We start from the raw sequence: 57181 nt of genomic DNA, 5'->3' as shown, positions 1-57181 counted from the left end.
GGGTTCGCGCGACAGCACAGCGATGCGGAGCGCGCGCGGGGCGACGGCATCGCGGATCGCGGCGGTGGAATAGATCGCGTCGTCCAGCTTGGGCTGGCAGAAGCTCTCCGTGGGTTGGACGATCATGTCATCGAGAATGGCCTGACGCCCGAGCAGCATCCGGTAGGCCATATTGGTGCGGTTGGTGAGTGTGATCTCGATGGGCCAGCGGCGGTCGCCCATAGCGATCTCCGTGGAGATGACATAGCGCAGCTCTGTCTCGCCGTTCGAAGACGTCACCTCGCGCCGATCCACCACATCGGCGGAGCAGGCGATGGCAATGTCCTCGCGCCCCGGAACCGGATGAATGTTGAAACGCACCTTTGGCTCATCGGCGCGGCCAAAAGGTTCGATGTCAAACGCGTGGAGCGCAGAGGTTTTCGCGCCCGTGTCCACTTTGATTTTCAACGCAGGCAGGCCAAGAGCGGGCAAAGAGGCCCATTCTTCCCAGCCCAAAGCAAAAGCGGCTTTGTCCGTCATGGTTCAGTCTCACAATTCGGGGGGAGGCGGCGGGTCTCTCCCATAGGAAGCCCGGACCGTCCAGATGCGCCAAATGTCACTGAATGCGGGTTATGGCAAGAGAATTTATGCCTTTTGTGACGATTTCGCGGAGTGAGGAAAAATCAGGCGCTTTTGCCCACCTGCGCCCGTTTTTGCTCATTTGAGCGCGTTTTGCATTTTGCGAGCGCCAACATAGGCAGGGAGTGGACGAAAAGCTTTCGCCCGCCGGGGCGCGGACGCAGGATTTTGAGCAGGGGAACCATAATAAGACTCAATATCAGGAATAGGGGACAATTCATGAGTGAAGAACATTTGATGCCGCTGGTTTACAAGCTGGATGATGTGCCGCCGCCGCCCAAGGCCGCGTTGGCTGCGATCCAGCACGTTCTGGCTTCGATCGTTGGGGTGGCAACGCCTTCGTTGATCATCGGGGGTGCGCTGGGGCTGGGGGAATACACGCCCTACCTGATTGCCATGGCGTTTTTCGTCTCGGGCGTGGCGACCTTTATCCAGTGTAAGAAGATCGGTCCCGTCGGCTCCGGGCTTTTGTCGCTGCAAGGGACGTCCTTTGCCTTTCTTGGTGCCATTCTGGCGGCTGGCTTTGCGGTGAAGGGGAAAGGCGGAACACCGGAGGACATTCTGGCGATGATCTTCGGTCTGTGCCTGTTCGGCTCATTCGTGGAGATCGTGTTGTCGCAATTTCTCGACAAGCTCAAACGCATCATCACACCGACGGTGACGGGGGTCGTGATTACGGTGATCGGTCTGTCGCTGATCAAATCCGGCTTTACCGATTTCGCGGGGGGCGCACGGGCCGGGGAAGACCTTGGTAAACCGATCTACCTGCTGCTGGGAACGCTGGTTGTGGCGGTCATTCTGGTGATGACCTTCATCGGCAAACCGATGCTGCGGATTTCCGCGATCATGGTCGGTCTCATTGTGGGCACCATCGTGGCGAGCTTCTTCGGGCTGGTGAGCTTTGGCGCTCTGAGCTCCGCGAGCCTCTTTGCTCTGCCGGTGCCGTTCAAATACGGGATCAACTTTGACATCGGCCTCTTCCTTCCGATCGCCTTTCTGTTTCTGGTGACAGCGATTGAGACCTCTGGCGACTTGACCGCCAATTCGGTGATCTCCGGGGAGCCGGTGGAAGGCGAGGTCTATATGAAGCGGATCAAGGGCGGTGTGCTTGGCGACGGGGTGAACTCCTTCATCGCGGCGGTGTTCAACACCTTCCCGAACACCACCTTTTCGCAGAACAACGGTGTGATCCAGATGACCGGGGTTGCCTCGCGCCATGTGGGGATGTGGGTCGGGGGCTTCCTCGTGATCCTCGGGCTGTTCCCCGTGGTGGGCTCCTTCTTCCTGATCATCCCGAAACCGGTGCTCGGCGGGGCGACGCTCGTGCTGTTCTCGACCATTGCCGTGGCCGGGATCCGTATTCTCGCCTCTGAGCATATGACCATGCGCCGGGTGTACATTATGGCCGTGTCCTTCGGTCTCGCGCTGGGCGTTACTCTGGTGCCCGATGCGACCCAGCATCTGCCGACCTTCCTGAAACAGGTCTTCGCCGCACCGATCACTCTGGCGGGCCTGTCGGCGATCATCCTGTCTCTGGCGATCCCGGAAGACGCGCATGCGACCATCGAGGCGGCTGAGTAAATCTCGCGTCTGACAGGGTTAAAACACCACACGGGGCATGGCGCGGACATGCCCCGTTTTTCGCACCCACCCCACAGGTCCGCGCAGGTAATGGAGCGGCGCTTGCGGTAGAAACGCCGGCTGATCGGCGGCACTCCAGACCGTGAGGGTCAGCTCATTTTCTTCGGTCAGTTCGATCTGGTTGAACGTGTTGGGCGTGCCTCGGGTGCGGGTTGAGAGCGCAGTGCCGGCCTGCACGAACAAAACGCCCGGCACCCGCGTGAAGGGGGCGGCGCTTGCGGTGTGCAGATGGCCCGAGAGCACAAGATCGGCCCCAGCTGCGGAGAGCGCGGTCAACGCGGCCTTCGCGCCATGGGTGTGCGGCTTGTCGAGGGTTGGCGGCTGTTCCAGCGGATGGTGCAGCACGGCCACGCGCAGACGACCGTCGTCGGGGCCGAACTTTTCCATCATCCGGGTGAGGGTCTTGTCCGACAGCTTGCCTCTCTGCCAGGCGAAGGGATTGACCGTATTGACGCCGACCACCTGCACTTCGGGGGTTTCGAAGGTGGGTTCGAGATTTGCGGAGATGGCACGTTTGTAGCGCGCGAAGGGGGCCAGCCAGCGCATGACCAGATTGTCGAGGGGCGTGTCGTGATTGCCGGGGACGGATAGCACGGGGGCCTCTATGGCCGCGATGAACCGCTGCGCCTTGTCAAACTGTCCGCGCCGGGCGCGCTGGGTCAGGTCACCGGAGATTACCACAAGCGTCGGCTCCAACCGCTCAATCGTGCGTAGGAGCGACGCGGCCAGCTTGGGGGCGGTGCGGCCGAAATGCAGATCGGAGAGATGGAGAAGGCGGGTCATAGGGGAAGCCTCTCTGATTTGCGGGGGGTGAGTATGCGAAGTGACGCCTCGCTCATGGTGAGGCGCAGTGGGGCAGCAAGTCGGGCCTTTTCGCCATCGAAGGCCGTGAGAAAGGGGCTATGCGACCCACCGTAATGTGCAATCGACAGGTCTTTTGCCCGGATGAGGGTGAAATCCTGGGCTGGCGGCATTTTGCGCGCGGCGAGGGTCATCGCCAGACGCAAGAGGTCCATGCGGGAACGGGCGTGGATCACGAAGGTGGCAAAGCCGTCCTCGGAAATCGTTTCCGCGCCCTCAAGACCGAAGACCTCAAGCTGATAAGCCGAACGGGCAATGAAGACGAGGGGCGTTTTGACCTCGTGCTCAGTGCCATCGGCTGTGATCGTGAGGCGCATGCGATGTTGTGATTGCAGGATGGTTTTGATCACCGACCAATAGGCAACCACGCGATGCCGCCCCCAACGATCATATATCGCCTCACGCTCCTTGAGGATTGTCGGGTAGACGCCAAGGGAGGCGTTATTGAGAAAGGCCCGCCCGTTGACCTGCCCGATGCGGATATCCTGCACGGTGCCGTCACGCAGTTGAGCGGCAGCTTCTTCAGGCCCCTCGGAAAGCCCCAGGCCACGGGTGAAATAGTTAAACGTGCCCATGGGGAGGACACCCATCGGTATGTCGCGCCCAAGCATGGCGTTGGCGATGGCCATAGCGGTTCCGTCGCCCCCTGCGGAGATCACCGCTTCGGTGCCTTCGGCGATCTTGTGGTCTATGAGATCGGAGAGATCGGTGTCGGGATCGAGAGTGACCACCTCACAGCCCTCGCCAAATGCGGCACAGGCCCGGTGTATCGCATCCTGATCCTGACGGTTGGTGCCAGACTGGCGATTGGCAAAAATCACGGCGTGCATGGGGGCTCCTGAAACAAGGTTTTTCCTACAACGCATGAGGAGCGAAATTGTTGCATCTGGCCTGAGCGCCCGTTTGGCGCTATGGCCTGCGGCATGACCCAGAATACGACGCCCCAACGATTCTCATTCTCCGTGAACGCCACCGACGGCAAGGCCCGCACCGGCGTGATCTCCACCCCGCGCGGCGAGATCCGCACCCCGGCCTTTATGCCGGTGGGGACAGCGGCGACCGTGAAGGCGATGATGCCGGAAAGCGTGCGCGCCACCGGGGCGGATATTCTGTTGGGGAACACCTACCACCTGATGCTGCGCCCGACGGCGGAACGCATCGCTGCGCTGGGCGGGCTGCACAAGTTCATGAACTGGGAGCGCCCGATCCTCACGGACAGCGGCGGGTTTCAGGTGATGAGCCTGTCCGAGCTGCGCAAGCTGACGGAGGAGGGCGTGACCTTCCGCTCGCATGTGGACGGGTCCAAACATTTCCTCTCGCCTGAGCGCTCGATGGAAATCCAGAAGCTCCTCGGCTCCGACATTGTGATGTGTTTTGACGAATGTCCGGCTCTTCCGGCGGATCGCGATCGGATCGCGCAATCTATGCGCCTGTCGATGCGCTGGGCCGCGCGCTCGAAAGAGGCTTTCGGGGATCGTCCGGGACACGCGCTGTTCGGTATTCAACAGGGCGGTCTGGAGCGCGATTTCCGCGAAGAGAGCGCCGAGGCGCTCAAAGAGATCGGTTTCGACGGCTATGCCCTTGGCGGTCTGGCTGTGGGCGAGGGGCAGGAGTTGATGTTCCAGACCCTCGATTTCGCGCCTGACTTCCTGCCGCAAGACAAGCCGCGCTACCTGATGGGCGTCGGCAAACCCGATGACATCGTGGGTGCCGTGAAACGCGGTGTCGATATGATGGATTGCGTGCTGCCCTCGCGCTCCGGTCGTACCGGGCAAGCTTGGACCCGCCGTGGTCAGGTCAACATCAAGAACGCGCGCCACGCCGACGATCCGCGCCCGCTGGACGAACATTGCACTTGCCCCGCCTGTCGCAACTATTCCCGCGCTTATCTGCACCATGTCTTCCGCAGCCACGAGATCATTTCGTCGATGCTGGTGACCTGGCACAACCTGCATTACTTCCAAGAGATCATGCAGGGCATGCGCGATGCCATCGCAGCGGGCAGTTTTGAGGCATGGGAAAAAGACTTCCACGACACGCGCGCCTTGGGCGATATCGAGCCGCTTTGAGCGGGGCGCCAGCCTGACAGTTGAAATGTTTCATTTTTTTGACAGTGCGGCCCAATCCAAGGCCGCGCTGACGCTATATCACGACCAAATGCCCGCTAAATCCGGCCAATTCCGCCCTTGCTCGTCCGAACGATGACGGGCAGACTGGTTGGTAAGACGCAACTTGACTTGGTTGAAATCAAGGGGCTTTGCCCCCAGATATAGAGCCAAGACAGGAAAGATCTTATGGTTGCCGCATTCTGCGGGGCTCGGGTCTTTTGCCAGAACAAGGAATGACTATGCACGAGCAACTCCAATCCTACCCCGTCCTGCCGCTGCGCGATATTGTGGTGTTTCCCCACATGGTCGTGCCGCTGTTCGTCGGTCGGGAAAAATCGGTCAAAGCGCTCGAAGAGGTGATGGCGCAGGATAAGCAAATCCTGCTCTCCGCCCAGATGGACCCGTCGGTGGACGATCCGGAAGCGGATGGCATCTTCCGCGTCGGCGTGCTGGCCAATGTATTGCAGCTTCTGAAACTCCCGGACGGCACCGTCAAAGTGCTGGTCGAGGGCGAGCGCCGCGTGCGTCTCGACCGTTTCCTCGAAAACGACACCTATTTCGAAGCCGAAATCACACCGCTTGAAGAAGCCGAAGGCGACGAGAACGCCGTGACGGCCCTTCTGCGCTCGGTGCGCGAAGAGTTCGAGCATTACGCCAAGGTGAAAAAGAACATCCCCGAAGAGGCGCTTGTCGCCGTGTCTGAGACCCGCGAGCCCGCAAAACTCGCCGATCTCGTGGCCGGGCATCTGGGCGTTGAGGTGGATGAGAAGCAGAAGCTTCTGGAAACGCTGTCCGTGGACGAGCGCCTCGAAGCCGTGTTCGGCATGATGCAGGGCGAAATGTCCGTCCTTCAGGTCGAGAAAAAGATCAAGACCCGCGTCAAGTCGCAGATGGAGAAAACTCAGCGCGAATACTATCTGAATGAGCAGATGAAGGCCATTCAAAAGGAGCTTGGCGACGGCGAGGATGGGGCAGGCGAGATCGCCGAGCTCGAAGAAAAGATCGCGGCCACCAAGCTCTCGAAAGAGGCGAAGGAAAAGGCAGAGGGCGAGCTGAAAAAGCTCAAAAACATGAGCCCGATGTCCGCCGAAGCCACGGTCGTGCGCAATTATCTCGACTGGATGCTGTCGATCCCGTGGGGCACGAAATCCCGCGTGAAAAAGGATCTGAACCGCGCGCAGGACATTCTCGATCACGATCACTACGGGCTTGAGAAAGTCAAAGAGCGGATCGTGGAATACCTTGCCGTGCAGCAGCGTTCGGCCAAGCTCAAAGGCCCGATCCTCTGCCTCGTTGGCCCTCCGGGTGTCGGTAAGACCTCGCTCGGCAAATCGGTCGCCAAAGCCACGGGACGCGAATTCATTCGCATCTCGCTCGGTGGCGTGCGCGACGAGTCCGAGATCCGCGGTCACCGCCGGACCTACATCGGCTCCATGCCGGGCAAGATCATTCAGGCGCTGAAAAAGGCGAAAACCACGAACCCGCTCATTCTGCTCGATGAAATCGACAAAATGGGGCAGGACTTCCGTGGCGATCCGGCGTCTGCAATGCTCGAAGTGCTTGATCCGGAACAGAACTCCACCTTTGTGGATCACTATATGGAAGTCGAATACGACCTCTCCAACGTGATGTTCCTGACCACCTCGAACAGCTATAACATGCCGGGGCCGCTTCTCGACCGGATGGAGATCATCCCGCTCTCGGGCTACACCGAGGACGAAAAATCGGAGATCGCGAAACAGTATCTGATCCCGAAACAGATCAAAAACCACGGTCTGAAGGAGAAGGAATTCTCTGTGACGGATGAGGCTGTGACGGATGTGATCCGCTACTACACCCGCGAGGCGGGGGTACGGAACCTTGAGCGCGAATTCGCCAAAACCGCCCGCAAAGCGGTGACGAAAATTGTGCGCAAGGAGGTCGACACGGTGGAGGTCAGCTCCGACAATCTCGAAGACTTCCTCGGCGTGAAGAAATTCCGTTACGGTCTTGCGGAGAAAGAGGATCAGATCGGTGTCGTCACCGGGCTGGCCTATACCTCCGTGGGCGGCGATCTGTTGCAGATCGAGGCGCTGAAACTGCCCGGCAAGGGGCGGATGAAAACCACCGGGAAACTGGGCGATGTGATGAAGGAATCCATCGACGCGGCCAGCTCCTACGTGCGTTCCATCGCGCCGCAGATCGGGGTGAAACCGCCGGTGTTCGACACGATCGACATCCACGTTCACGTCCCCGACGGGGCAACGCCGAAGGACGGTCCGTCGGCCGGTCTTGCCATGGTCACGACCATCGTGTCCGTGCTGACGCAAATCCCGGTGCGCAAGGACATCGCCATGACCGGCGAGGTCTCCCTGCGCGGCAATGCGACGGCCATCGGCGGGCTCAAGGAGAAACTCCTCGCGGCGCTGCGGGGCGGTATCAAAACCGTGCTGATCCCGGAAGAGAACGTCAAGGATCTCGCGGAGATCCCGGACAACGTGAAAGAGGGGCTGGAACTGATCCCGGTCACCCATGTGTCCGAAGTTCTCAAACACGCGCTGGTGCGTCAGCCGGAACCGATCGAGTGGGATGAAGCCGCGGAAGAAGCGGCGCGTCTGGCGAAGATTTCCTCCGGTGGAGAAGGTCAGGCCGCCACGGCGCATTGATCCCGCACCAGAAACAATATTGAAAAAAGCCGGCCTTTGGGTCGGCTTTTTTATGTGCGAATGGGGCCTGCCTGCCACGAAAAGCTGCATATAAAACAATATGATGATCTTGGCGGCGGCGCGACATTTCCCATTTGCAGGTCCGTATCGGACATGTTTATGGTTTCTGAGACAGAGACAAATGTTCAAAGAGGATTCCATGGCACCGCGGACGCCCGCAACCGGTAAGACGAAATCGACGAAATCCAAAACCGGCACCAAAAGCGCTGCCAAACTCGGAGCGAAGACGACGGCCAAAAAGACCATGCCCGTAAGCACACCTCCGGCTCCGACCGAGGTTCCTGAAACCACTGTGGTGACGACTGTGAAGAAAAAAGAATTCATCGACCGTGTGGCCGAAGCCTCCGGCATCAAACGCGGTGAGGCGAAGAAAGCCATTGAAGCGACACTCAAGGAATTGGGCGATGCGCTCCAGCGTGGCGATGATCTGAACCTGCCGCCGCTCGGTAAAATGTCGGTCAATCGTCAGCGTGACGGGGGCGGGGCGCATGTCATCGTGGCCAAGCTGCGCCGGTCCAAAGCCATGCTCGGCGAAGAGGCTGAGACAGGGGATGCCGCTGGCGAAAGTGCCGACGCGGAAAACTGAGATTTTCTCTGAAAAAGCCTCTTGCATCCGATTTTGCCAGAGGCTAAACACCGCGCCACGGCGGGTGATTAGCTCAGTGGTAGAGCGCTTCGTTCACATCGAAGATGTCAGGAGTTCAAATCTCTTATCACCCACCATTTCCACTTCAGCGCAAATCATGCTGGCTTTCAGGTGTCCTTTGGGGCGCCTTTTTTCCTGTTCGAAACCTGCCTTTTGGCCGGAAATAGATGTGATTTTCTGAAAATTAATTCGATTTGCCGGACGAAAGCGCGCCGACTTAAATGAATCTTCACTCCTAGGCGGCATGGTTCGTTGCGTGCTGGGCCCTCAGCCCGAATGCGGACCAACAGATCGCTCGCAAACGACGCGCTCCATGGCGGAGGGCCGTCCCGCGATGCCTGGAGACACGAGATGAATTTTTTTAGCAAGATCAAGCTGGCGAACAAACTGCCGGCGATCATGATCGGATTGACCATCGTTACGATCGCCATTGCGAACCTTGTGTCCTATCGCAATGCCTCGCAATCCTTATTGCAAGAAGCCGAAGAGGCGCTGATGACCGTTGCGGAGGCGCGGTCTCTTGAGCTTGAGGGCTGGCTTGACGGGGTCGATATCGATTTGCGAAGCCAATCTGAAAACCCGACGGTGCTCTCCGCGATCCGCGGGTTTGGCGAGGCGTGGGACATTCTTGACGGGGATCGGACAGCCTATCTGAAAGACTGGTATATTGAGCGAAACCCGAATGAACTGGGTTTCAAGCACAAGCTTGATTATGCCGAGGATGGCTCGGCCTACAGTCAGGTTCACAAGCTTTACCACGATTATTTTCGGAGCCTCGTTGAGGAAAAGGGCTATTACGATGTCTTCGTTTTTTCCCTGTCGGGCGATCTGATCTATTCGGTCTTCAAAGAACAGGATTTCGCCACCAATTTTGTCGAGGGCAGCTATGCTGATACCGGCCTTGGTCGTGTGGTGCAGCAGTCAATCGCGGCAGATGGTGCGAATATCTTTTTCGCAGATTTCGAAAAATATGCGCCTTCGCATGGCGCCCCAGCAGCGTTTCTGGCCGCGCCGGTTTTGGATCGCCGCGGCGTGACGCAAGGGGTGATCGCCTTTCAAATGCCGGTTGATCGGATCGATGTCATCACCACCCGCACGACCGGATTGGGCAGAACGGGGGATTCCTATCTGGTCGGAGATGATCTGCGGCTCCGCTCTGATCGCATTCATGGCAACGGCGATGATATCCTCAATGTCACATTGTCGAGTGAATCCGCGAAACGTGCGATTGCAGGAGAAATCGGCATTCTTCGCGAGCAGGAAGCAGGCACCTCAGAGGGGCAGGCGCATCTCGCGGCCTATTTTCCGGTTCATTATCACGGGGTGACTTGGGGCCTCGTTGCCGAGCAGAGTATTGAAGAGATCTTGGAGCCCGCCACGGCTTTGGCGCGCACCATGGCCTGGCAGGGCGCTCTGATGACGGCCATCGTCGCCTTGATCGCATATCTCATCGCACGGACAATCGCACGCCCTCTGACGCGTGTGGAAACGGCCATGAGAACGGTGTCTGAAGGCAACTATGCCGTGGATGTTCCGGGGGTTGAGCGCGGTGACGAGATCGGGCAGATCGCCAATGCGCTGGATGATTTTCGCCACGCCTTAGGGCGCGCCGAGCAGGCCACGCGGGACGGTCTGTTCAAAGGCGCTGCGTTTGAGGGCTCCTCGGCCGCCTTGATGATGATCGATACGAATTTCACGATCACCTACATGAACTCGGCCGTGCATGCGTTGCTCAAGGAACATGAACCGGTTTTCCAAAGCATGTTCGGAAGCTTCAATGCCGACGACATCGTCGGGAAGAATATCGATATTTTCCATAAGGATCCGGGTCGCATTCGCGCAATCCTATCGGATACGAGCAAGATGCCGTTTTCAACGGATATGAAAGTTGGGCTGGTTCACTTCGCGCTCGATGTGAATGCCGTGATCGATCTCGACGGCACTCAAATCGGCTGTGTGATGGAGTGGAAGGATGTCACGGACATCCGGACCAATGAGGCTGTGATTGTCGCGCTCGACAGCCATCAGGCCAAGGCGGAATTCGGTGTCGACGGTCGCCTTATGAAAGCCAATGACAACTTCTCTCGTATGTTGGGTGTCTCGCCCGAGGAACTCATCGGATTGAACCATGGCGACATCTTTGCGTTTGACGCGAAAAAAGCTGCTGAACGCGGGGAGGTTTGGGATCGCCTTAACAAGGGCGAAAGCATCAGCGGCAGATTCAAGCTCCACGATAAGAGCGGCAACAGTTCCATTCTCGATGGCACGTTTAGCCCGGTCAAAGATGCCTCCGGGCGCCCCTTCCGCATCATTCTTCTCGGCTCGGATATCACCGACAGCCAAGCGGCGCTTGTCGCGGCAGAGACGGAGCGCGAGCGCATGAAAGCGTCGCAGGACCGTGTGGTGGAAGGGCTGCGAGTGGGGTTGAAAAAACTGGCTCAGGGCGATTTGACCTCCCGTCTTGAAGAAGTTTTTTCCGAGGAATATGAAACACTTCGAGGCGATTTCAATCAGGCGATCGAAAACCTTTTGTCCGCGATGCGCAATGTCGTCGAGAATGCCGATATGATCCGGGGTGAAGCATCTGAAATCTCGAACGCGGCGGATGATCTGTCTCGCCGCACAGAGAAACAGGCGGCCACGCTGGAAGAAACGGCGACTGCGCTTGATGAGTTGACCTCGTCAGTACGTTCTGCGGCTGACGGCGCCAAGCAGGCCTCTGAAATGGTGGATACGGCCAAGGCCAATGCCGAAGCCTCGGGTAAGGTCGTTCAGGAGGCTGTCGAGGCAATGAGCCAAATCGAAACGTCTTCGGACCAAATCTCTAAAATCACCTCCGTGATCGACGATATCGCATTTCAGACCAACCTTCTGGCCCTGAATGCCGGGGTTGAGGCGGCACGGGCCGGCGAGGCCGGGCGTGGTTTTGCGGTTGTCGCTTCTGAAGTCCGCGCCTTGGCGCAGCGATCTTCTGAAGCTGCACGCGAAATAAATGATCTGATTTCCAAGTCCGGGACATTGGTGAAACGCGGTGTGGGGCTTGTTGGAGAAACCGGTGAGGCCTTGCGTGGCATTGTTTTGTCGGTGTCCGATATTTCTCACAACGTGTCTGAGATTGCCGTCTCCGCCCGCGAACAATCCTCAGGCCTTGCGGAGATCAACGCGGCGGTGAACCAGCTTGATCAGGTGACGCAACAGAATGCTGCCATGTTCGAGCAAACGACGGCGGCAAGCCATGCTTTGACCCGTGAGGCGGAAAATCTGAATGTGACGACATCCCGATTTGCAATTGGAACTGTGCAAAACGGGGCTGCCCCGGCGAAGGGCTTGCAAGCCGCCGAACTTCAGCGATCTACCCCGCCGACAGCCACGCGAGCAGAGCAGCCGCGCGCTCCGCAACGTCCGGCAAAACAGGCTGTGAATGCGGTCCCATCCGTCGCGCCTCCAATCGAGGACGATTGGGAAGATTTCTAAGTCGACTGTAAGATCGTCAAGGCCTGTTCTTAGGAGGGTTCCGTGAAAGCATTGCGTGTTTTGATTGTGGATGATTCCGCCACAATGCGGCGTCTCATTCGCTCCATTCTTGAGGCCGATCCAAGGCTTGAGGTGGTGGCCGAAGCGAGTACAGCACGGGAAGCGCGCGATGCGGTGAACAGATGGCGACCGGATGTGATGACGCTGGATGTTGAAATGCCAAATATGAGCGGCCTTGAGTTTCTCAAACGCCTCATGCGGCATCGACCGATGCCTGTCGTGATGGTGTCGACCCTGACGGGGCGCGGCAGCGATGTCGCGGTCGAGGCGATGGCCTTAGGGGCGGTCGATTGCGTCGAGAAACCAAGGTTTGGCGATGAGTTTGAGAATTTCGCACAGCTTTCTGACACAGTGGTCATGGCCGCACGTGCACGATTGCCCACACCGCGGCGCCCCGGTTTGATGCGTACTGAGCCAGCCAAAGACAGGGTGTTTCGAAGGCTATGTCTGATCGGCGGATCGACGGGGGCGGTGGATGCGATCGAACGTATTCTGCAAAGCTTTCCGGTCGATTGTCCCCCGACCTTGATCACGCAACATATGCCGGAGCCTTTCCTCGTCAGTTTCGCGGCCCGGCTTGATCCGCTGGTGTCGCCCCGGGTGACGCTCGCCACGGATGGTGCGCTATTGCGTCCCGGACAGATTATGATTGCGCCGGGTGGAGCCACTCATTTGAACTTGGACAGCAGGGGCGAGCTATGCGCCAGATTGCAAGAAGGTCCGCCGGTTTCCGGCCACCGGCCCTCGGTTGATGCGATGTTCGTGTCGGCGCTGCCCGTCGCGCACCGTGTCGTGGCGGGGATTTTGACGGGGATGGGGCGTGATGGGGCTGAGGGAATGGCCGCTTTGCGCAAGGCCGGGGCGCGCACGCTTGGGCAAAGTAAGGAAAGCTGTGTTGTCTTTGGCATGCCGCGCGTCGCGGGCGAGCTCGGCGGGGTCGAACGCTGGGCCGATCTGGATGTGTTCGGGGAGGAGATGCTGCGGCTCTGCGAGAGCCCTGCACAGGTGAGGGCATCATGACGACAATTTCGGAAAAACAGGCCTCTGGGAGCCGCACCTATATCGCGCAGGGCGAGTATGCGATTGCCGCGAGTGAGACGGCGGTGATCTCCACCATTCTGGGCTCTTGTGTGGCGACCTGCCTTTGGGATCCGGTCGCCAAGCTTGGCGGCATGAACCATTTCCTTCTGCCGGAAGGGCCGCCCTCGCGCAGTGATGTCAGTTCCTTCGGGGCGAATGCGATGGAATTGCTGATCAATGGGTTGATCCGCCATGGCGCGGTCCGGGAACGGCTGCGCGCGAAAGTCTTTGGCGGGGCGGAGATGTACAAAGGGCTCACCAATGCCGGCAACCAGAACGGGGTGTTCGTTTTGTCCTATCTGGAGCGGGAGAACATTCCCTGTGATGGTCAGAGCCTTGGCGGGGGGCAGGCGCGCCGGGTCGAGTTTTATCCAGCGCTTGGCAAGGCGCGGCAAAAACTGGTTTCTGACGCATCTCAGATTGTCGAAACCGTGCCGAAGCCTGAGAGCGCGAATGAGCTGGAACTGTTTTGAACGCAGACCGGTCGATGACGTGCATGAAGCTGGCGAGGTGACGCCGGGAAAACGCTTGGAGGACTGAGCAAAGGCGGGCAGGAAAGAGGGATGAAACTGATCGATTCCATTCCGCTTTCGACCTTTATTCTGGTTGCTCTGACGCTTGGCCTCGCGCCATTCGTGCCGGAGCCGCATATCTGGGAGAAGCTGAAGATGCTTGCTTCTGGAAGCCTGAGCCGCCCGATCGACATTTTCGATCTGTTTTTCCACGGGCTGCCCTGGGGGCTGTTGATCGTAAAACTCATCCGCGGGGATCGGCGCGGGGGGCGGGCGGATGAAAGTTGAAACCGTCTTAGTTTTGGCGCAACCGGGCTGCATGTCCGCTGATTTCCCGGAATGCGTCTCGTGGCGTGCGGCGGATGATCTTGGTGATCGCGACCGAAATAGAAACGGGCCCGCGCTGATGTGCGGGCCCGGTCGTGCGAAAGATGTGCGCGTCAGGCTTTGGACACGGCGTCGAGGATACGCGCCCAGCTGCGGATGCCTTTGTGGAAATTCTTCAGGCCGTATTTCTCATTCGGAGAGTGGATGCGGTCGTCGTCATCGGCGTAGCCGACCAACATGGAATCCAAACCGAGAATGGTGGTGAAGAAGCCCGCAATCGGGATCGAGCCGCCCATGCCCGCGAACACGGCTTCGCGGTTCCATTCGTCCGAGAGCGCCTGACGGGCGGCTTCGAATTCGGGGCGGGCAATGTTCATCACAGCGGCGGGGGAGCCGTCGAGATCTTGGTCCCAGACGACTTTCGCATCGATGGGCAGACGGGATTCGATATGCGCGCGCAGGTTCTTGCGGATCGCGTCGGGGTTTTGTGTCCCGACCAGACGGCAGGTGATCTTGCAATGCGCCTCCGCCGGGATCACGGTTTTCGACCCCGGCCCCTGATAGCCCCCCCAAAGCCCATTGATCTCAAGGGTCGGGCGCGCCCATTGCTGTTCCAGCGTGGAATAGCCGCTCTCGCCATGGGCCACCGTCATGCCGGCGTTTTCGAGATAGTCTTTCTCATCAAAGCCACAGTTTTCCCATTGGGCGCGTTGCTCGGCGGGAACCTCTTCAACGCCCTCGTAGAAATCCTTGACCGTCACACGGCCATTCTCGTCGTGGAATGTGGCGATGAGTTTGGAGATTTCGCGCAAGGGGTTGAGCGCCGGGCCGCCGTAATGGCCGGAGTGCAGGTCCATCGACGGGCCGACAAGGGTGAACTCGTCTTTGAGCATGCCGCGCAGTTGAGACGCGATGGAGGGCACGCCGGGGGAGACCATGGACGTGTCGCAGATCAGGGCGAGATCGGCGGCGAGCTTGTCCTTGTTGGCTTCCATGAAGGGGATGAGCGAGGGGGAGCCGCTTTCTTCTTCACCTTCAAAGAAGAAGGTGATGGTGCAGGGCATCTCGCCATGTTCAGCAATCCAGGCGCGGCAGGCCTCGACGAAGGTCATGAGTTGACCTTTGTCGTCGGAAGCACCGCGGGCGCGGATCACTTTTCCGGTATCGCGATCTTCGATGAAGGGCTCAAACGGGTCGTGATCCCAAAGCGAAAGCGGATCCACCGGCTGAACGTCATAGTGACCGTAGAACAGAAGGTGCGGGCCGCCGGTGCCGATTTTGCCCCAGACCATCGGATGGCCGGGCGTCTCACACAGTTCCACCTCCGCGCCGAGAGATTTTAGGTCATTTACAAGCCATTGCGCGGCTTTCAGGCAGTCGGCCTTGTGCGCGGGGTCGGTGGAAATCGACGGGATGCGCAGGAACTCCATCAGTCGGTCGAGAGTCGGTTCAATGTCGGCGTCGATGCGCGACAGCACCGGATCGAGACGTGTGTTCATTATAGGAAACCTTTGATCTTGCTCGGGATGTTTTGCCGCAGCTTACGCCTCTGAAAACTGGTGTCCAGACGCGTTCCACGGGTTGACATAGATCATACAGAAAGGGTTTTTAGTCATTCTAAAAGGGGCGGGCAAAACAATATGCTCATGCTCCTTATAAGGGTTTCCTTGCGGTGTTATCTTGCGAATTGTGAATATGTGTCGCAATTTTCGTTTTAAGCCGCTAAAACAGGCAGACCTGAGACGCGCGAAAGGATAAAAAGTGGACTACACGGCGAAGCTTGAGGAAGCCCTCCAACGTTTGCACGACGAGGGACGCTACCGGACCTTCATCGATATTGAGCGCAAACGTGGTCAATTCCCGCACGCGACCTGGACACGGCCCGATGGCACGCAGCAACCGGTGACGGTGTGGTGCGGCAACGATTATCTCGGCATGGGCCAAAATCCGGTTGTGCTTGACGCGATGAAAGAAGCCGTGGACGCAACGGGCGCAGGCTCCGGTGGCACGCGCAACATTTCCGGCACCACCGTGTACCACAAACGTCTCGAAGCTGAGCTGGCCGATCTTCACGGCAAAGAAGCGGCTTTGGTCTTCTCCTCGGCGTACATCGCCAATGACGCGACGCTTTCGACCCTGCCGACGCTGTTCCCGGGTCTCATCATCTATTCCGACGAGCTGAACCACGCGTCTATGATCGAAGGCATTCGTCGCAACGGCGGCTCCAAACGGATTTTCCGCCACAACGATCTCGATCACCTGCGTGAGCTTCTGGCCGCCGACGATCCGGCCGCGCCGAAACTGATCGCTTTCGAGTCGGTCTACTCGATGGATGGCGACTTCGGTCCGATCAAAGAGATTTGCGATATTGCAGATGAATTCAACGCCTTGACCTATCTCGACGAAGTGCATGCCGTGGGTATGTACGGTCCGCGCGGTGGCGGTGTTGCCGAGCGTGACGGTCTGATGGGGCGTCTCGATATCATCAACGGCACGCTGGGCAAGGCCTTCGGCGTGTTCGGCGGCTATATCGCAGCGTCCGAGAAAATGTGTGACGCCGTGCGCTCTTATGCGCCGGGCTTCATCTTCACCACCTCCATCCCGCCGGCAGTCGCGGCTGGCGCTGCGGCGTCTATTGCCTGGCTGAAAGGCGAGGGCGGTGTGAACCTGCGCGAGAAACACCAGACGCAGGCGAAAATCCTCAAGACCCGCCTCAAAGGTCTCGGCCTGCCGATCACGGACAATGGCTCGCATATCGTGCCGCTGATCGTGGGCGATCCGAAACACACCAAGCTGATGTCCGACATGATGCTGGATAAATACGGCATCTACGTACAGCCGGTGAACTACCCGACGGTGCCGCGCGGGACGGAGCGTCTGCGCTTCACGCCGTCGCCGGTTCACGGCCCGGATGAAATGGATCACCTGATCAAGGCGCTCGACGCGCTGTGGAGCCATTGTGCGCTGAATCGTGCCGAATTGGCGGGGTAAACATTATATCTGCTGTGCGCAGTGATTGTGCATGTGGTAACACTTGTTCAAGAGGCTTCGGCGAATCGTAATCGTCAGGAGCCTCACGGGGACAGGACCAGATTAGGGCAGTATAATGATCGGGCGGTGGAGCAAACCACCTGTCGAGGAGCAGGAACATCCTCGCGGGTTCGACGACTTCGAGCTAAAGCTTGGCGACGTCATGCGTGGCGAACGCGCCACCATTGGTAAATCCCTTCTCGATGTGCAGCGTGAGCTGAAGATTAAGGCGACCTATATCGCCGCGATCGAGAATGCTGATCCCTCCGTGTTCGAAACCCAAGGCTTTATCGCAGGTTACGTGCGGTCTTACGCCCGGTATCTGAACCTCGATCCTGATTGGGCCTTTGGCCGTTTCTGTCAGGAGAGCGGGTTCTCCGTTGCGCATGGCATGTCGCCGCAGGCTTCGGTCAAGCGCGCGGCCCCGGCCAAAACGGCCCAGAAATCGACCAATCGCGATCCGTTCGCCGATCCGAACGCCACGTTTGTGCCGCGCGGTCAGAGCTTTATGTCCCGGATCGAACCGGGCGCGCTTGGCTCCTCGGCGGTGCTGCTCGCGCTTTTGGGCGTGATCGGCTACGGCGGCTGGACCGTGTTGCAGGAAATTCAAAAGGTCAAACTGGCTCCGGTGGATCAGGCTCCCGGCGTGATTTCCGAGGTGGCTCCGCTTGGCGGGGATCAGATGACCGTGGCTGGCATGGATGAAAGCGTTGGGCTCGCAACGCCGTCGGCCGAAGCGCTGGATCGTCTTTATCGTCCGCAAGCGCTCGACGTGCCGGTTCTGGTGCCGCGGGACGGGCCGATTGCGTCGCTCGATCCGCGCAGCGTTGGCGCTCTGGCCGGTGAAAGCCAAGCTGCCGAGCGCGAAGACCGTCTCAATGACATGTCCAACATGATTGCCGATGCCGTGATGTCCGAAGGTGACGACACGCCGGTGCAGGTGACCGCAGAGGATGCGCCGCAACTGGCTCTGGTGGCGGTTCTGCCGTCTTGGGTGCGGGTGCAGGCCGCTGACGGGTCCGTGATTTTCGAGAAAATCTTGAACGCGGGCGAGCGCTATGTCGTGCCGGCCATGGAACAACCGCCCTTACTGCGCACAGGCAACGGTGGCGGCGTCTATTTCGCTGTGAGCGGTCAGGCCTATGGCCCGGTCGGCTCCTCGGGTGAAGTGGTCAAGAATATCGCCCTGTCCGTGGCGGATGTGTCCGACATGTACAAACCGGTGGACATGGCGTCCAACGACAGCGTGGCGCAGATGTTCCGCGTCGCACAGAACGCGGAATAAGTCGCAGCTTAACTCAGCATTAAGACGGGCCGCATGGCTTGCCCCTCGGGGCGCAGCGGCCTATCTAGATGCCAAACGCTGCGTTTCGCAAAAGAGGCCCCCATGTCCCATAATCCCGTTCGTCCCTGGCGCAACATCGACCGTCGTGTGAGCCGCAAGATTTGGGTCGGGAACGTGCCCGTGGGCGGCGATGCGCCGATCTCTGTTCAGACCATGACCAATACGCTGACCCATGACGTCAAAGCGACGCTGGATCAGGTGATCCGCGCGGCGGAGGCCGGGGCGGATATCGTGCGGGTGTCTGTGCCGGACAAGGAAAGCTCGGCGGCGCTCAAAGAGATTTGCCGCGAAAGCCCGGTGCCGATCGTGGCCGATATCCATTTCCACTACATGCGCGGCATCGAGGCGGCGGAGGCAGGCGCGGCCTGTCTTCGGATCAATCCGGGCAATATCGGCGACGAGAAACGCGTCAAGGACGTGATCCAAGCGGCGCGCGACAACAATTGCTCCATGCGGATCGGTGTGAATGCTGGCTCGCTCGAAAAGCATCTTTTGGAGAAATACGGTGAACCGTGCCCCGACGCGATGGTCGAGAGCGGCATGGATCACATTAAGATCCTCGAAGACAACGATTTCCATAATTTCAAAATTTCGGTGAAAGCCTCTGACGTCTTCATGGCGGCTGCGGCCTATCAACAGCTTGCCGAAGCCACCGACGCGCCGATCCACCTTGGGATCACCGAAGCGGGCGGGCTGATGTCCGGCACGATCAAATCCGCCATCGGTCTCGGTCAGCTTCTGTGGATGGGCATTGGCGATACGCTGCGCGTGTCGCTCTCCGCCGATCCGGTGGAAGAGGTCAAGGTCGGCTATGAAATCCTCAAATCCCTCGGTCTGCGCCATCGCGGCGTGAATATCATTTCCTGCCCGTCCTGCGCGCGTCAGGGCTTCGATGTGATCAAGACCGTCGAAGAACTCGAAAAGCGGCTGGAACACATCAAGACCCCGATGAGCCTGTCGATCATCGGCTGTGTGGTGAACGGGCCGGGCGAAGCTTTGATGACCGATGTCGGTTGGACCGGCGGCGGGGCAGGTCATGGCATGGTCTATCTTGGCGGCAAGCAGGACCATAAAATGTCAAACGACAGCATGATCGAGCACATCGTCGCGCAGGTCGAAAAGAAAGCAGAAGAGCTTGACGCGGCAAACGCTCAGGACGCTGCGGAATAAGCGAAGGACGCTCCGCATTTCCTTTGCTGCCTCAAGTTTTTGAGAAACGCTTTAAATACTCAAATAAAAACCCCGCCAAATTGGCGGGGTTTGTCATTTCGGAGTGTCTGAACCGGATCAACGGTTGGCACGCACCTCTTTGACGATCTCGACGAGACCATCATAGGGGACATAGCCGCGCAGCATCTGGTCGCCGAGAATGAAACCGGGCGTCCCGGTGATTTGCAGTGCCGTGGCGAGCTGGTGGTTCTGGGCGAGAACGGCGGTGACCGCGTCACTGTCCATCTCGGCAATCACTTTGTCAGCGTCGATGTCGAGATCTTTCGCCATGCGGCGCAGGGCGCCTTCGGAAATGTCGCCGCGCGACTGCATCAGCTCGTCGTGCAGTTTCAGATAGGCTTCGTTGCCCTCGACCAGTTTGGTGGCCACGGCAAAACGGGCGGCCATGACGGAGGCATCGCCGAGGATCGGGAATTCTTTGACGATCAGTTTGATGTTGCCGTCTTTTTCGAGAAGGGCCTGAACATCCGGGTAGGCTTTCTTGCAATAGCCGCAGCGGTAGTCGGAGAATTCAACCAGAACGATGTCGCCCTCGGGGTTGCCATAGACCGCATCGTTGCTGTCATCGTAGATCGGCCCGGCGTAGCTGGCGATCAGGTCCGCGTCATTGGCGACCTGAGCGTCGGCCTGACGTTGTTGATAGACATCGACGGCTTCCATCAGAACTTCGGGATTTTCGAGGAGATAGGCGCGGACCTCGGCGCGGAACGCTTCGCGCTCGGCATCGCTCATATCGGCCATGTCAAAAGCATTGGCGGCCAGCGCGGTGGAGGCGGTGAAAAGCGTTGCGACCCCGAGACGGGCGATGGCTTTGGCGAAAGGCATATGGTCTATCTCCGTTTCAGGACCTGTTCAGCAGCATCTATCACATCTTGTGCCCGGTTCCACCCTACAGTTCCGTGACCCAAGGCCGCAGAGGCGCGTTTTGCGAGCGGCAGCGCGGCCTTGAAATCTCCCCTGAGAGCATGGGCTTCGGCGGCGTTGAGAGCGGCCATGGCCTCTTGGCCGGTGCGGGCGTAGGCGGTGGCGAGATGGCGCAGGAGGACTGTGTCGTAAGGATCGCGGCTGCGTGCGGCTTCAAGCGCCTTGATCGCGGCCTTGAGATCGGCCCCCCGTCCGCGCGCCAGCAGCGCCCGCCCGAGACCGGACTGGATTTGTGGCTCCGACGGTGCGATGGACGCGGCTCGACCATAGGCGGCGACGGCGGCGTCGAATTGGCGGCTTTCGAGCAGGATTTGACCCTGAAGCTCGGCGTAATACGGGTCTTTCGGGCGTAGGGCGACGAGCTGCGCAATGGTGGCGATGGCCTCGCTCTGTTTCGGTACGCGGTGCAGCGCTACGGCGCGGCGCATGAGGGCGATTTCCGAGGTGTCCGAGGCTTTGACCCGCCGCAACGTGTAGGACGGTGGCCGGATGAAGGCTTCAAGCTTGCCGCGCGCACGGGCGTACCAATAGTCCGCCTTGGGATCGGGCGGGGCGACGGTCTGGGTCGCGGCGACATAACCCTTGAGCGCTCGAAGCCGTTCCCGGCTCAACGGGTGGGTACGGGTGTAGGGATCCTGACGCTGGCGAGAGAGCACTTCCTGCCCGCGAAACATGTCGAGCACATCGAGCATCGCTTGCGGCGGAACGCCCGCGCGCACCATGTAGCGGACACCAGCCTGATCGGCTGAGGCCTCCTGCGCCTGAGAATGGCCGTTGAGCACACGTTGCGCGGAGCCGGAAATCCCCATCGCCAAGCCCGCAGCCGCTTCGCCATTGCCGCCGCTTGCGATCACCGCGCCGGACAGGAGCAGGCCAAGCCCCGCAATCGTCGAGGCGGCTTTCGCCTGTCCGTAGCGCTGGGTGATATGGCCGCCGGTGATATGGGCCACCTCATGCGCGATCACCGCTTGCAGCTCTGCGGCGCTCTCAAGGCGCAGGAGCAGCCCGGAATGGATGAAGATATGCTGATTGTCGGCCACGAAAGCATTCGGCGTGTTGTCCTGAATGATGATGATCTTCATGCGCTGCGAGGACAGGCCCGCCGCGTCAAAGATCGGTCCAGCCAGACGGTTCAGCGCATATTCGATGTCTGGATCCCGCAGGATGGTCGCGGCGTGACCCGCGAGGGGCAGGGCGGCGAAGCTCAGGACGAGCATGAGCGCTGCCGCAAAGGTCTTGGTCGTGATCCGCCGCATTGCATTTCCTCGCGCTGGCTGGCATGGGTTTGCCGAAGTCAAACACAGGAGCCGTGTCATGAAAACCTCCCAACGATCCGTGGTCGATCCTTTTATCGTGATGGACGTGATGGAGGCGGCGCGGGCCGCCGAAGAGGCGGGGCGGCACATCATCCATATGGAGGTCGGCCAACCCTCGACCGGGGCACCGTCCAAGGCCCGCGCAGCAGTGGCCGAGGCGATGGAAAACGAGCCTTTGGGCTACACTGTGGCGCTTGGTCTGCCGGAGCTGCGCAAAGGGATCGCGGCGCTTTACAAGGATTGGTACGGCGTCGATCTCGACTGGAACCGTGTGGTGATCACGCCGGGATCGTCGGGGGCGTTTATCCTTGCTTTCACCGCCCTGTTCGATGCGGGCGCGAAAGTTGGCATGGGCGAGCCGGGCTATCCGTCCTATCGGCAAATCCTCACCGGCCTTGATGTCGAACCGGTTGGTATTCCGACGAAAATGGAAAACCGGTTGCAGCCGGTGCCATCTGAAATCCCGGACGGGATCGACGGTCTGATCGTGGCCTCGCCGGGCAATCCCTCCGGCACCATGCTGGGCCATGAGGAAATGGGCGCGCTGATTAAAACCTGCCATGACAAGGGCATCACGTTTATTTCCGACGAGATTTATCACGGGATCCAATATGAGGGTCGGGCGGTCACCGCGCTTGAGCTTTCAGACGATGTCTATGTCATCAACTCATTCTCGAAATTCTTCTCGATGACCGGCTGGCGCATCGGTTGGATGGTCGTGCCGGAGGATCATGTGCGGGTGATCGAACGCATCGCGCAGAACTTTTTCCTCTGCCCGCCGCATGCCTCGCAGGTCGCGGCCCTTGGTGCGCTGCAATCGCGGCAGGACTGTCAGGAGATGGTCGATGTCTATGCCGAGAACCGGCGTTTGATGCTCGAAGAGCTGCCGAAGATCGGCTTTGACAAGATCGCACCGCCGGATGGGGCGTTCTACATCTATGCGGATGTGTCGGAGTACACCGAGGACAGCAAGGCATTCTGTGACGAGATTCTCGCCGAGGCCGGCGTCGCGGTGACGCCGGGGCTTGATTTCGATCCGGTGCGCGGCGCTCAGACCCTGCGGTTTTCCTATGCGCGTTCGACGGAGGACATTCGCGAAGGTCTGGCGCGGCTCAAGGCGTTTATGGCCGCGCGAAAGTGACACGCCTAAGCATTCTAAGGAGAGCGTCAGTCCGCCCATAGAAAATCCAAGCTTCCGGGTTCCGGCGGCTCGTAATTCAGAATGCTCCCTTCGGCGACCACTGACTCATAATAATGCTCGATGAGCGCTTGGTAGCCAACTTGGGCGAAGAGAATGCGTTGTTTCTCTGGGGAGAGGTCCAAGGCTGGCGTTGCAAGCGTCTCTCCATTCATGGCTTTGTTCCACGCGGTGTCGAGCCTGTCGGTCTTGCTGCGATCAACCCCCTCCAGTATCGCGATGTTCAGAAGAATTTTGGCGATTTCGAGGTTTGGCTCAAGGATACTGCCTTCGGTCAGTTGCATGCCGAGGTTGTAGGCGGCCAAACCGTAACCGCCGCTGATCGCGAGTGCTGCAAAGTAGAGGCCGGTTTCGACATCGTGCGGAATGCCGTCGCATTGGTCCCAGATCATACAACCGGCAAGGTTCGATGCAGCGATGGGATAGCCCATTTCGGCCGCTGTGACCGTATAGCTGGCCGCAGCCAATGTGCGCCATTGTTTGGTCTCTTCGCTTTCGCAGTCTTCCTCTTGATAGAGCCATCGGACTTCGTTCATGGCGACAGGATCGCCGTCTTTAAGCGCGTCCATGAGTTTGTCGAGAGACTCCGTATCTCCGGTGCAGGCCGCGTCGCCGAGTTTGTTCATCGCCTCGCGGCGCGATTGCCATTTTTCCGGAAGCGGGTCTGCAACGGCAGGTGTGATAAGGAGGGCGGTGAGCAAGCTCGAAATCAAAAAACGCATTGGGGCGTGTCGGTCCTGTTGTGTTTACCTTTGGGAAACCTGCGGTTCGGGCGGTGCGTGGTCAACCGTTTGAAGCCGTTCAGAGATATATCCTTAGCCTATGGCTGGTTTTTGGGCGCAGACGTGGTATTTCTAGCGCAAAATAAGACTTGAGGGCGCGATGCGGGCTGTTGTTTTGAAACTGGTACTGGCTGTTTTGTTGGTCTGCGGCCTCTTGGCGGCACGGGCAGACGCGCAGGGAATGCAGGGGACGCAAGGGGCACAGGGGCTCACGGCGCTGGCGCGTGCGGAGAGTTCGGCCTCGGCGCTGGTCGATCTGGGCGACAGTATCGAGATGCAGCTGCACCTGAGCCAGCCGGTGCCGTTCCGCATCTTCACCCTCGATGATCCGCGCCGCATGGTGGTCGATTTTTCCGAGGTGGATTGGACCGGGTTCGACACATCGGAGTTCGACACGGCAGAAGGCATTTCGGCTGTGCGCGTCGGTGGGTTCACCCCTGGCTGGTCGCGCATGGTGCTTGATCTCGCGAACCCTTACGCGCTGGTTCATGCGGAGATGAGCCGCGACGACAAGGGGGCGGTTCTGACGCTCAACCTCGACCCGACGGCCTCCGATGAATTTGCTTTGGGCGCGGGCACGCCTCCGGATGCGCAATTGGTGCGCCCGTCCGCGGGTGAGACGCCGAAAGCGGCGCCGGTGCATGCGTTTGGCGACGGGCCGCTGCGCGTGGTGCTCGATCCCGGACATGGCGGCATTGATCCGGGGGCGGAACGGGGTGGCGTCCGAGAAAAAGACCTGACCCTGATGTTCGCGCGCGAATTGCAGGATGTGCTGAACCGGGCTGGGGGCTTTGAGGTCACGCTGACGCGCAATGATGACGTGTTTGTGCCGTTGGAAACCCGTCTGACATTGGCGCGCGAGGCGGGGGCGGATGTGTTTCTTTCGATCCATGCCGATGCGATTGCCGAGGGCCGTGCCGAAGGGGCGACGATTTACACGCTCGCGGACCGTGCGACGGATGCGGCTTCGCAAAAGCTGGCGGAGCGCCATGATCGTGCCGATTTGCTTGCAGGCGTAGACCTGACGGGGCAGGACGATGTGATTGCGACGGTGCTGATGGACATGGCTCGCACGGAGAATACGCCGCGCACGGACCGTCTCGCCGATCATCTGGTGACACAGCTCGAAGAGAGCGTCGGCATGCACAAACGCCCGCATCTTGAGGCCGGGTTCTCGGTGCTCAAGGCGCCTGATATTCCCTCTGTCCTGATCGAGCTTGGCTTCCTGTCATCGGCCAAGGACCGCGCGAAACTGGTCGATCAGGCATGGCGGACGAAAGCCGCTTGGGCCATTCGCGATGCCTTGTTTGCGTGGAAAGAGGATGAGATTTCTCTGCGGGATAAACTCAGGAAGTGATCGCGCTTAATCGAAGTATTTGCCTGTCTAGGGGGCTGCCCCCCCCCCATGACACGGCGAGAAAATGGGGCGGTGTGATCCGCCCCATACATGTCTTTTAGTGTGCCAGCATGTCGGCGACGATCTCGTCATCCGTCCGTTCGGCCGGGTAATAGGTCGGCCAGTTGCTCAGCTCTTCGAGAACCTTCGCGCGGTCATTGCCCCAGAAGAGGTGATAGTGATTTGCCTTCGACGGGAAGATGCCGTGGTCGCTAAACTGGATGAACTCGGGGGCGTCTTCATCTCCCGAAACCTTTTCGAAAATGAAGCGCACGCCGCGATTGCCCTTGGAGTAGGTCAGAACCTCATAGCCGTCATAGCCGTACTCCGCGACGGTCTCAGACGCGCCTTGGTGGAAGGTGACCGTGTCGCCTGAAATGTCGATCTTGTCCACGTCGGTGGCGTACCCCGTGGCATAATATGCGGTGTAATCGTCGGCACTTTTGTCGCTGTGTTCGGCCTTGTGCTCCATCACCGGGGCCAGTTTGCCCTCGATCAGAAGCGGGTAGACGGAGCGCCATGCGCCCTCCCAATCGGTAAGCGGGCGATCCGCGATCTGGCTGTCTTCGAAATAGCCTTTGTAGATTTGATCGTCATGCGCATGTTCATGGGTGTGCTCATGTTCGTGATCATGATCATGGTTGTGCGTTTCGGCATGCGCCTGAGCTGTAAAGCTCAGCGTTGCGGTGAGGGCTGCGACGAGTGCGAAAGATGTTTTTTGCATCTGGGTCTTTCCTTTTTGGTTTTGTCTTGCTCGATGCTGAAATCTGGCCCGACATACGTAATGTAATAACGTAACATTATGACCTAAGGAAATCCGAAGCTGAGGGCAAGTCGAAAAACATTCGGGAAAGGGGCGGCGTCAGCCAGACTTCTGAGCGAGCCAGACCGTATGACCGGTGCACTTCGGGTCTTCCGGGGTGAAGGCGATGACTTCAAGCCCCTGATCGGCCATCAGTTTCTGATATTCATCAGGGGACAGAGAGGCGTGATACACGGTTTCATGCTCGACATGCCCGATCTCTTCTCCTGCGTCCGGGCCCGAAGTGAACAACAGAGTGCCGCGCGGGTTGAGATGTATGGCAAAGGTCGCGAACATCGCGCGCTGATCCTCGGCGGAGAGGTGGAAGAAACTGTCCCAAGCGATCACGGCGTCAAAGGTTTCGCCCAGATCGAGCCCGCGCATGTCGGCATGGATGGCGCGTGCGCGCGGCAGGTTCTGTTGAAACAATGCCACCATAGCCGCGGCCCCATCGACGCCCGTCACCTCACACCGCCGGTCCGAGAGGTATTGCGCAATCGGACGTCCCGAGCCACAGCCCAGATCGAGCACATGACGCTTGCCGTCAGTCTGGGGCGTATACCCCATCATCCGGTCGAGCCAGGGGCGCTCAAACAGGGTTTTCGCACGCGCGATATCAAAAGCACGGGCCTGACGTTCATAGGTGGGAAGAATGTCTTCGGGTTTCATATTCAGGGACATAGGCCTGTCCGCGCAGCGCGACAAGCGGGGCTGTTCACGGGCGGCGTCTTTCTGCTCACATTTGCGCGGGGGATGTTTTGACCATGGGCGCGAGCCTGTATAAGGAGGGCTGTATATGAGCCCCGGACTGCGAGTCAGCGGGGCGCATCGGTGTGGGAACGATCACAGGACAGCTCAGTGCTCAGATTCATCCTTTCTTTCTTTGGGACGATTTTTTCGTGGATTACCACGGGGTTGTTCCTGTTGGCTGTCGTCATAGGTGGCATCTTCTGGATGTACGGGCGCGATCTGCCGAACCATGAGGCGCTGGCGCAGTATCAGCCGCCGACGATCTCCCGCATCTATTCGGGCGAAGGCAAGATCATCGATGAATTCGCGAAAGAGCGCCGTCTCTACACGCCGCCGGAGGAAATCCCGGATCTGGTGAAGGACGCGTTCATCTCCGCCGAGGACAAGAACTTCTACCACCACCACGGCTATGACTTGCGCGGTATGGCCTCTGCGGCGATCACGGCGGCCCGCGGCGGTCCGCTGCGCGGGGCCTCGACGATCACCCAACAGGTGATGAAGAACTTCCTGCTGTCGTCTGAACGCTCCGCTGAACGCAAGATCAAGGAGCTGATCCTCGCGACCCGTCTCGAACAAACGCTGACCAAAGACCAAATCCTCGGGCTTTATCTCAACGAGATCGACCTCGGTGTGCGCTCTTTCGGTGTGACGGCGGCGGCGCAGAGCTATTTCAACAAATCCCTGTCGGAACTGGCCCCCGAGGAAGCTGCCTTCCTCGCGATCCACCCGAAAGCGCCGTATTCCTACAACCCGGCGAAGAACTATGACGGCGCGCTGCAGCGTCGGAACTACGTGCTGCGCGAGATGTATGAGAACGGCTATCTGACGCAGGAGCAATACGAGACCGCGCGCGAGAATCCGATCAAGACGGTTCAGACCGGAGATTACCCGTCCTACCGCGAGAGCCTTCCGCCGCGCGATTATTTCACCGACGAAATCCGCCGCCAGCTGTCGAAGGACTTCGGCGAAGAGGAATTCTTCGAAGGCGGCCTGTCGATCCGTGCGACGATGGACCCGGAGATGCAGACCGTTGCCGCGCATTCGCTGCAACGTCGTCTCGAAGAGCTTGATCGCGGCAAAGGTGTCTGGCGCGGGACGGGCGAGACTATTGATCCGGCGACGTTGGATGATGGCAGCTGGGAGAAGGCTCTGGGTGAAATTCGTGTGGCGCGGGACATCACGCTCGACGGCAAATGGTACGTCGGTGCGGTGAATTCTGTTGGCGACAGCGAGATCACCGTGATGGTCGAGGATGGCGTGGGCGAAGTTTCTGTGCCGCGCGAAGACATCAAATGGATGAAAGGCTCGTTCAAAGACAATTTCACGCGCGGCGATGTGGTGCATATCCGCCGGATGACATCTGGTGACAACGGCGAGGGCGATCTGATCCGCTGGTCGCTCCGTCAGGTGCCGGAGGTCGAGGGCGCTTTCGTTGCGATGGATGTCAACACGGGCCGCGTGATCGCGATGCAGGGCGGGTTCTCCTACGAGCATTCTGTGTTCAACCGCGCCACGCAAGCGACGCGCCAGCCGGGCTCCAGCTTCAAACCCTTCGTCTATGCGGCAGCGCTCGACAGCGGCTTTACTCCCGCGACCATCGTCGTGGACGCGCCGATCGAGATCAACACGCCGCAAGGTGTTTGGCGTCCGAAGAACGCCTCGAACAAATTCTATGGCCCGACGCCACTCAGAACCGGGATCGAGCAATCGCGGAACCTGATGACCATCCGCCTCGCGCAAGAGGTCGGCATGGACACCGTGGCGCGTTATGCCGAGAAATTCGGGGTCTATGACCACATGGGGCAATATCTCGCCTCCGCGCTCGGGGCCGAGGAAACCACCGTGTTCAAGATGGTCTCCGCCTACGCCATGTTCGCCAATGGCGGCGAGCGGGTGGAGCCGACGCTTGTCGACCGGGTGCAGGACCGCTTTGGCCGGACGATTTACCGGCATGATCAGCGCATCTGTGAACAATGTGATACTGAAGACCTGCCGGACGGCGTTGCGCCGACCATCGTGTCGAACCGCGAGCGGATGATGAATGCGATCACGGCCTATCAACTGACCTCGATGATGCAGGGCGTGGTGCAGCGCGGGACCGCAGCGGGCAAAGTGAACCTGCCGGTGCCGGTCGCGGGCAAAACCGGGACCACGAATGACGGTAAGGACGCCTGGTTCATGGGCTTCACCTCCAACATCGTGGCGGGCTGCTACATTGGTTATGACACGCCGCGCGCGATGCGTGGGGCGTCGGGCGGCGGCTATTGCGGCCCGGTGTTCAACAGCTTCATGCAGGAAGCGGTGAAGAAATACGGTGGCGGCAAATTCAAAGTTCCGCCGGGCGGCCACTTCATCAAGATCGACCGCTACACCGGCGCACGTCTTGGCGATGATGCGTCCGGCCCAAACGTGGTAGCGGAATACTTCCGCGATGGCGAAGAGCCGATCTTCGGTCTGACCTATGACGGCGGTTTCGCCATGGGCTCCAACCTGCCGCTGGTGGATGAGGCCATCGGCAACGGCGACGGCACGCGCGAGGTGCAGACCTCGACCGGACGGACGGTGACCGTGCCCGACAAGGCGGATATCAATTCGCTGTCTTCGGGCGGGCTTTATTGATCAAAGGTTGACGGCGGGCGCTTTTATGCGCCCGTTCTCATACATGCAGAGGGGCTTTCGGATGTCTTGCCCCCTTGTGTCTTTGGGCACGGGCGCGTATTCCTCTGCGAACTTTATAAGACCGGAAACAGGTGACTTCCCGTGCGCGCTGAAATTCAGAATACCGTGGCCAAGATCGAAAAATCCGTGGCGTTGTTGAAACAGCGTATGGACTGGGAAACTGCGCCGCATCGGATGGAAGAGTTCAATGCGATGATCGAGGATCCGACCCTGTGGGACGATCCCGAGCGCGCGCAAAAACTCATGCGTGACCGTCAGATGCTGATGGACGCGATGAAATCCGCGACCTCGCTTGAGACCGAGATGAAAGACAATGTCGAGCTGATCGAGCTTGGCGAGATGGAAGAGGACGACGAGGTCGTTGCGGAAGCCGAAGCGGCGCTCAAGGCGCTTGAAGTGACCGCCGCCGCAAAAGAGCTGGAAGCGCTTCTCGATGGTGAGGCCGACGCCAATGATACCTTCCTCGAAATCAACGCCGGTGCGGGCGGGACGGAGGCCTGTGACTGGGCCTCCATGCTGCAGCGGATGTATGTGCGTTGGGCCGAGAAGAAAGGCTACACGGTCGAGCTTCAATCTGAGGAAGCGGGCTCCGAAGCCGGGATCAAATCCGTCGCGTACAAAATTTCCGGCCACAATGCTTATGGCTGGCTGAAGTCCGAGAGCGGTGTGCACCGTCTGGTGCGGATTTCGCCCTTTGGCAAAGGCACGCGTGAGACGTCTTTCGCCTCCGTTTGGGTCTATCCGGTGGTGGACGACAATATCGAGATCGAGGTGAACCCGGCTGATATCCGCATCGACACCTATCGCTCTTCGGGCGCGGGCGGTCAGCACGTGAACACGACGGACTCGGCGGTGCGGATCACGCACAATCCGACAGGTATCGTTGTGACCTCCTCCGAGAAGTCGCAGCACCAGAACCGTGATATCGCGATGAAAGCCCTGAAATCGCGCCTCTATCAGATGGAGCTGGAACGCCGCTCCGCCGCGATCAACGAGGCGCATGAGAATAAGGGTTCTGCGGGTTGGGGCAACCAGATCCGCTCCTATGTGCTCCAGCCGTATCAGATGGTGAAAGACCTGCGCACGAACTACGAGACGTCCGACACGCAAGGCGTGCTCGACGGCGATCTCGACAAGTTCATGGCGGCGACGCTTGCGATGGACGTGGCGGGTAAATCCCGTGCGGACGCTCAGGGCGAATAACGCGCAGGGCGCATAACGCATTGGGCGAATAGCTCAAAGCATCAGACTTAATCTGTCAGAACATCGATCGCTGCCTCGCGTCCCGCAGATGCCGGGGCGCGGTCTTCCTGTAGTTTCAGCATGTGATAGGTGATCCGCCACAGGTGGTAGCTCACGCGGTGCAACCAACGCATGGCGTCGAGGCGTAGTCCCATGTCCTCAGCGGAAAGGCCAAACTCGGGCGTTTGCTCCATCGTGTGCAGGCGGAACAGCTCCCGTTGGTCCTGCATCAGATGCCGAAGTTTTTTAAGACGGCTTTCCGAGGCGCTGAGACTGTCTATCGTGTCGCTGTCTGCTGCGATCTGTGCCAAGACGCGACTCAACCGTCGCAGTTTGTGATCTTTCGACAAGGCGGACAGGCGCGGGGTTTGAGTGCAGCGGAACAGCAAACGGCTCAGATGATCCAGAATATGCAGGATCGACGCCCGTTGTGCGGCTTTTCGGGCGTCGCCCGGTGTTTTCGGAATGGCGTCGACATAGGTGCGAAGTTCTGTGAGCGCCTCGCGCAGACGGCGCAACTGCGCCTCATCTTCGCGCGTCATATCAGGGCGGGTGATCCGGTGGGCGAGATAGCTGAACTGCGCTTTGACCAGCGCGGTAAGCGTCGATTGGGCCGCCTCAAAGGCGAGATCGGGATCGCGGAGAAGCTCTTTGCCAAGTCCACGGGTGAGCGTTGGCCCCTTGGCCCGAACGAGAAAGGTGACGAGATTGGCGAAGGGACGGGTGAAGGGCAGGATAAGAATAACGCCCAGAATGTTGAACCCGGTGTGAAACGCCACCAGCGCGATTTGCGCGTCCATCTGGAATGCGGGCAGGGCGATCAGGGCGCTGTAGGGGGTGAGCAGAAAGAATGCCATCGTGGCGGTCAGAATGTTGTAGATCACATGCGACAGACCGGTGCGCCGCGCGGCGGTGGAGCCGCCCAACGTGGCGAGGGCGGCGGTCACAGTTGTCCCGACATCCATGCCAATCACCATGGCCATCGCCTGCGGTAAATTGATCGCGCCTGCGCCGAGGACTGCCAAAGCGGTGGCAACGCCCGCGCTGGAGGATTGCGTGACGATGGTGATCGCCGCACCGATGAGGATGAGGGTTAAACGCCCGAAAACAGTGTCTTGCGGGAAGTCAGAGGGAGTGACCAAGCCTTCGAAACTGGCGAGGCTAGACTTCATCACCTCGATGCCAAGGAACAATAACGCGAACCCTGCGAGCGCCGTGCCAGCGGATTTAAGACGCGGGCCGCCGAACAGATGGGCCATCGCGCCGAGGAAGACGAGGGGCAGGGTGATCTGCCCCAAATCCAGTTTGAAGCCGAGGATCGCTGTGATCCATCCGGTGACGGTCGTGCCGATATTGGCTCCGAAGATGATGCCGAGCGCTTGCGGGAAGGTCAGAAGCCCCGCGCTGACGAAACCGACGGCGGTGACGGTGGTGGCGCTTGAGGATTGCACCAGCGCCGTGGTCACAGCCCCGGTCATCGCGCCGCTCAGGGGCGTGCGCGTGAATTTGGCCAGAGCGCGCCGCAAAGCTTGCCCTGCCAAGTCTCTGAGCCCCCTTGTCAGCCAGATCATCCCGAAGAGGAAAAGGCCAACACCTCCCAATGCGTTTACGACATCCGTGACCATGCAAAGAGTATTTGATGCTTCTTGTGATTTATCAAGCGGATGACTTAGTTGGGGGAAGATATGCCCGGACTTCTTGGCGCGCCTTTTGAGCGAGAGGCGCCATTTCTCATGGGCTTTGTGACAAACTCACCGACAGCGCTGCGTGCGCTCGCGTACTAATAGATCAAAGCGGGAGAACCGCAGATAAAAGGAAACGCACAATGACACGATGGGCTTTCACAAGCCTCCCAAAGGGAGGGCGCAGCGTATGAATTCGGAGTTTATAGCCACCGAATTCACCCCATTGGTCTCGGCGCTTGGTGGAATTCTGATCGGCTCGGCGGCCGTACTTTTGATGGCTTTTCAAGGGCGTATCTTTGGGGCGACCGGTATCCTTGCAGGATTTCTGAGCCCGGCGAACTCGTCGGATTGGGCTTGGCGGGCTGTGCTTTTGGCGGGAATGGCGACGGGGCCTTTGGTGTTTGCGCTGTTTGCCGGGCATTTCCCGCATGTCGATGTGCCGGTGTCGAAACTGGCGCTGATCGTCGGCGGGTTCATCGTCGGGATCGGCGTGACCTACGGGTCTGGTTGCACCTCGGGGCACGGCGTCTGCGGCATGGCGCGCCTGTCGCCGCGCTCCATCGTTGCGACGCTGAGCTTCATGTTCTCGACGGCGGTGACGGTCTACGTCATTCGCCATGTGATCGGAGGTGTGTGAGATGAAACTGATCGTGACCTATGTGATCGGGCTGATCTTTGGTCTGGGCATCTCCATGTCCGGCATGGCCAACCCGGCGAAAGTTCTGAATTTCTTCGACTTCTTCGGGGCTTGGGATCCGTCTTTGATGTTCGTGATGGGCGGGGCGCTTGTGGTGAGTTTCTTCGGCTATCGATTGGTGTTCAAACGCTATGACACCCCGGCCTTCGAGCCGCAGTTCATAGTCCCCAGCTCTCGTATCATCGACGCGAAACTTGTGGGCGGCGCTTTGGTCTTTGGCGTGGGCTGGGGCATCGCGGGGTTCTGTCCGGGCGGGGCTTTGCCCGCGCTTGGGACGTTGGACCCGGATGTATGGGTGTTTTTTGTCGCATTGGTGGCCGGTATTTTCGCCGCCAAATTCATGATGAAGCTGAGCGCGAAACGGAGCCTCAACAGGGCTTAAATCGCGGTCGGCAAACTGTCGGACTTGTGTCGGACTTCCGTCGGGCACGCCGCCCGACATGAAAAGGAAACATGCGTGCGGCAGGCTTGCCGCGACGCGATAGAAATGTAGAGGAGAACTAAAATGGGTTCCAATTATCCCGTCGATCTGTCGGCAAAGCCCGAGGTCAAAGCCTTTTTCGATCCGGCGACTTGGACAATTTCCTATGTTGTGAAAGATCCGGCCTCCAATGCCTGTGCTGTCGTCGACAGCGTCATGGACATTGATTACGCCGCAGGCCGTATCACCTATGAAAGCGCCGACGAGATCATCAAATACGTTCAGGACAATGACCTGAAGGTCGAATGGCTGATCGAAACCCATGTCCACGCCGACCACCTTTCCGCCGCGCCCTATATTCAGGACAAGCTCGGGGGCAAAATCGGCATCGGCGAGCATATCGTCACGGTGCAGGAAACCTTCGGCAAAGTGTTCAACGAAGGCACTGAATTCCAGCGTGACGGCTCCCAGTTCGACCGCCTGTTCAAAGACGGCGATACCTATGACGTTGGCTCCATACATTGCTTTGCCATGCACACGCCGGGCCACACGCCCGCGTGCATGGTGCATGTGATGGGGGACGCGACCTTCACAGGCGACACGTTGTTCATGCCCGATGGCGGCTCGGCCCGTGCCGACTTCCCGGGCGGTGATGCGGGCGTGCTCTACGACTCGATTCAGAAAGTGCTGGCCCTGCCGGATGACATGCGTCTGTTCATGTGCCACGACTACGGTCCGAATGGCCGTGATATCGCGTGGGAAACCACCGTGGGTGCGGAGAAAGAGCACAACATTCACGTCGGCGGCGGCAAGTCGAAAGAGGATTTCGTCAAATTCCGCACCGAACGCGACGCGCAACTTGCCATGCCGCGCCTGATTATTCCCTCCTTACAGGTGAATATGCGCGCAGGTGAATTGCCGCCGCCGGATCAGGACGGTAAGACTTTCCTGAAAGTTCCGGTGAACGGTCTCTGAACACGTCCTCTGACGCGTGGGGCCAGCCGGTCCCACGTACATCAGGAGACGGACATGGAATTCAACAAAATCAACGACGGCCTGACGGTCAGCGGACAGATCACCCCGGAGGACATCGCGATCCTCGCAGAAAAAGGGTTCAAAACGCTGATCTGCAACCGTCCGGACCCGGAAGTGGGGCCGGAGATGTCGTCGGAGGTCATGGAAAAAGCGGCGAAAGAAGCAGGGCTCAATTTTGCCTATTTTCCGGTTTTCCCGGGTCAGTTCCCGGAAGAGCTGATCACAGAAACCGCTCGGGTGTTTGCTGAGGAAACCGGGCCGGTCTTCGCCTATTGCCGATCCGGCACCCGTTCGACCACCGTGTGGGCCTTGTCCCAAGCGGGGCTGCTGGACCCGGAAGAGATTATCTCTCAGGCGGCGGGCGCAGGCTATGACATGCAGGGTCTGAGACCCTATCTGGCGGGCTAAGACGGTCTAGCGTCTCTGTCCCGTCCACCACAAAGCCCAAAAAGGGCACAAGGTATACGGGACACGCCCCACAGGGGGTGTCCTCGAAGTGAGGAGACGCACAAATGCAAATCAAGAAGATCACGGACGGCCTGTCGGTTTCCGGTCAGATCCAGCCCGAGGACATGGCAAAGCTGAAGCGCCGTGGTTTTCGTGCGGTGATCTGCAACCGCCCGGACGGGGAAGCGGCGGATCAGCCGAGCCATGATGAGATGGAGCGCGCGGCGCAGGAGGCCGGTCTCGAATTTCTCTACCTGCCGGTGACGCCGGGCATGGTGAAGGAAGAGACGGCCGTTGCCTTTCGCCGGGCGCTGACCGAATTGCCGGGGCCGGTTTTCGGGTTCTGCCGCTCGGGCACGCGCACGACGACGCTTTGGTCGCTGGCGATGGCCAAGGAAAAATCCGTGGTCGATATTCTCGCGGCCACCAAGGCTGCGGGCTATGACATGACCGGCGTGGCGCGCCGCATTGCCAACGGCGGCGTGACACCCACGGATTACGTGGAAGACGCGCACCACGATGTGGTCATCGTCGGTGGTGGCGCCGCGGGTGTGGCCGTGGCGGCCTCGCTCAAATCGCGCAAGAGAGATCTCGATATCGCGATCATCGACCCGGCAGCGATCCATTACTACCAGCCGGGCTGGACGATGGTCGGCGCGGGTGTGTTCGAGCCCTCGACCACAGCGAAGACGATGGGGTCTCTTATCCCGCGCGGGGTGCACTGGCTCCAATCGGCTGTTGCAGCCTTTGAGCCAAAGAACAATGCTGTCATTCTCGATGGTTGCCGGGTGGTGAAATACGACCGTCTGATCGTCTGTCCGGGGTTGAAGCTCGATTGGGACAAGGTCGAGGGGCTGGTCGAGACGCTCGGCAAGAACGGCGTGACCTCGAACTACCGCTATGACCTCGCGCCTTACACTTGGGAGTTGGTCAAAGGGTTGAAGGGCGGCAAAGCGATCTTTACGCAGCCGCCGATGCCGATCAAATGCGCGGGCGCGCCGCAAAAGGCGATGTATCTGTCCGCGAACACCTGGGAAGAGGCCGGGGTTCTGGGCGATATCGACATCCAATTCATGAACGCGGGCGGTGTGCTCTTTGGCGTGAAGGAATACGTTCCGGCGCTCGAGACATATGTCGAGCGGTACGGCGCACATCTGAATTTCTTCCATAATCTCAAATCCATCGACGGCCCGGCGAAGAAAGCCACTTTCACGGTGTCCAAGCCGGACAGCGAGCCCACGGAAGTGACGGTCGATTTCGATATGATCCATGTAGTGCCGCCACAAAGCGCACCGGATTTCATCAAGGTCTCGCCGCTGGTGGATGCCGCCGGTTGGGTGGATGTGGATCAGAGCACGCTGCGCCACGCGTCATATGACAACATCTGGTCGCTGGGGGATGTGACCAACGCGCCGAACGCGAAAACCGCTGCCGCCGCGCGGATGCAGGCCGCAATCGTCGCCGAGAACGTCGCCGCAGATATCGACGGTAAAGGGCCTCAGGCCGGGTACAACGGGTACGGTTCGTGCCCGCTGACGGTGGAGAAGGGCAAGATCGTTCTGGCCGAGTTCGGCTATGGCGGCGCGCTTATGCCGTCTTTCCCGAAATGGCTGCTCGATGGCACGAAACCGACCCGCCGGGCTTGGATTTTGAAAGCCCAACTGCTGCCGCCGATCTATTGGAAGGCGATGCTGCGCGGCAAGGAATGGTTGATCAAACCCGAAAAAGTCGCTGCGGAATAACCGGCGCAATACACTGAACCGGGCTGGGGGCGAAGCTCATCTTCGCTCCGACCGCTTTGCCCGACCGAATAGAAAGGACTGACGCCCGTGTCGTTCGATCCGCGTCTTTTGAAAAGATATCTCCCCATCCTTGAGTGGGGCAGCAAATATAACAGCTCCGCCTTTGCCAATGACGGGATCGCCGCGATTATCGTGACGATCATGCTGATCCCGCAATCGCTGGCCTATGCCTTGCTCGCCGGGCTTCCGGCCGAAGCGGGGCTTTATGCCTCCATTGTGCCGATCATGCTTTACACGGTGTTCGGCACCTCGCGCGCCCTGGCCGTGGGTCCGGTCGCGGTGGTCTCACTGATGACGGCCGCCGCCGTCGGGCAGGTGGCGGAGCAGGGTACGGCGGGCTATGCCACGGCCGCTCTGGCGCTGGCCTTCCTGTCGGGCGCGATGCTTATGGCTTTGGGCCTGTTCCGTCTGGGCTTTCTCGCCAACTTCCTGTCTCACCCAGTGATCGCGGGCTTTATCACCGCCTCGGGCATTTTGATCGCGGCGAGCCAGCTCAAACATATTCTCGGCATTGATGCGGATGGGCATACGCTTGTGCATCTGATCGAAAGCCTTTTCGTGCATCTGGGGCAGATCAACTGGATCACGCTGGTGATTGGTGTTTTCGCGACGGGGTTCCTGTTTTGGGTGCGCAAAGGGCTTAAACCGCTCCTGAGAAAAGCAGGTCTCGGGCCGCGTCTCGCCGATGTGATCACCAAAGCCGGGCCGGTCGCCGCCGTCGTGGTGACAACGCTCATCACGGCGCTGTTCCATCTCAATCAGCATGGTGTGAAAATCGTTGGTGAAGTGCCGCAGAGCTTGCCGCCCTTCACATGGCCGATCAGCTCTCTGGGGCTGATGAAAGAACTGTTTGTTCCCGCGCTTCTGATTTCGATCATCGGCTTTGTGGAATCCATCTCGGTGGCGCAAACGCTGGCCGCGAAAAAGCGCCAGCGTGTCGATCCGGATCAGGAGTTGATCGGTCTGGGCGCGGCCAACCTCGGCGCGGCCTTCACCGGCGGTTTCCCGGTGACGGGCGGGTTCTCGCGCTCCGTGGTGAATTTCGACGCCGGGGCTGAAACGCCCGCGGCTGGTGCGTTTACCGCGGTCGGTCTCGCCATCGCAGCCCTGTTCCTGACGCCGCTGATCTATTTTCTGCCGAAAGCCACGCTGGCCGCGACGATCATCGTGGCGGTGCTGTCTCTGGTGGATTTCAAGATCCTCAAGGCCACATGGGCCTACTCAAAGGCGGATTTCACCGCCGTTTTGGCGACCATCGTTCTGACACTGGTGTCCGGGGTTGAGGTCGGTGTGTCCGCCGGGGTGATCCTGTCGATCGCGCTGCACCTTTACAAGACCTCGAAACCGCATATCGCGGAGGTGGGTCTTGTGCCGGGGACGGAGCATTTCCGGAACATCCTGCGCCATGAGGTGCTGACCACGCCGGAGCTTGTCACGGTGCGCGTGGACGAAAGCCTCTATTTCGCCAATGCGCGTTTCCTTGAGGATTACATTCTCGACCGGATCGCGGAAGACGAGGCGATCAAGCATATCGTTTTGATGTGCCCGGCGGTGAACGAGATCGACAGCTCGGCGCTTGAGGCGCTCGAAGAGATCAATGACCGTCTCAAGGAGAATGACATCAAGCTGCACCTCTCAGAGGTCAAAGGTCCGGTGATGGACCGTTTGCAGAAGTCCCACTTCCTGCATGATTTGACGGGGCAGGTGTTCCTCAGCCAGTTCGCGGCGATGAAGGCCTTGGGCGATGTGACCGCGCCCTCACCAAAGACCGACGCGGCTTAAAACAGAGAGCGCCCTCCCGATCCGGGAGGGCGTTTTTCTTTGGGCGCGGTAGAGTTATTCAGCGGCTTCAAGCTTGGCGCTCAGGGGCCGGTTCTGGGCATATTGCCCGAGCCAGACAGAGCCGAAAATCAGTGCCATTCCGATCATCTGCGGCGCAGACAGCGTTTCATGGGCGATCACGACGCCGAGCAAGACGGCCGTGACGGGGCTCAAGAAGCCCAGCGGGGCGACACGTTCCGGCCCGATGGTGGCAATGCCGCGGAAGAACAGGAAATAGGCCAGAGCGCCGCCGATCAGGCCGAGGAAAAGAAAGCCCGAAATATTCGCAAGGCTCGGTGCCGGAAGCGGCGGATCGATCAAAAGCGCGAGGGGCAGTAACAGAATGCCACCCGCGATAAGTTGCCATGAGGTGAAAACGAGCGGCGGCACGGGCGGCGCCCATTTGCGGCTCATGACCGTGCCAGTGGCCATGGACACGGCCCCGATCAGCGCAGCGATGATGCCAATGGGATCAAGCGCCGCGTCGGGGGAAAGCACGAGACAGGCCACGCCGAGCACACCCGCGATCCCCGCGAGGAGCGCGAGGGGGCGGACCGGGTTTTGCAACACGAGCCGTGCGAGGATCAGCACGATCAAAGGCTGCGTCGCGCCCAGTGTGGCCGCCACGCCGCCGGGCAGGCGATAGGCCGCGATGAACAGGCAGGTGAAGAACAGTGTGAAGTTCAGCCCGCCCAGCACCAGCAGTTTCGGCACCCAATCCCATGTCGGGAGCTTGCGCAGGATCAGGAGCAGCAGCAGACCCGCCGGAAGGGCGCGGAGCAGGGCGACGGTGATCGGCACGCCTTCCGGCAAAAGCGTGGTGGTGACGAGATATGTGGCGCCCCAGATCGTCGGGGCGAGGGCGGTCAGGCCAATGTCGAGAGGCCGCGCGGAGATGCGTGTCATGATCTGTCCTTTGATCTTTGTCCTATCAGGCCGAGAGGCGTGAAGGAGGACTAATTATCTTGACGTCAAGATATATCCAAAAATCTTGACGTCAAGATAAATTTCTGAGAGGGTCAACGCATGACAGAGCAAACACTCACACTCGAAGACATTCGGGCCCAATGGGCGCGGGAACGGCCTGATCTTGAGACAGCTCCGATGGGGCTGATCGGTCAAATGGGAAGGCTCTCACGGGTGCTGGGCGCCGAGATGGAGGCGACCTTTGCGCGCCACGGTCTCAATCAGGCAAGCTTTGACCTTTTGGCGACGCTTCGCCGCTCCGGACCGCCCTATGCGCTGACCGCAGGGGAGTTGATGGGGCGGATGATGATCACCTCTGGCTCGGTGACCAACCGGATCAACCGGCTTGAGACGCAAAAGCTCGTGGAACGGCGTACTGATAAGGAGGACGCGCGGCGGGCCATCGTGGCGCTGACCGAGGCGGGGTTCGCGGTGATCGACCGGGCAGTGGAGGACCATGTCGCGACGCAAAAGCGCCTGACCGATCTTCTGAGCGCAGAAGAATTCGCGCAGCTCGATGGTCTTTTGCAGAACTGGTTGTCGCGGCTCTAAAACCGGGTTTTCAGGACGCGGGCGACGAGCTGCGCATGGTCCGGTTCTATCTGCCAGCTGCACGCGACTTCCCACGCCAGCGCGGCGGTTTTCTCCGCGGCTGAGGCCTCAGCGGGTTTTGTCCGGATCAGATCAAATGCGCGGTGGTCCACACGGGTTTCATCCCAGTCGATCAGGGCGGGGCCGTTCTTTGTGTGGATCAAATTGCCCGCTCCGAGATCGCCGTGGATCACGCCAGTGTCGCCTTTGAGGGCGCCCCATGCCTGACGGCAGAGGGTTCTCAGCTCGTCGGGAAGTGCTGCGAGATCGATGTCGCCGCCAGTTTCCTCAAAAATAAGTTCGGAAGATGAACAAAATTCGGGCCGCTGCGGGGGGGCTGTCGAGGCTTTGTGGAAAGCATCGATCTGCGGCGCGATCTGGGGCAGGTCTTCGGGTTGGAACGGGCGGCCTTCGATGAAGGGTTCGCAGGTCCAGCCGTCGGCATTCAGTCGGCCAGCCTGATCCGGGATGAGACGGGGCACGACAAAGCCTGCGGCCTTGGCGGCGTCCAGCACCGGGGCGAGCCATTGAAGCTGCGCCTCGCTGCGGCGGGTGGATTTGAACACCAGATCCTGCGTCAGCTCGGAGGTGCGGAAGACGGCATTGCGATGCCCGCCGCCCAGTGGCTCCAGCGGGGCGGAAATGCCCCAGAGATGGATTGGCGGCAACATCAATAGACCAGCCGCACAAGGCCCAACGTCAGGACCGGGAAGGCCACAAGGATCGCAACGCGGATCAGGTCGGTGATGACAAAGGGCAGGGTGCCTTTGAAGGTCTCCGAGATCGGCACGTCGGGGTCGAGCGCGTTGATGATGAAAAGGTTCATGCCCACGGGCGGCGTGATCAAACCGACTTCCACGACGATCAGCACGATCACCCCGAACCAGAGGCCGAACTCCGATGTCGAGAGGCCAAAGTCGAGGCCCGACATGATCGGGTAAAGGATCGGGATGGTCAGGAAGATCATCGACAGGCTGTCCATCACGCAGCCGAAGGCGAGATACATCAGCAGCACGGCGACCAAGATCAGCCAGGGCGAGAGCTTCAGCCCATCGGCCCAGCCCGCTGCCGCCATCGGCAGGCCGGAGAGAGCGAGGAAATTGTTGAAGATATTCGCGCCAAGCAGGATCAAGTAGATCATGCCGGAGGAGGCTGCGGTCTCAAGAATGGCCTCGCCGACGCCACGCCATGACAGTGCGCCGGACAGAAGTGCGACAAGTCCCGTGCCCGCTGCGCCGATGGCGGCACCTTCGGTCGGCGTGAAAATGCCAAGATAAATGCCGCCCACGACCGCGCCGAAGATCACGATTACCGGCCAGACCGCCAAAAGCGCCGCACCGCGCTCGGACCAGCTGGCGCGGGGGCGGCTTTGGCAACTGTCGGGGCGCAGACGGACGTAGATCGAAATGCAGATCATATAGCCGATGGCGGCGAGGATGCCGGGGACGAAAGCGGCCATGAACAGCTTGGCGATATTCTCTTCGGCCAGCATGGCGTAGACCACGAGGATCAGCGACGGCGGGATCAGGATGCCCAAGGTGCCGCCTGCCGCCAGAGAGGCGGAGGCGAGGCGATCGGAATAGCCGTAGCGCTTCAATTCGGGCAGAGCGGTCTTGCCCATCGTGGCGGCCGTGGCGAGCGAGCTGCCGCAGATCGCGCCAAAGCCGGCGCAGGCCCCGACGGCGGCCATGGCAACGCCGCCCTTGCGATGGCCGAGCCATGTTTCGGCGGCCTTGAACAGCCCCGCCGACATGCCGCCGAGCGTTGCGAAATGGCCCATCAGCAGGAACAGAGGAATGATCGAGAAGGAATAAGACGAGAATTCGCCATAGGTCAGATGCTTGAGCTGACTCAGCATCATGATCGTATTGCCATTCAGAAGATAGGCCCCGCCGAAGCCGACAATGGCCATAGAGACCCCGATCGGAATGCGCAGGAAAATCAAAAGCAAAAGGACGGGGAAGGACCAGAGCCCAATCTCAAGGCGGCTCATGCGCGCGCCTCCCGGAAGATCACCGAACGCGCCGAGCGCAGGACGCAGAAGGCGGCGACGATCACAGCGACGATCATCGCGGCGAGAGCGGCGCGATAGCCCCAGACCAGCGGGATTTGCAAGATGAAGGAGGTCTCGCCATAGGCCGCTTTGTCGAGCATCCCGAGCCAGAGCCGCCAAGTGAGAACGGCGATGAGGCCGAACATCAGAAGATTTCCGATGAGGTCGAGAAGACGGTTCAGCACGCCGCCGAACACCGGTTTGAACAGATCGACGCGGGCATGGGCGCGGATATATTGCGCGTAAGGCAGGGTGGTGAACACGGCAAAGCCGATGCCGAATTCGACCAGCTCGATATCGCCGGGAAGCGGGCCGAGACCGAGGCCGCCAAGCGCGCGCCCGGTGACAGAAACACAGGTCACGACGATCACGGCGAAAAGGCCAAAGCCGCCCGCATAGGCTGTCAGCCGTGCGATCTGTCCGATCCGTTTCGACAGAGTGTCATACATGCAACCCGTCCTCATCTTCTGCAGCATGGGTTTACTGGCCTGTTCATGCGGGTCAACTGGAAAAGCCGTTTGGAAACAGGTTTGACTGAGGGGTCAAAAACATGTTCGGTGAGCGCCAACAGGGACCTTGTGACGCTTTGCATTTCGGGGTCGGACGCGGCATGTGCTGTGCAGAAGACGAATTTCAGGGAGAGAGATGCATGTCACAGGGAACTGGTTCGCGCGCGCAAAAAAGGCTCGATGATGGATGGCGGTTCTCCGATGGCGCAGGCCATGAGATCGCGCTGTCTCTGCCGTTCGATGCGGTCTCGGCGCTCTGCAACGCGGGGCTGATCTTGGAGCCTTACGCCGGGCGCAATGCCGAAGAGCTGCGCTGGATCGCGGAGCGGGACTGGGTTCTGTCGCGCAAGTTGGAGCTGACGGAGACTGACGTGGCGCTTGTGCTTTCGGGGCTCGACGGTGTCGTCGATGTGGTGGTGAACGGGCACCCCCTCCTGACCGCCGACAACGCGTTTCGGACTTGGCGCGCAGACCTCTCTGACGTGGCGCATCTGGGCGAGAACGAGATCGAATTGCGGTTTCGCTCCGTCGTCGCGGAAGCGGCGGCACGTCAGGCGGCGCAGCCCTACACGGTGCCCTATCATGCGGGCAATTGTCCGATCCCGAACATCAACATGCTGCGCAAACAGCAATGTGATTTCGGCTGGGACTGGAACCTCGCCGTTGCGCCTTTTGGCGTCACCGGGGGCGTGAGTATTTGCAGCACAAAGGAAACGCGGATCGCGCGGGTCGAGGTGGCGCAGGAACATCATGACATCGAGAGCGAAAGCGTGTCCGTGACGGTGCGGGCCCATGTCGAGAGTGCCTCTGAGGCCGCCGAGGTCGAGATGCATTTCGCGGACCGGGTGCGCATGGCACAGGTCGTGGACGGCGTGGCAGAGGCGAAGTTTTTCGTGGAGGTGCCGGAGTTCTGGTGGCCCGCAGGACAGGGGGCGCAGACGCTGTATGATCTGACGCTGCGCTGCGAGGGGACTGAGGAGGTGCGTCGGATCGGTCTGCGCCGCATTGAGCATGTGACGCTGAAAGATGATCAGGGCCTCGGGTTTAAATTCCGGGTCAACGGGCGCGATGTCTTTGCCAAAGGGGCGAACTGGGTGCCTGCCGAGGCGCTGTCGGGGCGGATTGATCCGGCACAGGTGCGTGAGCTGCTGCAATCGGCGGTGGACGCTAATATGAACATGATCCGGGTCTGGGGCGGTGGGCGCTACGAGCCGAATTGGTTCTACGATCTCTGCGATGAACTGGGGCTGATGGTCTGGCAGGACTTCATGTTCGCCTGCAATCTCTATCCGGCGGATGCGGCGTTTCTCGACAATGTCGCAGCAGAAGTGCGGGAGCAGGTGGCGCGCCTGTCGCATCACGCCTGTCTGGCGCTTTGGTGCGGGGACAATGAGATTATCGGGATGCTGGATGAGCTGACCGACGGCGGCGCGGAGCGGGATCGGCATTTGGTGGCCTATGATCGGCTGAACCGGACGATTGAAGCGGCGTTGAAAGCGGTGGACCCGGAGGCGAACTGGTGGCCGTCGTCGCCCTCGCTCGGGCCATTGGATTTCGGCGATGCATGGCACAAAGGCGGCTCCGGCGACATGCATGTCTGGCAGGTGTGGCATGAGAACCAACCCTTTGAGGCTTACCGCGCTCTTCGGCCCCGGTTCGTTTCCGAGTTCGGGTTCCAATCCTTGCCGTCGCGGGCGATCACAGAGCGTTGGATCGGCGATGCCAACCCGTCCTCGCCGGACATGGAAAGCCATCAGAAGAATGCGGGCGGCAATGCACGGATCGTGACAAGCCTGATGCGCGAGTTTCGCCTGCCGCAGTCCTTGGATGATCTCGCCTATCTCAGCCAGATTCAGCAGGGTATGGCGTTGAAAACCGCAATCTCGGCCTGGCGGGCGCAGAAAGGGGCGTGCTGGGGCACGCTCTATTGGCAGCTCAACGACACATGGCCCGTGGCGAGCTGGTCGACGCTGGACTATGGCGGCGGCTGGAAACTGGCGCATCATATGGCGCAGCGGTTTTATGCGCCGATTTCGGTGGTTGTCGTGCCGCAAGGGGACCGGGATATTTTCAAGATCATCAATGACTTTGGTGAGAATGTGGATGTGACGGTGCAGGTCGCAGCCGTCGATCTTGCGGGCCGTGCACGCCCTCTTGCAGATGTCGAGGTGGCGGCTTGGCCGTCGAAAGCGTTGGAGCTTTTTGAGTTGCCCGCCGGGACATTGAAAGAAGACGAGATTTTCGTGTTCACATGGCAGTATGATGGGCAGTATGACGGGCCGAATGGCGCGGGGGCTGGTGGGGATTTTTATGCGCCGAAAGCATGGAAATCCTACGACCTTCAAAATCCAGAAATTTCCATGTCAATCAAAGAGAAAGATGGCGCATTTGAAGTTGATCTGGAGGCAGGTGCCTTGGCGCCCTTCGTGGCGCTTGAGGCCGATGTGCCGGGGCGGTTTTCGGCCAATGCTGTGATGCTCTTGCCCGGACTGCCTGCCAAGATCACATTCGTGCCGCAAGAGGCTGATGCCAAGGTGAATTTCACCGTGAAAGACCTATATTCCGTGACCGTGGGAGGCCGCAGATGAAACGATCTACCGTCAATGAGATCATCCGGGAGGCGGATGCTTTTATGAAATCCTGCGGCTTCTCCCTGCCGCCCTTTGCCTATCTCTCGGCGGAGGCGCTTAAGGCGCGTGTGGCGGAAGACAGCGCGATGATCCGCGATCATATGCTGGGCTGGGATATCACGGATTACGGTCAGGGCGATTTCGAAAACCTTGGCCTGTTCCTGTTCACGATCCGCAATGGCAATGCCGCCAATGTGACGCGCGGGATGGGGCCGCTTTATGCGGAGAAACTTCTGATTTCCGAGGAAAACCAGATCAGCCCGATGCATCACCACATCAAAAAGACCGAAGATATCATCAATCGCGGCGGCGGGACTTTGGTGCTTGAGCTTTGGACACGGACCGAAGACGGCGGGCTGGATGAGGCCGCGCCGGTGGAGGTCATGACCGACGGGCAGTTGCGACGGCTGAACCCCGGCGAACATCTGGCGCTTGCGCCGGGAGAGAGCGTGACGCTGGAGCCGTGGCACTGGCATGCGTTTTGGGGTGAAGGCGGCAAGGTTCTGATTGGCGAGGTGTCGAATGTGAACGACGACCGCACGGACAATATCTTCCGAGACCCCATTGGGCGGTTTTCGCAAATTGACGAGGACGAAGCCCCGCTGCACCTTTTGGTGAGCGATTACGACAAATGGCTGTGAGGGAGCGCGCGATGACCTATGTGCCGGCGGACACACGTTACGAGAAGATGATCTATAACCGATGTGGGCGGTCGGGGCTCAAGCTTCCGGCGATCTCTTTGGGGCTTTGGCACAATTTTGGCCATGACACGCCGCATCAGGTCAAGCGCGACATCCTTCATACGGCCTTTGATCTGGGCATCACCCATTTCGATCTCGCCAACAATTACGGCCCGCCTCCGGGCAGCGCCGAGGCGGCGTTCGGCGAGATTTTGAAGCGTGATTTCAAGGGCTATCGGGACGAGATGATCATCTCCTCCAAGGCGGGCTATGAGATGTGGGACGGGCCCTATGGTGAATGGGGCTCACGCAAATATGTCATGGCATCCTGTGATCAGTCTTTGAAGCGCATGGGCGTTGATTACGTCGATATTTTCTATTCTCACCGCTTCGATCCCGACACGCCGCTGGAAGAAACCATGGGCGCGCTCGACAGTATCGTGCGGCAAGGCAAGGCGCTTTACGTCGGGATTTCCTCCTACAATGCGCAGCGCACGCGGGAAGCCGTGGCGATCCTCAAAGATCTCGGCACGCCCTGTCTCATTCATCAGCCGTCCTACAATATGCTCAACCGCTGGGTGGAGCGTGACGGGTTGAAAGACACGCTCAAAGAACTCGGTGTTGGCTCCATCGCCTTTACGCCGCTGGCGCAGGGGATGCTGACGGGCAAGTATCTTAAGGGCATTCCCGAAGGCTCGCGCGCGACACAGCACAAATCACTCGATCCGAACATGCTGTCCGATCATGCGATTGCCAGCCTCAATACGCTGAACGACATTGCCGCCGCGCGCGGGCAGACCCTTGCGCAGATGGCGCTGGCTTGGGTGTTGCGCGAAGGCGGCATCACCTCTGCCCTGATCGGGGCGTCGAAACCCTCGCAGGTGGTGGATTGTGCCGGGGCGATCGAGAACCTCAGTTTCTCGGCGGAGGAGCTTGCGGCGATTGATGCGGCGGCGGATGAGGAAAAGATCAACCTCTGGGCCACCTCCTCTGAAGGGCATGGTGAAAAAGCGTGATCCCAACGCTCTAAGCCGTTGTGAGGCAAGCGCTTATCGGCCATTGTGGGCCGACGTCGCAGGGTGTAGCCTTGTGAGACATAATCTCTGGGAGGGGTTGCCATGTCAGGCTGGGTCTCGCGTTTGATGGTGTATGATCTTGAGGAGGGGCAAGCCTCTCCCGTGTTGGAAACCGGTCTGGAGATTGCCGCGCCGAACTGGGTGCCGGACGGCTCCGCGATGATCGTCAATGGCGACGGAAGCCTGTTCTGGGTCGAGTTGGACGCGCCCGAACTTCTGGAAATCGACACCGGGCTTTGCATCAACGTCAACAATGATCATGGGTTGTCCCCGGATGGCGAATGGCTTTATTTTACGGATCATTCCTATGGCGATGGTGCCCGGATTTGGCGCATGCCGCTTGGCGAAGATGGCGCTGATCCGGTTGAGGTCACGGCGAAACAGCCCTCGTGGTTTCACGGCATTTCCCCGGATGGTCTGACGATCTGCTATACGGCGGTGCGCGAAGGGTTGTTCGGGATTTACACGGCTCATGCGGACGGTTCGGGCGAGACCTGTGTCATCGAAGGCGCGCATCGCTATGACGGGCCGGATTTCTCGCCTTGCGGCGAATGGATTTGGTTCAATTCCGACCGTGAGGGGGAAAGCGAGCTGTGGCGTGTGCGTGCGGATGGCTCCGGTCTTGAACGCATGACCGAAGACGCGATGGTCAATTGGTTCCCGCATCCGGGGCCTGAGGGGAGTGTCGTCTATCTGGCCTATCCCGAAGGCACAATCGGGCATCCGCCGGGCATGTCGGTCGAGCTGCGGCTGTGGCGCGACAGGGGTGTGCCGACAGAGCTTTTGGTCGAGCTCAAAGGTGGCCAAGGGACGATCAACGTGCCGTCTTGGTCGCCCGACGGCAAAGCCTTTGCCTATGTTGAATATGCGGAGTGAGCTTGGCTCACTGCCGCGCTGCAACCTCTGAAATTCTCAGGTGAACGTGCGCTTGATCGCATCGGTCCAGTCGGCATGCATCGCTTCGATCAGATCGCGGGTCTGATAGCCGACGCTTTCCAGTGCGGCGCGGGCGCGCGTTGGTGTCCTTCAGAACCTTTGCGATGCATCGTTTGGAGGTCTCCCAAAGGTCCATGGCGTCATGTTCAACCCAGCCGGAATGCGGATAATGCTGCGCGAAGTCTTCCTGAGCGCTGGCGATCGGTTGCTGCGCCGCGTCAAACAGAATGGCGCGTGTGGATGTGGTGCCCTGATCGAGGGCAAGCAGTGTTTCGGCCATGATGCCTCCCTTTGTGCCGACGATAAGGACGTGCTTACTGCTCGGCAAGCACGGGGACGTATTGGCGCATCCAGTCGTCGATGGCGGCGATCTCGGCGGCGGAGAGATAGAGGCCAAGCTTGGTTCTGCGCCAGATCACGTCTTCAACTTCGCGGGCGAATTCCTTACGGACGAGATATCGGAGTTCCGCCTCTGTCAGCCCGTAGCCAAAGTCGCGCCCCATGTCGGAAGCGCCGATTACGTCATCGAAAATCGCCGCCGCATTGCGCCCGTAAAGATGCACGAGACGATTGGCAGCCTCTTGCGTGAGGAACGGGAATTGCATGGTGAGCGAGGTCACCTGTTGCATGTCATGCCCATAGCTGAACGCGCCGGGAAGGGGCGCGCCTGCGGTCCATGGATCGGTCATTGAGAAATATTTGCTGATCTTGTCGAGCGCGGCCTCGGCCAGCTTGCGATAGGTCGTGATTTTGCCGCCGAAGACATTGAGCAGAGGCGGGCCGTTTTCATCGAGCGAGAGCACATATTCGCGGGTTGCGGCCGTCGCGGAACTGGCGCCGTCTTCGTAGAGCGGGCGCACACCTGCGAAGGAATGCACCACATCGGCCTGTGTCAACGGCGTTTTGAGATATTGGTTCGCGAAGTCGAGCAGATAGCGTTTTTCTTCAAAGGTCGCTTCAGCCACCAGCGGGTCGGTCTCATGCGGGGCCTCCGTTGTGCCGACCATGGTGAAATCGCGCTGATAAGGCAGGAAGAAAATGATCCGCCCGTCGGAGCCTTGCAGGAAATAGGCTTTGTCATGCTCGTAGAGCCGGTTGACGATGATATGCGAGCCACGCACGAGGCGGACGCGCTCGGTGGAGTTGATGCCAATAACGCCGGTGATCAGATCGGCCACCCAAGGCCCGCCTGCATTGACCAGAGCTTTCGCCTTGAACCTGCCTTTGCCTTCGACCTCGATGATCCAGTGATCCTCCGCGCGGCGGGCGGATGTCACCTTGGCCTGCGTCATGATCTTTGCGCCGTGATTGCGGGCATCCATCGCATTGAGCACCACGAGACGCGCATCATCGACCCAGACGTCGGAATATTCGAACGCGTGTTTGAACATCTCCTTGAGCGGCGCGCCCTCGGGCCGTCCGGCGAGATCATAGCCCGTGGTGCCCGGCAGGATTTTACGTTTGCCGAGATGGTCGTACATCCAAAGTCCGATGCGGATGATCCACCCCGGACGTTGCCCTTTGAGCCAGGGCATCGTGTATTTCAGCAGTTTGGAGATCGGCGTATCTGCCTCAAACCGCATTTCTTTGGAGATCGGAAGGATGAACCGCATCGGAAAGGCGATATGCGGCATGTCGTTGAGCAGCACCTCGCGCTCTTCCAGCGCTTCGCGGACGAGGCGGATCTCGCCATATTCGAGATAGCGCAATCCGCCGTGAAACAGTTTCGACGAGGACGACGATGTGGCTTGTGCCAGATCGCCCATTTCTGCCAGCGCGACGGAGAGCCCGCGCCCGGCGGCATCGCGCGCAATGCCGCAGCCGTTCACGCCACCACCGATGATGAAAAGGTCGAGAATATCGTCGCTTGGGGCGGTGGAGGCCATGTCTGAAGAGGGCATGTCGGGCTTTTCATCCGAAACTTGAGGGTGGTCGTCTTGGGGATAACGGTGACCCTGCTGCGGCAATTGTCAAGAAAAGGTTTTTTGACCAGATGGTTAGGCAGGAATTCTGATGCTATTGGGAGGCTAAGAAAGAGTCACCTGTCGGATAGACGGTCTTGTCATTTGTGGCGCAATCGGAAACTCTGGGGGAAAGTCCACAAAGAGGCCGCATAAGATGAAATTCTTCCCCATGTTCCTGCGTATGACCGAACGCGACGTTGTGATCGTCGGAGGCGGGGAAACGGCGGCGCAAAAAGCCCGTTTGATGCTCAAGACGGAAGCGCGGATTGTCCTTGCATCCCCGGAGCTTGAGCCGGAACTCGAAGCCTTGGTGGCCGAGGGGCGCGTGGTTCATCATACCGCCGAGATCACGGATGAGCTGTTTTCCAACGCCGCGCTGGTCTTTGTCTGTACCGAGGATGAAGATTGCGACGTGCGTATGGCGCAGGTGGTGCGCGATGCCGGGGTGCTGGTGAACGTGGTGGACCGTCCCGATCTGTGCGAGGCGAACACGCCCTCTCTGGTGGATCGCGATCCTTTGGTGGTCGCCATCGGCACAGAAGGCGCGGCCCCGGTGCTGGCGCGCCAGATCAAGACCCGGTTGGAGGAAATGCTGGAACCGCGCCTTGGCGAGTTGGTCGCAATTGGCGGGCGGTTGCGTGATGCTGTGTCCCGCGATGTGCCGCGCGAAAAACGCCGGGCGTTCTGGCGCTGGGTCTACAATGATGCGCCGCGCAGGCTTTTCGCCCGCGGCGCAGAGCGCGAAGCGGTGGAGCGGATCAAAGCGGCGATTGCTGCGGGCGGGGCGCCCGATGATGCGGCGCAGGGGACGGTGGCGCTTTTGCCGGTTGGAAGCCTCGACCCCGACCTTTTGACCCTGCGCGCGGTGCAGCGCTTGCAAGAGGCCGATCTGGTCGTCTGTGCGGAGGCCGAATTTGCGCCCATGCTGGAGCTGGCGCGTCGGGACGCGCAGCGGGTGATCGTCGGGCAAAGCCACGGCACCGAAGGCTGGCTTTTGTCGGATCAGCGTCAGGTTGTTCTGCAAGATTATGAAAAAGGCGCGCGGGTCGTCTGGCTGGTGCCTCGCCGTGATGCGGAGCGGGCGGCTTTGGGCTTGCCCGATGATGTCGAACGCGTGCCGGCGGTGCGGGTGTAGGAGGGATATATGGCGGATTTGGAACAACGGATCGCGGTGGCGCGGGGCGAAGAACCTGCGGATATCGTCCTCAAAAACGGTACGATTTTCGACCTGATGACCGGCGAGATGATCGTCGGCGACGTTGCCATTGTCGGCGACCGGATCGCGGGCGTCTATGAGAGCTATGACGGCAAGCGCGAGATTGATGTTTCTGGGCAGGTGATCGTGCCGGGCTTCATCGACACGCACTTGCATATCGAAAGCTCTCTGGTGACGCCGTTCGAGTTTGACCGCTGCGTCCTGCCGCGCGGCGTGACCACGGCGATTTGTGACCCGCATGAGATCGCCAATGTGATCGGCCTGCCGGGCATTCGCTATTTCCAAGAGGCCTCCGAGCACACGCTGATGTCGATCCGGGTACAGCTGTCGTCCTGCGTGCCGTCGACGCATATGGAGACTGCCGGGGCGGAGCTTTTGGCCGATGATCTCAAAGAGGTGATGGGGCATCCCTCGGGCATCGGGCTGGCGGAGTTTATGAACTATCCCGGCGTGATCTACCGTGACCCGGAAGCGATGAAGAAAATCCGGCTGTTTGAAGACGCCCATATCGACGGGCATTGTCCGCTGCTGTCCGGTCGTGATCTGAACGCCTATGTCGCGGCGGGCATCCGCACGGAGCATGAGGCGACCACGGCGCAAGAAGCGCGCGAGAAGCTGCGCAAGGGGATGCGGGTGCTGATCCGCGAAGGTTCCGTGTCGAAAGACATGCATGCGCTGCAACCGCTTCTGAGCGATCTGACTGCGCCCTACATGTGCCTGTGCACCGATGATCGGAACCCGCTCGATATCGGTGAATACGGCCATCTGGATTATGTTATCCGCACATTGATCGAGCTTGGCAGTCCGCCCTTGGCGGTCTACCGCGCGGCGTCTTTGTCGGCGGCGGAGGCGTTCGGCCTTAAGGATCGCGGCATGATCGCGCCGGGCAAACGGGCCGATATCGTCGTGATTGATAGTCTGGAAAAATGTAACGCTTCCATGGTCTTCGCGGGCGGTATTGAGGTGACGGACGAGGCTTTCGCCGCGCGGGGACACGTTGCGCCGGTGGGGCGTGGTTCCGTCTCCGCGCCGCATGTCGCCGCCGAGCATTTCCGCGCCACGGGCAACCGCGAGGAGACCGATGTGATCGGGATTATCGAGGGCAAGATCATCACTGAGCACCTCAAGGAAACCGTGCCCATCGTCGATGGTGACAAGGCACCGGACCCCGCGCGCGATCTGACGCGCATCACCGTCATTGAACGCCACGGCAAGAACGGCAATATCGCCAGCGGGTTCGTTAAAGGGTTCGGGCTGAAGGCGGGAGCGATTGCCTCGACCGTTTGCCATGATCACCACAATATCGTGTCTGTCGGTGTGGATTACGAGGACATGGCTCTGGCGGCGAACCGTCTTTCCGAGATCGAAGGCGGGTTCGTCGTGGTCAAAGATGGCAAGGTGCTGGCGGAACTGGCGCTGCCGGTGGCGGGGCTGATGAGTCTTGCGCCGTTCGAAGAGGTTCGGGATCGGCTGGTCGATCTGCGTGCCGCCGCGCAGTCGTTGGGTGTCACGCTGGAAGAACCCTTCCTGCAACTGGCGTTTCTGGCCCTGCCGGTCATTCCGGCGCTCAAGATCACCGACCGGGGCATGGTCGATGTGACGAAATTCGAGATTATTGCCTGAACCGGTGACGCTCAGTCGATTTTGATGACTTCGACCTCGTCCGGCGCGAGCGTGACACGTTTGTAGAGATTGTGCCGCCATGAGCGCGCCACGACCTCGTAACAGGTATTGGCATCGACAGTCACCTCCCACGCAGGATCACGTCGGCGGTCATCGCTCTTGCGGGCGACCAGCAAAAGCGGATCGGCGACGTTCGCTCCGGTGTTCTCTTCGCAATGGGAAATGCGCAACTCATCGAGGCGATGGTTCGCAGAAATCGACAGTGTGGCGGTTGGGCCATTCGGCGCGCTATAGCTCCGGTGATCGACCACAAAGCCGTAACATCCGGTGAGAACCAAGAGCGAGGACCAGAGCAGGTGGCGTCCCATATGCGTTCCTTCGGCTAGAGCATTTTGCGGGTAGGCTACTGACTTTCGGGATGAAATCGAGACCGGACTGCGCAATGCGCGCGTCTGACCGCGAAGCGTTGCCAGATTGCAGCCTTCTCCGTCTAAACAGATCGGCCACTCTCAGCAGGAGCCCTTCAGTTTACATCATCATGAAAGTTGCGAGACGTTCTTCAGGTTTGTTGCCCATACATGTTTGATCTGCACTGATGGTAAGATTTGAGGGAGTTCTCTTCGATAAAGGGCTGCAGTCTTTTTCTCGTGCGCAAGTTTTGCACAAGAAACGATCATTCTTTCTTTTGCGTTGTTCTCCGTGCTTGTTTTTTAAAAAATGCATTTTTCTTCCTCTTTTGGTGGCGAAATGAATTGACAGTTTTGAGATGGCTTGTGAATAATTACAGTAAAAGTAACGTAAAAACGGCATGATCCGGGAAACGCATTAATCACAAACATCTCCTTCGAGCGCTTCGCTGCGTCGGGATGTCATGGCCTTTGGGCTTATCGTGCGGCGTTTGTCTGTGTCTGGCCGGGACAAGATACAACATGGAGAGACGATGATGACTGCACTGGTAAAATCCACCCTCGCGAAGAGTTTCGGAGCTCTCGCTGTGACGGCGACACTGGCCGCGACCGCGGCAAGCCCGGCGCTCGCAAAAGGCACCAAACTCGATATCCAAAGCGCCTGGCCGCTGACCATGCCGGCCTCCGGCGCGAATGCTGCCTATCTGGGTGAGAAGCTCAATGAAGCTTCCGGCGGAGATCTCGATGTGACCGTTTACGGCGCGGGCAAACTGGTGCCGTCTCTGCAAATCTTTGACGCCGTGCAACAGGGCACGCTCGACGCGGGGATCACGTCTCCGCTCTATGTGGCCGGTCGTTTCCCGGCGGTGCAGCTCTTTGGCGGCATCCCCTTTGGGCCCGATGTGCTGACCCACACCGGCTGGCTCTATGAAGGCGGCGGCGCGGAAATCTGGTCCGAGATCTACGCCAAGCAAGGCGTGAAAACCATTCCCTGTGGCTTAATGGATAGCGAAGCAGGCGGTTGGTACAATTTCGAGATCAATTCTCTCGATGACCTGAAAGGCAAGAAAATCCGTTTTGCCGGTCTCGCGGGCGAGGCGATGGCCAAGGTCGGCGCTTCCATCGTGCTCCTGCCGGGCGGCGAGATTTATCCGGGGATGGAAAAAGGCATCATCGACGGCACCGAGCTGTCCATGCCCGCCATCGACATCACACTCGGCCTTCAGGACGTTGGCAAATACTACTACCTGCCGGGCTGGCACCAACCGGCGGCGATGAACGAGCTGATCGTCAACATGGCGAAATGGGACAGCTTGGAAGAGAGCCAGAAGACCCTCATTGAGGAGACCTGTAAAGCGGTGAACCTGACCTCTGTGATCTCGACCCTGACCGCCAATGGTGACGCGATTGCGACCTTTGAAGAGGCCGGTGTGGAGATCAAAAGCTTCCCGCCGGAAGTGCTTGAAGGTCTGCACACCGCCTTTGACGAGGTGATCGCCGAGCAGACCGCGAAGGATGAGGGGTTCAAACGGGTCTGGGACTCGCTTGAGGCCTACCGCGCCAAAACGGCCGCTTGGTCCGAACGTCGCTAAGAGACGCGCGTCGGGGGAGCGATCCTCCGGCGCATTCCCATCATGCAAGTCCTGATCTCCTATACAGAACGGTTCATCGCCGGAATTGGCCGCATCGGCAGCCTGTTCCTGCCGCTTTTGATGATCACCATTCTGGTCAATGTCTTCTCCCGCTACGCGCTTGGCCTCGGGTTCATTCAGCTCGAAGAATTGCAATGGCATCTCAACGCCATCGCGGTGATGTCCTGCCTCGCTTGGGCCTATCAAAAAGACGTCCATGTCCGCGTCGACGCTTTTCACACGAAAATGTCGCCCACCGCGCGCGCCATTGTCGAAGTGTTTGGCGTCGTGTTCCTGCTCCTGCCGTTCCTTTGGTATGTCACAGGCTCCGCGTGGACGATTTTCAAATATAGCTGGAACCTCAAGGAAGGTTCCCCGATGCCCTCCGGGCTGCCCGCGCGCTACCTGATCAAGGGGGTGATGGCGGCGGGGCTGTCGCTCCTGTTTCTACAGGGCGTGGCGATCCTTTTGAAATCACTCTTGTTTCTCTTCGGCCCGAAGACCTATCGGGAGTGATGTGAGATGGATGTTCTTTTCGTTTTCCTGCTGTTCTCCACCTTCCTCGTGGTGATGTTCTCCGGCTACCCGATTGCTTTCGTTCTCGGCGGTGTGGCCGTGGGCTTTGCCTCTCTCGGGACGCTCCTCGACTATTTCTCCGTCGATGCCGATATGGCCTCTCTCAGGATGGTCGGGTTCGTCGCCAACCGGATTTTCGACACGCTCTCAAGCTACTCGCTGATCCCGATTTCCATGTTCGTGTTCATGGGCATGATGCTCGACAAATCGGGGGTCGCTGAGCGGCTTCTGACCCGGATGCACTCGCTTTTGCGCGTCGTTCCCGGCGGTATGGCGGTCTCCGTCGTGCTGATTGGTGTCGTGCTCGCAGCTTCCACGGGGATCATCGGCGCGTCTGTCGTTTTGCTTGCAACCATTGCGATGCCAGCCATGCGCGGGGCGGGCTATGACGACAGGTTGGGGCTTGGCGTGGTCGGCGCGACCGGGTGTCTCGGCATCCTCATCCCGCCCTCGATCATGCTCATCGTCATGGGGGATCAGCTCCAAATCCCGGTCGGTGATCTGTTCCGTGGCGCGATGGTGCCGGGGCTTTTGCTGGCCATGGCTTACGTCGTTTACGCCGTCGTCGTCGCGATCCTGCATCCCGAGCGTGCGCCAGCGCGGGCGCTGGAAGAAGGGCGCAGCGCAGGTGAGGTCGTGCGCGATCTGCTCGGCTCGCTCGTGGCGCCGCTTTTGCTGGTCATCGCGGTTCTCGGCTCCATCGTTTTCGGCATTGCGACCCCGACTGAGGCCTCCGGCGTCGGTGCTGCGGGCGCGACCCTGATCGCCATTGCGTCGCGGCGGCTCACTTGGGCGGACTTCCGGGAGGTTTGCGAAGGCACCGGGTTGACCACGGCCTTCCTCTTTGCGCTGATCTTCGGGGCGTCGTGCTTCTCCGTCGTGCTGCGCGGCTACGGCGGGGACGAGCTTATCGAAGGTGCGCTCCACGCAATCCCGCTGCCGCCGATGGGAACGCTGATCCTCATTCTGTTCATCGTCTTCTTGCTGGGTTTCTTCCTCGACTGGATGGAAATTATCCTGATCGTCGCGCCGCTGGTTCTGCCGGTGCTGACCGCGCTTGGGCACGATCCGGCTTGGGTGGCGATCCTGATGGCGATTTGTCTGCAGACGTCGTTCCTGACGCCGCCGGTCGGTATGGCTTTGTTCTACCTGAAAAATGCCGTGCCGGATGTGGAGATCACGCAGGTTTATCGGTCCGTGTTGCCTTTTGTGGCGATGCAGATCGGCATTCTGGTTCTGACACTGGTCTTCCCGAAACTCGCGCTTTGGTGAGCCTTTGTTGAGACATAAAAAAGGGCGCCTTGAGCGCCCTTTGTTCGTTTCAGATGAGGTGATTACGGTTTCATGAGTACGGATTTGGAGGGGTAATCGGAGGCCCAGGTCGCCGGAAGCGGCGCGACGAAGACGTTCTCCGTGCGGTTGCGGGTGTAGCGCCATTTGCCGTCGTCGCATTTCTTGAAGGCGTTGAAGAGACGCGAAGAGCGCAGCAGGGCCTTGCCGTCGGAGAACAGCCAGGGCTGCATGTGGACCCATTGGCCGGTGGCGGTCAGGCCGTCCTCGGCGACGTGGATTTGCTCGGAGGTCACATAGTGGCAATTGAGGATCAGCGCCGGATCGGTCTTGCCGCCCCAGAAGCCCTCAAAGTGTTTGCGGACGGCGGCCTTGCCTTCTGCGCGGCCGAACTGGCCG

The 57181-nt window shown here is 59.7% G+C and carries 48 protein-coding genes, 1 tRNA gene and 1 pseudogene (1 of these 50 cut by a window edge); 32 read left to right on the top strand and 18 right to left on the bottom strand.

What is annotated here, in order from left to right; all coding sequences use genetic code 11:
- Nucleotides 1–519 carry the start of a 30S ribosomal protein S6--L-glutamate ligase gene (gene rimK / locus ACYBHZ_RS16825; RefSeq protein ID WP_460275459.1) on the bottom strand. 885 nt of this gene lie to the left of the window's left edge, so 519 of the gene's 1404 nt are visible here — the first part of the coding sequence; it begins with the start codon at nt 517–519; the stop codon falls past the left edge of the window.
- Between the two features lie 318 nt (nt 520–837).
- On the opposite strand from rimK, the gene ACYBHZ_RS16820 reads away from it, so the two are divergent.
- Nucleotides 838–2199: a uracil-xanthine permease family protein gene (locus ACYBHZ_RS16820; protein WP_460275458.1), complete on the top strand. Its 1362-nt coding sequence runs from the start codon at nt 838–840 to the stop codon at nt 2197–2199.
- A gap of 18 nt (nt 2200–2217) precedes the next feature.
- Here ACYBHZ_RS16820 and ACYBHZ_RS16815 read toward each other — a convergent pair whose 3' ends face one another.
- Nucleotides 2218–3042 (bottom strand): metallophosphoesterase family protein, encoded by an 825-nt coding sequence (locus ACYBHZ_RS16815; RefSeq protein WP_460275457.1) that lies wholly within the window; start codon nt 3040–3042, stop codon nt 2218–2220.
- Entirely contained in the window at nt 3039–3950 is a 912-nt protein-coding gene (locus ACYBHZ_RS16810; RefSeq protein WP_460275456.1) for a diacylglycerol/lipid kinase family protein, read from the bottom strand. The genes ACYBHZ_RS16815 and ACYBHZ_RS16810 overlap by 4 nt, the downstream gene beginning before the upstream one ends.
- A 93-nt stretch (nt 3951–4043) precedes the next feature.
- Here ACYBHZ_RS16810 and tgt point away from each other — a divergent pair, with 93 nt between their 5' ends.
- The 8 genes from tgt to ACYBHZ_RS16770 all read left to right on the top strand — a co-directional run bounded on the left by tgt (nt 4044) and on the right by ACYBHZ_RS16770 (nt 13993).
- Complete coding sequence (gene tgt, locus ACYBHZ_RS16805) at nt 4044–5189, top strand: tRNA guanosine(34) transglycosylase Tgt (protein ID WP_460275455.1); 1146 nt, start codon at nt 4044–4046, stop codon at nt 5187–5189.
- A gap of 278 nt (nt 5190–5467) precedes the next feature.
- On the top strand, nt 5468–7873 hold the full coding sequence (gene lon / locus ACYBHZ_RS16800) for an endopeptidase La (RefSeq protein ID WP_460275454.1): 2406 nt from the start codon (nt 5468–5470) through the stop codon (nt 7871–7873).
- A gap of 199 nt (nt 7874–8072) precedes the next feature.
- Nucleotides 8073–8519, top strand: coding sequence for an HU family DNA-binding protein (locus tag ACYBHZ_RS16795; RefSeq protein ID WP_460275453.1), 447 nt, complete (start codon nt 8073–8075; stop codon nt 8517–8519).
- Between the two features lie 62 nt (nt 8520–8581).
- Nucleotides 8582–8656: transfer RNA gene (locus tag ACYBHZ_RS16790), tRNA-Val, on the top strand.
- Between the two features lie 274 nt (nt 8657–8930).
- Nucleotides 8931–12053 (top strand): methyl-accepting chemotaxis protein, encoded by a 3123-nt coding sequence (locus ACYBHZ_RS16785; RefSeq protein WP_460275452.1) that lies wholly within the window; start codon nt 8931–8933, stop codon nt 12051–12053.
- Between the two features lie 42 nt (nt 12054–12095).
- Nucleotides 12096–13133 carry a protein-glutamate methylesterase/protein-glutamine glutaminase gene (locus ACYBHZ_RS16780; RefSeq protein WP_460275451.1) on the top strand — a complete coding sequence of 346 codons (1038 nt, stop codon included), beginning with the start codon at nt 12096–12098 and terminating at the stop codon, nt 13131–13133.
- Nucleotides 13130–13666, top strand: a complete 537-nt coding sequence (locus ACYBHZ_RS16775; protein ID WP_460275450.1) for a chemotaxis protein CheD — start codon at nt 13130–13132, stop codon at nt 13664–13666. Before ACYBHZ_RS16780 ends, ACYBHZ_RS16775 begins: the two co-directional genes overlap by 4 nt.
- A gap of 90 nt (nt 13667–13756) precedes the next feature.
- Nucleotides 13757–13993 carry an RND transporter gene (locus ACYBHZ_RS16770; protein ID WP_460275449.1) on the top strand — a complete coding sequence of 79 codons (237 nt, stop codon included), beginning with the start codon at nt 13757–13759 and terminating at the stop codon, nt 13991–13993.
- Nucleotides 13994–14145: 152 nt separating this feature from the next.
- Here the strand turns inward: ACYBHZ_RS16770 and ACYBHZ_RS16765 are convergent, their stop codons facing one another.
- Nucleotides 14146–15531 (bottom strand): dipeptidase, encoded by a 1386-nt coding sequence (locus ACYBHZ_RS16765; RefSeq protein ID WP_460275448.1) that lies wholly within the window; start codon nt 15529–15531, stop codon nt 14146–14148.
- Between the two features lie 262 nt (nt 15532–15793).
- Here ACYBHZ_RS16765 and hemA point away from each other — a divergent pair, with 262 nt between their 5' ends.
- The 3 genes from hemA to ispG all read left to right on the top strand — a co-directional run bounded on the left by hemA (nt 15794) and on the right by ispG (nt 19577).
- Nucleotides 15794–17023: a 5-aminolevulinate synthase gene (gene hemA, locus ACYBHZ_RS16760; protein WP_460275447.1), complete on the top strand. Its 1230-nt coding sequence runs from the start codon at nt 15794–15796 to the stop codon at nt 17021–17023.
- A 115-nt stretch (nt 17024–17138) separates the two neighbouring features.
- A complete protein-coding gene (locus tag ACYBHZ_RS16755; RefSeq protein WP_460275446.1) occupies nt 17139–18347 on the top strand; it encodes a helix-turn-helix domain-containing protein in 1209 nt (402 codons plus the stop codon).
- 102 nt (nt 18348–18449) lie between these two features.
- Entirely contained in the window at nt 18450–19577 is a 1128-nt protein-coding gene (gene ispG, locus ACYBHZ_RS16750) for a flavodoxin-dependent (E)-4-hydroxy-3-methylbut-2-enyl-diphosphate synthase (RefSeq protein ID WP_460275445.1), read from the top strand.
- Between the two features lie 117 nt (nt 19578–19694).
- Here ispG and ACYBHZ_RS16745 read toward each other — a convergent pair whose 3' ends face one another.
- Both ACYBHZ_RS16745 and ACYBHZ_RS16740 read right to left on the bottom strand, forming a co-directional pair.
- Entirely contained in the window at nt 19695–20462 is a 768-nt protein-coding gene (locus ACYBHZ_RS16745; protein ID WP_460275444.1) for a DsbA family protein, read from the bottom strand.
- A 5-nt stretch (nt 20463–20467) separates the two neighbouring features.
- Nucleotides 20468–21817 (bottom strand): M48 family metalloprotease, encoded by a 1350-nt coding sequence (locus ACYBHZ_RS16740; RefSeq protein WP_460275443.1) that lies wholly within the window; start codon nt 21815–21817, stop codon nt 20468–20470.
- Between the two features lie 58 nt (nt 21818–21875).
- Between ACYBHZ_RS16740 and ACYBHZ_RS16735 the strand changes: the two genes are divergently transcribed.
- Nucleotides 21876–23018 carry a pyridoxal phosphate-dependent aminotransferase gene (locus tag ACYBHZ_RS16735; protein WP_460275442.1) on the top strand — a complete coding sequence of 381 codons (1143 nt, stop codon included), beginning with the start codon at nt 21876–21878 and terminating at the stop codon, nt 23016–23018.
- Nucleotides 23019–23044: 26 nt separating this feature from the next.
- On the opposite strand, the gene ACYBHZ_RS16730 is transcribed toward ACYBHZ_RS16735, so the two are convergent.
- Nucleotides 23045–23797 (bottom strand): SEL1-like repeat protein, encoded by a 753-nt coding sequence (locus ACYBHZ_RS16730; protein WP_460275441.1) that lies wholly within the window; start codon nt 23795–23797, stop codon nt 23045–23047.
- A gap of 160 nt (nt 23798–23957) precedes the next feature.
- On the opposite strand from ACYBHZ_RS16730, the gene ACYBHZ_RS16725 reads away from it, so the two are divergent.
- Complete coding sequence (locus tag ACYBHZ_RS16725; RefSeq protein ID WP_460275440.1) at nt 23958–25214, top strand: N-acetylmuramoyl-L-alanine amidase; 1257 nt, start codon at nt 23958–23960, stop codon at nt 25212–25214.
- 97 nt (nt 25215–25311) lie between these two features.
- On the opposite strand, the gene ACYBHZ_RS16720 is transcribed toward ACYBHZ_RS16725, so the two are convergent.
- Nucleotides 25312–25977 carry a ZinT family metal-binding protein gene (locus tag ACYBHZ_RS16720; protein WP_460275439.1) on the bottom strand — a complete coding sequence of 222 codons (666 nt, stop codon included), beginning with the start codon at nt 25975–25977 and terminating at the stop codon, nt 25312–25314.
- 138 nt (nt 25978–26115) lie between these two features.
- Complete coding sequence (locus ACYBHZ_RS16715) at nt 26116–26736, bottom strand: methyltransferase domain-containing protein (protein ID WP_460275438.1); 621 nt, start codon at nt 26734–26736, stop codon at nt 26116–26118.
- A 177-nt stretch (nt 26737–26913) separates the two neighbouring features.
- On the opposite strand from ACYBHZ_RS16715, the gene ACYBHZ_RS16710 reads away from it, so the two are divergent.
- Both ACYBHZ_RS16710 and prfB read left to right on the top strand, forming a co-directional pair.
- Nucleotides 26914–29424: a penicillin-binding protein 1A gene (locus tag ACYBHZ_RS16710; RefSeq protein ID WP_460275437.1), complete on the top strand. Its 2511-nt coding sequence runs from the start codon at nt 26914–26916 to the stop codon at nt 29422–29424.
- Between the two features lie 141 nt (nt 29425–29565).
- Nucleotides 29566–30687, top strand: coding sequence for a peptide chain release factor 2 (gene prfB / locus ACYBHZ_RS16705; protein ID WP_460275436.1), 1122 nt, complete (start codon nt 29566–29568; stop codon nt 30685–30687).
- A 47-nt stretch (nt 30688–30734) separates the two neighbouring features.
- On the opposite strand, the gene ACYBHZ_RS16700 is transcribed toward prfB, so the two are convergent.
- Nucleotides 30735–32351 carry a Na/Pi cotransporter family protein gene (locus tag ACYBHZ_RS16700; protein ID WP_460275435.1) on the bottom strand — a complete coding sequence of 539 codons (1617 nt, stop codon included), beginning with the start codon at nt 32349–32351 and terminating at the stop codon, nt 30735–30737.
- Nucleotides 32352–32559: 208 nt separating this feature from the next.
- On the opposite strand from ACYBHZ_RS16700, the gene ACYBHZ_RS16695 reads away from it, so the two are divergent.
- The 6 genes from ACYBHZ_RS16695 (at nt 32560) to ACYBHZ_RS16670 (ending at nt 38595) form a co-directional block, all read left to right on the top strand.
- Nucleotides 32560–33048 carry a YeeE/YedE family protein gene (locus ACYBHZ_RS16695; RefSeq protein ID WP_460275434.1) on the top strand — a complete coding sequence of 163 codons (489 nt, stop codon included), beginning with the start codon at nt 32560–32562 and terminating at the stop codon, nt 33046–33048.
- Nucleotide 33049: 1 nt separating this feature from the next.
- Nucleotides 33050–33490, top strand: coding sequence for a DUF6691 family protein (locus tag ACYBHZ_RS16690; RefSeq protein WP_460275433.1), 441 nt, complete (start codon nt 33050–33052; stop codon nt 33488–33490).
- Between the two features lie 123 nt (nt 33491–33613).
- Nucleotides 33614–34504 (top strand): MBL fold metallo-hydrolase, encoded by an 891-nt coding sequence (locus ACYBHZ_RS16685; RefSeq protein WP_460275432.1) that lies wholly within the window; start codon nt 33614–33616, stop codon nt 34502–34504.
- A 54-nt stretch (nt 34505–34558) separates the two neighbouring features.
- Nucleotides 34559–34972, top strand: a complete 414-nt coding sequence (locus ACYBHZ_RS16680; protein WP_460275431.1) for a protein tyrosine phosphatase family protein — start codon at nt 34559–34561, stop codon at nt 34970–34972.
- A 104-nt stretch (nt 34973–35076) separates the two neighbouring features.
- A complete protein-coding gene (locus ACYBHZ_RS16675) occupies nt 35077–36753 on the top strand; it encodes a bifunctional protein tyrosine phosphatase family protein/NAD(P)/FAD-dependent oxidoreductase (protein ID WP_460275430.1) in 1677 nt (558 codons plus the stop codon).
- Between the two features lie 87 nt (nt 36754–36840).
- Nucleotides 36841–38595, top strand: a complete 1755-nt coding sequence (locus tag ACYBHZ_RS16670; RefSeq protein ID WP_460275429.1) for a SulP family inorganic anion transporter — start codon at nt 36841–36843, stop codon at nt 38593–38595.
- A gap of 54 nt (nt 38596–38649) precedes the next feature.
- Here the strand turns inward: ACYBHZ_RS16670 and ACYBHZ_RS16665 are convergent, their stop codons facing one another.
- Nucleotides 38650–39540, bottom strand: coding sequence for an EamA family transporter (locus ACYBHZ_RS16665; protein WP_460275428.1), 891 nt, complete (start codon nt 39538–39540; stop codon nt 38650–38652).
- Nucleotides 39541–39660: 120 nt separating this feature from the next.
- Between ACYBHZ_RS16665 and ACYBHZ_RS16660 the strand changes: the two genes are divergently transcribed.
- Nucleotides 39661–40152 (top strand): MarR family winged helix-turn-helix transcriptional regulator, encoded by a 492-nt coding sequence (locus tag ACYBHZ_RS16660; RefSeq protein ID WP_460275427.1) that lies wholly within the window; start codon nt 39661–39663, stop codon nt 40150–40152.
- On the opposite strand, the gene ACYBHZ_RS16655 is transcribed toward ACYBHZ_RS16660, so the two are convergent.
- Genes ACYBHZ_RS16655 through ACYBHZ_RS16645 form a run of 3 tightly spaced genes read right to left on the bottom strand, consistent with a single transcriptional unit; the run spans nt 40149 to nt 42693 of the window.
- Nucleotides 40149–40862 carry a phosphotransferase enzyme family protein gene (locus tag ACYBHZ_RS16655; protein ID WP_460275426.1) on the bottom strand — a complete coding sequence of 238 codons (714 nt, stop codon included), beginning with the start codon at nt 40860–40862 and terminating at the stop codon, nt 40149–40151. The two genes, ACYBHZ_RS16660 and ACYBHZ_RS16655, sit on opposite strands and share 4 nt — an antisense overlap.
- Nucleotides 40862–42184 (bottom strand): TRAP transporter large permease, encoded by a 1323-nt coding sequence (locus ACYBHZ_RS16650; RefSeq protein WP_460275425.1) that lies wholly within the window; start codon nt 42182–42184, stop codon nt 40862–40864. The genes ACYBHZ_RS16655 and ACYBHZ_RS16650 overlap by 1 nt, the downstream gene beginning before the upstream one ends.
- Nucleotides 42181–42693 (bottom strand): TRAP transporter small permease, encoded by a 513-nt coding sequence (locus ACYBHZ_RS16645; protein WP_460275424.1) that lies wholly within the window; start codon nt 42691–42693, stop codon nt 42181–42183. Before ACYBHZ_RS16645 ends, ACYBHZ_RS16650 begins: the two co-directional genes overlap by 4 nt.
- A gap of 200 nt (nt 42694–42893) precedes the next feature.
- Between ACYBHZ_RS16645 and ACYBHZ_RS16640 the strand changes: the two genes are divergently transcribed.
- The 4 genes from ACYBHZ_RS16640 to ACYBHZ_RS16625 all read left to right on the top strand — a co-directional run bounded on the left by ACYBHZ_RS16640 (nt 42894) and on the right by ACYBHZ_RS16625 (nt 48015).
- Nucleotides 42894–45341: a beta-mannosidase gene (locus ACYBHZ_RS16640; protein ID WP_460275423.1), complete on the top strand. Its 2448-nt coding sequence runs from the start codon at nt 42894–42896 to the stop codon at nt 45339–45341.
- Entirely contained in the window at nt 45338–46024 is a 687-nt protein-coding gene (locus ACYBHZ_RS16635; RefSeq protein WP_460275422.1) for a D-lyxose/D-mannose family sugar isomerase, read from the top strand. The genes ACYBHZ_RS16640 and ACYBHZ_RS16635 overlap by 4 nt, the downstream gene beginning before the upstream one ends.
- Nucleotides 46025–46035: 11 nt before the next feature.
- Nucleotides 46036–47079: an L-glyceraldehyde 3-phosphate reductase gene (mgrA, locus tag ACYBHZ_RS16630; protein ID WP_460275421.1), complete on the top strand. Its 1044-nt coding sequence runs from the start codon at nt 46036–46038 to the stop codon at nt 47077–47079.
- Between the two features lie 102 nt (nt 47080–47181).
- Entirely contained in the window at nt 47182–48015 is an 834-nt protein-coding gene (locus ACYBHZ_RS16625; RefSeq protein ID WP_460275420.1) for a TolB family protein, read from the top strand.
- Nucleotides 48016–48190: 175 nt separating this feature from the next.
- Here ACYBHZ_RS16625 and ACYBHZ_RS16620 read toward each other — a convergent pair.
- Nucleotides 48191–48355: pseudogene (locus tag ACYBHZ_RS16620) on the bottom strand (FGGY family carbohydrate kinase); the annotation flags it as partial.
- Nucleotides 48356–48389: 34 nt separating this feature from the next.
- Complete coding sequence (gene glpD / locus ACYBHZ_RS16615; protein WP_460275419.1) at nt 48390–49976, bottom strand: glycerol-3-phosphate dehydrogenase; 1587 nt, start codon at nt 49974–49976, stop codon at nt 48390–48392.
- 217 nt (nt 49977–50193) lie between these two features.
- On the opposite strand from glpD, the gene ACYBHZ_RS16610 reads away from it, so the two are divergent.
- Together ACYBHZ_RS16610 and ade are read left to right on the top strand one after the other, a co-directional pair.
- Nucleotides 50194–51174 carry a precorrin-2 dehydrogenase/sirohydrochlorin ferrochelatase family protein gene (locus tag ACYBHZ_RS16610; protein WP_460275418.1) on the top strand — a complete coding sequence of 327 codons (981 nt, stop codon included), beginning with the start codon at nt 50194–50196 and terminating at the stop codon, nt 51172–51174.
- 9 nt (nt 51175–51183) lie between these two features.
- Nucleotides 51184–52878 carry an adenine deaminase gene (ade, locus tag ACYBHZ_RS16605; protein WP_460275417.1) on the top strand — a complete coding sequence of 565 codons (1695 nt, stop codon included), beginning with the start codon at nt 51184–51186 and terminating at the stop codon, nt 52876–52878.
- A gap of 11 nt (nt 52879–52889) precedes the next feature.
- Here ade and ACYBHZ_RS16600 read toward each other — a convergent pair whose 3' ends face one another.
- The gene (locus ACYBHZ_RS16600; protein ID WP_460275416.1) at nt 52890–53246 is read right to left on the bottom strand and encodes a hypothetical protein; all 357 of its coding nucleotides are present in this window, start codon (nt 53244–53246) and stop codon (nt 52890–52892) included.
- A 572-nt stretch (nt 53247–53818) separates the two neighbouring features.
- On the opposite strand from ACYBHZ_RS16600, the gene ACYBHZ_RS16595 reads away from it, so the two are divergent.
- From ACYBHZ_RS16595 to ACYBHZ_RS16585, 3 genes are read left to right on the top strand one after another with little or no spacing between them, the layout of a single operon-like run.
- On the top strand, nt 53819–54877 hold the full coding sequence (locus ACYBHZ_RS16595) for a TRAP transporter substrate-binding protein (RefSeq protein WP_460275415.1): 1059 nt from the start codon (nt 53819–53821) through the stop codon (nt 54875–54877).
- A 42-nt stretch (nt 54878–54919) separates the two neighbouring features.
- A complete protein-coding gene (locus ACYBHZ_RS16590; protein WP_460275414.1) occupies nt 54920–55432 on the top strand; it encodes a TRAP transporter small permease subunit in 513 nt (170 codons plus the stop codon).
- Between the two features lie 6 nt (nt 55433–55438).
- The gene (locus tag ACYBHZ_RS16585; protein ID WP_460275413.1) at nt 55439–56764 is read left to right on the top strand and encodes a TRAP transporter large permease; all 1326 of its coding nucleotides are present in this window, start codon (nt 55439–55441) and stop codon (nt 56762–56764) included.
- A 62-nt stretch (nt 56765–56826) separates the two neighbouring features.
- Here ACYBHZ_RS16585 and ACYBHZ_RS16580 read toward each other — a convergent pair.
- Nucleotides 56827–57181, bottom strand: a 355-nt coding sequence (locus tag ACYBHZ_RS16580) for a nuclear transport factor 2 family protein (RefSeq protein WP_460275412.1), incomplete at its 5' end; no start/stop codon positions are given.

The organism is Celeribacter sp. ULVN23_4 (assembly GCF_054788345.1).
Note: the sequence above shows the minus strand (reverse complement) of the source record. Positions and strands in the feature narration are given on the sequence as shown.

What these genes read in the sequence shown, in the direction of transcription:
- ACYBHZ_RS16820 (WP_460275458.1), top strand. Translation starts at nt 838, where the DNA reads ATGAGTGAAGAACATTTGATGCCGCTGGTTTACAAGCTGGATGATGTG.
- ACYBHZ_RS16815 (WP_460275457.1), bottom strand. Translation starts at nt 3,042, where the DNA reads ATGACCCGCCTTCTCCATCTCTCCGATCTGCATTTCGGCCGCACCGCC.
- ACYBHZ_RS16810 (WP_460275456.1), bottom strand. Translation starts at nt 3,950, where the DNA reads ATGCACGCCGTGATTTTTGCCAATCGCCAGTCTGGCACCAACCGTCAG.
- tgt (WP_460275455.1), top strand. Translation starts at nt 4,044, where the DNA reads ATGACCCAGAATACGACGCCCCAACGATTCTCATTCTCCGTGAACGCC.
- lon (WP_460275454.1), top strand. Translation starts at nt 5,468, where the DNA reads ATGCACGAGCAACTCCAATCCTACCCCGTCCTGCCGCTGCGCGATATT.
- ACYBHZ_RS16795 (WP_460275453.1), top strand. Translation starts at nt 8,073, where the DNA reads ATGGCACCGCGGACGCCCGCAACCGGTAAGACGAAATCGACGAAATCC.
- ACYBHZ_RS16785 (WP_460275452.1), top strand. Translation starts at nt 8,931, where the DNA reads ATGAATTTTTTTAGCAAGATCAAGCTGGCGAACAAACTGCCGGCGATC.
- ACYBHZ_RS16775 (WP_460275450.1), top strand. Translation starts at nt 13,130, where the DNA reads ATGACGACAATTTCGGAAAAACAGGCCTCTGGGAGCCGCACCTATATC.
- ACYBHZ_RS16770 (WP_460275449.1), top strand. Translation starts at nt 13,757, where the DNA reads ATGAAACTGATCGATTCCATTCCGCTTTCGACCTTTATTCTGGTTGCT.
- ACYBHZ_RS16765 (WP_460275448.1), bottom strand. Translation starts at nt 15,531, where the DNA reads ATGAACACACGTCTCGATCCGGTGCTGTCGCGCATCGACGCCGACATT.
- ACYBHZ_RS16755 (WP_460275446.1), top strand. Translation starts at nt 17,139, where the DNA reads ATGATCGGGCGGTGGAGCAAACCACCTGTCGAGGAGCAGGAACATCCT.
- ispG (WP_460275445.1), top strand. Translation starts at nt 18,450, where the DNA reads ATGTCCCATAATCCCGTTCGTCCCTGGCGCAACATCGACCGTCGTGTG.
- ACYBHZ_RS16745 (WP_460275444.1), bottom strand. Translation starts at nt 20,462, where the DNA reads ATGCCTTTCGCCAAAGCCATCGCCCGTCTCGGGGTCGCAACGCTTTTC.
- ACYBHZ_RS16740 (WP_460275443.1), bottom strand. Translation starts at nt 21,817, where the DNA reads ATGCGGCGGATCACGACCAAGACCTTTGCGGCAGCGCTCATGCTCGTC.
- ACYBHZ_RS16735 (WP_460275442.1), top strand. Translation starts at nt 21,876, where the DNA reads ATGAAAACCTCCCAACGATCCGTGGTCGATCCTTTTATCGTGATGGAC.
- ACYBHZ_RS16730 (WP_460275441.1), bottom strand. Translation starts at nt 23,797, where the DNA reads ATGCGTTTTTTGATTTCGAGCTTGCTCACCGCCCTCCTTATCACACCT.
- ACYBHZ_RS16725 (WP_460275440.1), top strand. Translation starts at nt 23,958, where the DNA reads ATGCGGGCTGTTGTTTTGAAACTGGTACTGGCTGTTTTGTTGGTCTGC.
- ACYBHZ_RS16720 (WP_460275439.1), bottom strand. Translation starts at nt 25,977, where the DNA reads ATGCAAAAAACATCTTTCGCACTCGTCGCAGCCCTCACCGCAACGCTG.
- ACYBHZ_RS16715 (WP_460275438.1), bottom strand. Translation starts at nt 26,736, where the DNA reads ATGTCCCTGAATATGAAACCCGAAGACATTCTTCCCACCTATGAACGT.
- ACYBHZ_RS16700 (WP_460275435.1), bottom strand. Translation starts at nt 32,351, where the DNA reads ATGGTCACGGATGTCGTAAACGCATTGGGAGGTGTTGGCCTTTTCCTC.
- ACYBHZ_RS16695 (WP_460275434.1), top strand. Translation starts at nt 32,560, where the DNA reads ATGGGCTTTCACAAGCCTCCCAAAGGGAGGGCGCAGCGTATGAATTCG.
- ACYBHZ_RS16690 (WP_460275433.1), top strand. Translation starts at nt 33,050, where the DNA reads ATGAAACTGATCGTGACCTATGTGATCGGGCTGATCTTTGGTCTGGGC.
- ACYBHZ_RS16685 (WP_460275432.1), top strand. Translation starts at nt 33,614, where the DNA reads ATGGGTTCCAATTATCCCGTCGATCTGTCGGCAAAGCCCGAGGTCAAA.
- ACYBHZ_RS16680 (WP_460275431.1), top strand. Translation starts at nt 34,559, where the DNA reads ATGGAATTCAACAAAATCAACGACGGCCTGACGGTCAGCGGACAGATC.
- ACYBHZ_RS16675 (WP_460275430.1), top strand. Translation starts at nt 35,077, where the DNA reads ATGCAAATCAAGAAGATCACGGACGGCCTGTCGGTTTCCGGTCAGATC.
- ACYBHZ_RS16665 (WP_460275428.1), bottom strand. Translation starts at nt 39,540, where the DNA reads ATGACACGCATCTCCGCGCGGCCTCTCGACATTGGCCTGACCGCCCTC.
- ACYBHZ_RS16660 (WP_460275427.1), top strand. Translation starts at nt 39,661, where the DNA reads ATGACAGAGCAAACACTCACACTCGAAGACATTCGGGCCCAATGGGCG.
- ACYBHZ_RS16655 (WP_460275426.1), bottom strand. Translation starts at nt 40,862, where the DNA reads ATGTTGCCGCCAATCCATCTCTGGGGCATTTCCGCCCCGCTGGAGCCA.
- ACYBHZ_RS16650 (WP_460275425.1), bottom strand. Translation starts at nt 42,184, where the DNA reads ATGAGCCGCCTTGAGATTGGGCTCTGGTCCTTCCCCGTCCTTTTGCTT.
- ACYBHZ_RS16645 (WP_460275424.1), bottom strand. Translation starts at nt 42,693, where the DNA reads ATGTATGACACTCTGTCGAAACGGATCGGACAGATCGCACGGCTGACA.
- ACYBHZ_RS16640 (WP_460275423.1), top strand. Translation starts at nt 42,894, where the DNA reads ATGTCACAGGGAACTGGTTCGCGCGCGCAAAAAAGGCTCGATGATGGA.
- ACYBHZ_RS16635 (WP_460275422.1), top strand. Translation starts at nt 45,338, where the DNA reads ATGAAACGATCTACCGTCAATGAGATCATCCGGGAGGCGGATGCTTTT.
- mgrA (WP_460275421.1), top strand. Translation starts at nt 46,036, where the DNA reads ATGACCTATGTGCCGGCGGACACACGTTACGAGAAGATGATCTATAAC.
- ACYBHZ_RS16625 (WP_460275420.1), top strand. Translation starts at nt 47,182, where the DNA reads ATGTCAGGCTGGGTCTCGCGTTTGATGGTGTATGATCTTGAGGAGGGG.
- glpD (WP_460275419.1), bottom strand. Translation starts at nt 49,976, where the DNA reads ATGCCCTCTTCAGACATGGCCTCCACCGCCCCAAGCGACGATATTCTC.
- ACYBHZ_RS16610 (WP_460275418.1), top strand. Translation starts at nt 50,194, where the DNA reads ATGAAATTCTTCCCCATGTTCCTGCGTATGACCGAACGCGACGTTGTG.
- ade (WP_460275417.1), top strand. Translation starts at nt 51,184, where the DNA reads ATGGCGGATTTGGAACAACGGATCGCGGTGGCGCGGGGCGAAGAACCT.
- ACYBHZ_RS16600 (WP_460275416.1), bottom strand. Translation starts at nt 53,246, where the DNA reads ATGGGACGCCACCTGCTCTGGTCCTCGCTCTTGGTTCTCACCGGATGT.
- ACYBHZ_RS16595 (WP_460275415.1), top strand. Translation starts at nt 53,819, where the DNA reads ATGATGACTGCACTGGTAAAATCCACCCTCGCGAAGAGTTTCGGAGCT.
- ACYBHZ_RS16590 (WP_460275414.1), top strand. Translation starts at nt 54,920, where the DNA reads ATGCAAGTCCTGATCTCCTATACAGAACGGTTCATCGCCGGAATTGGC.
- ACYBHZ_RS16585 (WP_460275413.1), top strand. Translation starts at nt 55,439, where the DNA reads ATGGATGTTCTTTTCGTTTTCCTGCTGTTCTCCACCTTCCTCGTGGTG.